We start from the raw sequence: 57,671 nt of genomic DNA on the forward strand, positions 1-57,671 counted from the left end.
CCGGGCCGTCTCGAAGGCCACGAGGGCCCCCATGCTGTGGCCGAGGAGGAACAGCGGCAGGTCGCAGTGGGCGGTGAGGGCCTCGGCCACGCCCGAGGCGAGCGCGCCGATGTCCTCGGCGCAGGGTTCGGCGCGCCGGTCCTGGCGGCCGGGGTACTGGACGGCCAGCAGCTCGATGTCCTCGGGCAGCGCCGCCGAGAGCGCCACGAAGGCGTTCGCGGCCCCGCCGGCGTGCGGGAAGCACACGAGGCGGGCGGTCGCGGAGCCCCGGGCGTGGTGGGTACGGATCCACCGGGAGGGGTCGACGGGCCCGTTCGCGGGCCCGGTCGACCGGGTGGCCCGGCCGGCCGGCGGAGCCGGCGCGGCCGTCGGGGTGTTGGTCATGCCCACGCGGAGTGATCCTCCTTCATAGAACCCAATTCGGTCAGCAGCTCGCGCAGCCGCTCGCTGACGACGGCGCTCTGCGCCCCGCTCAGCGGCCGGTCGGCGACCGCGGCCTCCAGCCGGGCGATGTCGGCGAGCAGGGCCACGGCGGTGCCGGCGCCGTTGCCGGCCGTGTCCACCGGGGCGGCCGTGCCCGCGGCCGGTCGCGCCGCCGGTTCGGCGATGGCTTCCGATACCGGTTCGGTGGCCGTCTCCGGGAGCTGTTCCCGCAGGTGGACCACCAGTTCGGCCGGGGTCGGCCAGTCGTAGATGAACGTGGCGGGCAGCTTGACGCCCGTGGCGACGGCGAGCCGGTTGCGCAGCTCCACCGCCGTGAGCGAGTCGAAGCCCAGCCGGTCGAACGCCCCGTCCCGGTCCACCGCCGCGCCGGAGGTGTGCCCGAGGACGGCCGCGACCTCGTGGAGTACGGCGTCCAGCAGCCGGTCCCCGGTCGGCGAGGCCCCGGCGGCCGCCGCCTGCGCCGCCCCGGGCGCGGACTGCGCCCCCGCGGCGGCCGGGGCGGGCACCAGGCTCCGCAGCAGGGGCGGCACCGCCGCGCCCTCCGCGATCCGGGCCCGCAGCCCGTCGAGGTCCCAGCGCGCGGCCACCGCCACCGGGCGGTCGCGGCGCACCGCGGCGTCCAGCAGTTCGAGCCCGAGCTCCGAGGTGAGGGGAGCGACACCCACCCGCGCCATGCGGGCGACGTCCGCGCCGGTGAGACCGGCGCCCATGCCACCGGCCCCCTCCCACAGGCCCCACACGACGGAGACGCCGGGGCGGCCGACCGAACGCCGGTACTCCATCAGCCCGTCGAGGAACGCGTTGCCGGCCGCGTAGCCGGCCTGCCCCGGAGAGCTGAGCGTTCCGGCGAGGGAGGAGAAGACGACGAACGCGTCGAGGCCGAGGGGCTCGGTGAGCGCGTGCAGGTTGAGCGCCGCGTCCACCTTCGGACGCAGGGTCCGCTCCAGGCTCTCGGCCGTCAGCGAGGTGAGCAGGCCGTCGTCCAGGACGCCCGCCGCGTGCACGACCCCGCCGAGGCGGACGCCGTCACCGGCCAGCCCGTCGAGGGCCGCGGCCAGCGCGGCCCGGTCGGCTGCGTCACAGGGCACCGTACGGACGTCCGCGCCCAGGGCGCGCAGTTCGGCGATGTCCCGGGCGGCGTCCTCGCCGGGCAGCCCGCGGCCCATCAGGACCAGCTGCCGTATCCCGTGCTCGGCCACCAGGTGGCGGGCGGCGAGCCGGCCCAGCCAGCCGAGACCGCCGGTGATCAGGACGGCCCGGGTGGTGTCCCAGCGCTCGTTCTCGTCGGCCAGGTCCAGCACCACCTTGCCGATGTGCCGGGCCTCGCTCAGGTGGCGGAAGGCATCGGGTGCCCGGCGCAGGTCCCAGGCCGCCACCGGCGGTGCCTGGAGCGCGCCCCGCTCGAACAGCCCGAGGAGGTCGGTGAAGATCTCCTGGATCCGGTCCGGACCGGGGTCGCGGACGTCGTACGTCCGGTACGTCACCCCGGGGTGCGCGTCGGCCACCTCGGCCGCGTCGCGCCGGTCCGTCTTGCCCATCTCCAGGAACCGTCCGCCGCGCGGCAGCAGCCGCAGCGAGGCGTCCGCGAACTCCCCGGCGAGGGAGTTGAGCACCACGTCGACGCCGGCGCCCCCGGTGGCACCGAGGAAGGCCTCCTCGAAGTCCAGGGTGCGGGAGGAGGCGATGCGCCCGTCCGCGACCCCCGCGCCGCGCAGCGCGTCCCACTTGGCGGGGCTCGCCGTGGAGTACACCTCGGCGCCGAGGTGGCGGGCGATCTGGATCGCCGCCGTGCCGACGCCGCCGGCGCCCGCGTGCACGAGCACCGATTCGCCGGCGCGCAGGCCGGCCAGGTCCACCAGGCCGTAGTAGGCGGTCAGGTAGGTGACGGGAACCGCCGCGGCCTGCCGGAAGGACCAGCCCTCCGGGATCCGGCACACGAACCGGCGGTCGGTGACCGAGGTCGGGCCGATGCCGTAGAACAGGCCCATCACCCGGTCGCCGGGCTTCAGGTCGGTGACCCCGGGACCCACTTCGAGGACGGTGCCGGCGCCCTCGCCGCCCTGCCCCGAACCGCCCGCGTGCCCGTCCACGGAGGGCGGGATGACTCCGAGGGAGAGCAGGACGTCGCGGAAGTTCAGGCCGGCGACCCGCATCCGGATCCGCACCTGGCCCTCCTCCAGCGGGGCGGCCGCCTCCGGCCAGGGCTTGAGGGCGAGGTTCGCGAAGGTCCCCTTGGCCACGTAGTCGAGGTGCCAGTGCGGGGTGTCGGCCGGCGGCCGCAGCACGGTGTCCGCGTCCTGCGCGGCGAGCGAGGGGCGGTGGGCGGTGCCGCCGCGCAGGGCGAGCTGCGGCTCACCCGTGGCGAGCGCGGCCGCCACGGCCCGCCGGGAGGCGGGGGTGCCGTCCTCGTCGAGGACCGTGAAGCGGTCGGGGTGCTCGGCCTGCGCGGAGCGCAGCAGGCCCCACACCGCGCGGTGGGCGAGCTCGCCGGGGTGCTGCTCGCCGCCCAGCGTGACGGCGCCCCGGGTGAGGACCGCCAGCCTGGTGCCGGCCAGCCGCTCGTCCTCGACGAGGAGCCGGACCGTGTCGAGGACCTGGTGCAGGGCGGTGCGCACGGCTGCCCCGGCGCCGGTGTCCGGCGAGCCGCCGCCCGCGGAGGGCGGGCAGGGCAGGACGAGCAGCGCGGGGGCGTCGGCGCCGGCGGCGAGCGCCTCGGTCAGGGCCGGCAGGCCGGACAGGGCCGCCCCGAGGCCCAGTTCGGAGAAGTCGCCGGAGCCGTCGCCGTCGGAGCCGTACGCGCCGAGCAGCGTCCAGCGGTGCGTCGCGGGGGCGGGCGGCAGTTCGGCCAGCTCCTCCCACGTCGGCAGCAGCAGTCCGTCGCGCGGTGCGTCCTGCGTGTGCACGGCCTCCGCGGGGAGGGGGCGCAGGGCCAGCGAGCCGATCGAGGCGACCGGGCGGCCCGAGCCGTCCGCGACCTCGATGCCCACGGCGTTCGCGCCGGACGGCGCGAGCCGGACTCGCAGGACCGGGCCGGCGGGGCCGTGGGTGCGGACGCCGGACCAGGCGTACGGCAGGAAGGTCCGCTCGCCGCGACCGTCGCCCTCGTCGATCAGGCCGCCGAGCGCGATCGGGTGCAGGGCCGCGTCGAGCAGCGCCGGGTGCAGCCCGTAGGCGTCGGTGCCGGGCCGGCCCTCACCGGGGAGGGCCACCTCCGCGAAGACCTCCGGCCCGCGCCGCCACACGGCGCGCACGCCGCGGAAGACGGGCCCGTAGGAGAGGCCCTTGGCGCCGAGGGCGGCGTAGAGCTCTGAGACCGGTACGGAAACCGGCTCGGCGCCTTCCGGCGGCCACACCGGGGCCAGGTCCGCGGCCTGTTCCGGCGCGGGGCCGGAGGCGTCGGGGAGGACGGATCCCCGGGCATTGCGGGACCAGCCCTGCCCGTCGGCGTCGTCCTCGGGACGGGAGTGGACGGCGACGGCCCGGCTGCCGGAGCCGTCCGCGGCGGCCAGGGACACCCGCAGCCGGACCTCCCCGTCCTCCGGGACCACCAGCGGCGCCTCCAGGAGGAGTTCCTCGACCAGGGCGCAGTCCGCCTCGCGGGCGGCGCAGCTCACCAGGTCCAGCAGGGCGGTGCCGGGCAGCAGCACCCGCCCGCCGACGCGGTGGTCGGCCAGCCACGGGTGGCGCGCCAGGGAGAGCCGACCGGTCAGCAGCAGGCCGCCGCTGTCGGGCAGTTCGGCGGAGGCGGTCAGCAGCGGATGCGCGACGGCGGTGAGTCCGGCCGAGCTCACGTCCCCGGTCCCGGCCGGCGCCTCGATCCAGTACGGCCGGTGCTGGAAGGCGTACGTGGGCAGCTCCACCCGGCGCGCCCCGCGGCCCGCGAACACGGCGGCCCAGTCGACGTCACCGCCGCAGGCGTGCATCCGCGCGAGCGCCGTGAGCAGCGCGGTCACCTCGGGCAGGCGCCGCCGCAGCGACGGGATCAGCATGTGGCCCGCGGAGCGGCCCCGGTCCGCCTCCTCCAGGCAGTCGGCGGCCATCGAGGTCAGATCGGTCCCCGGCCCCACCTCCACGAAGCGGGCGCAGCCCAGCTCCGCGAGGGCGCCCACACCGTCCTGGAAGCGGACGGCGCGGCGCGCGTGCCGGACCCAGTACTCCGGGTCCGCGAGCTCGTCCGCGCCCGCGGGCCGGCCCGTCAGGTCCGAGACGAAGGTGAGCTGCGGCTCCTGGAAGTCCAGGCGGGCGACCACGGCCCGCAGCTCCGCCATTGCCGGTTCCATCAGCGGCGAGTGGAAGGCGTGGCTGACGCGCAGCCAGGTCGCCTTCCCGCCGGCCGCCTCGAAGTCCGCGACCACGGCGGCCAGGGCCTCCCGGTCACCCGAGAGCACCGTGGCGGCCGGGCCGTTGACGGCCGCGAGGGAGACGAGCTCCTCGTGCCCCGCGAGCAGGGCCGTCGCCTGCTCCTCGGAGGCGCGCAGGGCCGCCATCGCCCCGCCCGGCGGCAGTTGCTGCATGATCCGGCCGCGTACGGCCGCCAGCTCGGCGGCGTCCGCCAGCGAGAGGACGCCCGAGGTGTGCACGGCTGCGAGGGCGCCGACGGAGTGCCCGAGGACGGCGTCGGGCCGGATGCCCCACGACTCCAGGAGGCGGAACAGGGCCACCTCGAAGGCGAAGAGCGCCGGCTGGGTGTACCGCGTCCGGTTCAGCAGCTCGCCCTCGGGGCTGTCCCCGGCCGCGAGGACCACCTCCCGCAGCGGCTGCTCCAGGTGCGGATCCAGGGCCGCGCACACCTCGTCGAAGGCTGCCGCGAACACCGGGAAGGTCTCGTACAGTTCCTGGCCCATCCTGGCGCGCTGGGAGCCCTGACCGGCGAAGAGGAAGGCGGTGCGGCCCTCCCCGGCCGTCGCGCGGACCACGTCCGGCCCCGGCACGCCGTCGGCCAGCGCACGCAGCCCGTCGAGCAGCTCGTCGCGGTCCTCGGAGAGCAGCACCGCCCGGTGCGGGAGGTGCCCGCGGGTGGTGGCCAGCGAGAAGCCCACGTCCAGCAGGGCGTCGCCGTCCGCCTCGGTCAGGTGCCGGTACAGCCGGTCGGCCTGCGCGCGCAGCGCGGGCTCGCCGGCCGCCGACAGCACCACCGGTACGGTCGGCAGCCCGGCCGGCCTCCCGGAGGCGGCGGCCGGTTCCTGCGCGGGCGCCTGCTCCAGGATGACGTGCGCGTTCGTACCGCTGATGCCGAAGGAGGACACCGCGGCCCGGCGCGGCCGGTCGCCCTGCTCGGGCCACGGGATCGTCTCGGTCAGCAGGGAGACGGCGCCGCTCGACCAGTCCACGTGCGGGGTGGGCTCTTCCACGTGCAGGGTCCGCGGCAGCAGCCCCTCGCGCAGCGCCATCGTCATCTTGATGACACCGCCGACGCCGGCGGCGGCCTGGGTGTGCCCGATGTTCGACTTCAGGGAGCCCAGGTGGAGCGGCCGGTCCGCCGGACGCCCGCTGCCGTAGGTGGCCAGCAGCGCCTGCGCCTCGATCGGGTCGCCCAGCGAGGTGCCCGTGCCGTGCGCCTCCACGGCGTCGACGTCGGCGGCGGTGAGACCGGCGCCGGCCAGCGCCTGGCGGATGAGCTGCTCCTGCGCGGGGCCGCTGGGCGCGGTCAGCCCGTTGCTCGCGCCGTCCTGGTTGACGGCCGAACCGCGGACCACCGCCAGCACGGGGTGCCCGTTGCGGCGGGCGTCGGAGAGCCGCTCCACCAGCAGCAGACCGGCACCCTCCGCCCAGCCGGTGCCGTCCGCGGAGGCGGAGAAGGCCTTGCAGCGGCCGTCGGCGGCGAGCCCGCGCTGCCGGCTGAACTCCACGAAGGGCATGGGCGTCGCCATCACCGTCGCACCGCCGACCAGCGCCATCGAGGACTCGCCGCGCCGCAGCGAGGCACAGGCCAGGTGGAGCGCCACGAGCGAGGAGGAACAGGCCGTGTCGACCGTGATGGCCGGGCCCTCCAGCCCGAAGGTGTAGGCCAGCCGCCCGGAGGCCACGCTGCCGGCGCCGCCGACGCTCAGGAAGCCCTCGTACTCCGCCGGGGCGGGGGAGAACCGGTTCATGTAGTCGGCGTACATGGTGCCCACGAACACACCGGTGCGGCTGCCGCGCAGGGTGGCCGGGTCGATGCCCGCGTGTTCGAAGGCCTCCCACGCGGTCTCCAGCAGCAGCCGCTGCTGCGGGTCGGTGCTGTGCGCCTCGCGCGGCGAGACCCCGAAGAACTCGGCGTCGAACTGGGCGGCCTCGTAGAGGAAACCGCCCTCCCGGGTGTACGAGGTGTGCGGCCGGTCCGGGTCGGGGTCGTACAGGCCCGCCAGGTCCCAGCCGCGGTCGGCGGGGAACGGCCCGACGGCGTCGACCTCGTCGGTGGCCAGTCGCCACAGGTCCTGAGGGGAACGGACACCACCCGGGTACCGGCAGGCCATGCCCACGATCGCGATCGGCTCGTGCTCGCGTTCGACGAGGTGGGCGTGGTCGGCCTTGAGCCGCTCGTTCTCCTTCAGCGCGGCCCGCAACGCCTCGACGACCTGCTGTTGGGTTGTGGAAGCCATCCTGTTCTCTCCGTACTTCCCTGTTGGGGGCCCCGTGGGGGGCTGGGTGTGGGTCTGGTGTCTGGGTCGGGGTCCGGAACGCGTCCGGGGCCGGGGCCGGGCGGGGGGTCAGCCCTCGCCCAGGGCCAGGCGGACCAGGTCGTCGGCGCTCATGGTGTCGAGCGCGCTCCCGCCGTCCGGCAGGTCGGTGCCGTCGGTACCGGCGGCGCCGTGCACGGCTTCCCCGGGGGCGTCCTGTGCCGGGACGTCGGGTACGAGCGCGGCCCGCAGCCGGTCCGCGAGGGCGCCCGGGGTCGGGTGGTCGAAGATGAGCGTGGGCGGCAGCTTGACGCCGGTCGCGGCCGTCAGGCGGTTGCGCAGCTCGACCGCGGTCAGGGAGTCGAAGCCCAGGTCCTGGAACCGGCCGTCGGCCGGCACCCGGTCACGGCTCGCATGGCCCAGTACGGCCGCCACTTCGACCCGTACCGCCTCGAGCAGGAGATGACGGTGCTCCCGCCGGGGCGCCCGGGCCAGCCGCTCGCGCAGGTCGGCCGCCGTGTCCGGGGCCGCCGCAGCGCCGCCCGCGCGGCGGCGGGCCGGGGCCAGCCCCCGCAGCAGGACCGCGACCGCCTCCGGATCGGCCGTCCGCAGGTCGAGGTGGGCGGCCGTCAGGACCGCCGCGCCGGAGGCCACGCCCGCGTCGAACAGGGCCAGGCCCTCCTCGGCGGACAGCGCCCCGATCCCGGAGCGGGCCAGACGCTTCAGGTCCGCCGCGCCCAGTTCGCCGGTCAGCGTGCTCTCCTGCGCCCACAGGCCCCAGGCCAGGGACAGGGCGGGCAGGCCCGCGGCCCGGCGCCGCTGCGCCAGGGCGTCCAGGAAGGCGTTGGCCGCCGCGTAGTTGCCCTGTCCCGCGGAGCCCAGGGTGCCCGCGAGCGAGGAGAAGAGGACGAAGGCCGACAGTTCCAGGTCCCGGGTCAGCTCGTGCAGGTGGAGGGCGGCGTCGGCCTTGGGCCGCAGCACCCCTTCCATCCGCTCCGGGGTGAGCCCGGCGAGGACGGAGTCGTCGGTCACGCCCGCGGCGTGGACCACCGCGGTCAGCGGCCGGCCGGCCGGTACGGAGGCCAGCAGGGCGGCCACGGCGGCCCGGTCGCCGGTGTCGCAGGCGGCCACGGCCACCTCGGCACCCAGCGCGGCCAGTTCGGCCGTGAACTCCTCCGCTCCCGGCGTCGCCGCGCCGCGGCGGCCGGTCAGCAGCAGCCGCCGTACCCCGTGGTGCTTCACCAGGTGCCGGGCCAGCAGCCTGCCCAGCGTGCCCAGACCGCCGGTGACCAGGACGTGGCCGTCCGCTCCGAAGGCCGCCGGGGCGTCCTCGGCGACGGCGGGCCGGTGACCGCGCAGGGAGGGCTCCGAGATCCGCCCGGCCCGTACCGCCAGCTGCGGCTCCTGCGAGGCCAGGGCCGGCACGAGAGCGCGTACGGACTCGGGCCGCCCGTCGGTGTCGACGAGCGCGAACCGGCCGGGCTGCTCCGACTGGGCGGAGCGGATCAGTCCCCAGACCGCCGCCACGGCGGGATCCGGGTACTCGGTGTCCGCGACCGCGACCGCGCCCTCGGTGAGGAAGGCGAGCCGGGAGTCCGCGAACCGCTCGTCGGCCAGCCAGCGCTGGGCCGGCGCCAAGGCCGTGAGCACGGCCCGGCCGGACCCGGCCGGGACGGCGGGCACCGGGGCCACGACCACGGAGGGCACCGGTGCGCCCCCGTCGACCGCGTCCTGCAGCCCGTCGAGGCCGGGGTAGGCCCGGACCGCCACACCGGCGGCCCGTACGGCCTCCACGACGGCGGAGTCCGCGTCGCCCAGGACGGCCCACGGGCCGGCCGGAACGGGCGCGGCCGCGCGCAGCGGGGACCATTGCAGGTCGAACAGCGCGGCCCCGTGCACCGGTCCGGCAGCCGCCGCCGGGTCCGGCCGCAGCTCGCGCACGGCGAGCGCGTCGGCGGTGAACACCGGGGCACCGGACAGGTCCGCGATCAGCAGGGAGTAGCTGTCGCCCGTGCCCCGCCGCATGCGGACCAGCAGTTCCGTGGCGCCGGACGACCGCAGGGTCACACCGCTCCACGCGAAGGGCACCAGCAGCCGGTCCCCGGCGCCGGCCCCCACGAGCGCGGTGTGCAGGGCCGCGTCCAGGGCGGCGGGGTGCAGACCGAAGCCGTCTCCGTGCGGGCCGGTGGCGCTCGCGGGGAGCACCACCTCCGCGTAGAGGTCGTTCCCTCGGCTCCACACGGTCCGCAGTCCCTGGAAGGCGGGGCCGTAGGTGTATCCGCGTTCGGCGAGGCGGGCGTAGAGGTCGCCGACGGGTATCTCGGTGGCTCCCTGCGGCGGCCAGACCGCCAGGTCGGCCGCGTCGTCGGGCACTGCGGAGGCCTCGTCGGACAGCAGCCCGGAGGCGTGCCGGACCCATGCCGCTCCCGGCGTCCCCTCGGGTCGCGAGTGGAGCGCGAGGGTGCGCGTCCCGTCGGGCCCGGGGGCGCCCACCATCAGCTGGACGGTGACGGGCTCGTCCAGCGGCAGCGGCTGTTCGAGGGTGAGCTCGGCGACCTGCGCCGCGCCCGCCCGCCGCGCCGCGTACAGGGCGAGTTCCGCGACGGCCGCGCCGGGCAGCAGCGGCCGGCCCAGGATGGCGTGCTCCGCCAGCCACGGGTGCGCGACGGCGTCGAGCGTGCCGGTGAACAGCCAGCCCTGGCCCGCCGCGAGTTCGACCGTCCGGTCCAGCAGGGGGTGCCCGCCGGCCCGTCTCGGCGCCGCCGGGGCGGCCGGAGCGCTCAGCCAGTAGCTGTCGCGCTGGTAGGGGTACGTGGGCAGGGCGACGGCCCGGCCACCGGGCAGGAACCCGCCCCACTCGATGTCCGCGCCGCGTACGTAGGCCTGGGCGAGCGCGGCCGCGAGGGTCCGGCCCTCGGGGCGGCCCTTGCGCAGCAGCGGGGCCGCGGTGACCGGCTCCCGGGTCTCCCGTTCCCCGGAGGCCAGGATCGTCCGGGTCATGGCGGCGAGCACGCCGTCCGGACCCAACTCCAGGTAGGTGGTGACGTTGTGGTCCTGGAGGTATTGGATGCCGTCGTGGAAGCGGACGGTGTGGCGGAGGTGTCGGACCCAGTAGTCGGGGTTGGTGAGTTCTTCGGTGGTGGCCAGGCGTCCGGTGAGGTTGGAGATGATGGGGATGGTGGGGGTGTGGTAGGTGAGGGTGGCGGCGGTGGTGTGGAAGTCGTCGAGGATGCCGTCCATGTGGGGTGAGTGGAAGGCGTGGCTGACGTTGAGTTGTGTGGTGCGTCGGCCGTTGTTGCGCCAGGTGGTGGCGAGTTGGTGGGCTGCGTTGTGGTCGCCGGTGATGACGGTGGATTGCGGGCCGTTGATTGCGGCGATGTCGAGGTTGCCGTGGTGGGTGGGGAGGGTGTTGAGGATTTCGGTTTCGGTGGCTTCGATGGCGATCATTGCGCCGCCGCCGGGTGCGGACTGCATCAGCCGGCCCCGCACGGCCACCAGGGTGCAGGCGTCGTCCAGGGACAGGACCCCCGCGACGTGCGCGGCGGCCAGCTCGCCCACCGAGTGGCCGAGGAGGTAGTCGGGGGTCAGCCCGTAGTGCTCCACCAGCCGGAACAGGGCGACCTCGACGGCGAACAGCGCGGGCTGCGTGTACTGCGTCCGGTTGAGGAGGGCAGCCTGCTCGCTCCCCTCGCCGGCGAGGATCAGCTCCTTGAGCGACAGACCCAGGTGGACGTCCATCCGCGCGCAGACGGCGTCGAGCGCCTCGGCGAACGCCGGGTGGGTCTCGTACAGTTCGCGGCCCATGCCGGGACGCTGACTGCCCTGACCCGTGAACAGGAACGCGAGTCCGGAGGCCCCGTTCGTCCTGCCGGAGTCCCCGGTCACCAGCTGCGGTACGGACTCGCCCCGGGCCAGCGCGTCCAGGCCCGCCAGCAGCCCCGCCGGGTCGTCGGCGAGGACGACCGCACGGTCCGGGAGCGCCGCCCGTGTGGTGGCCAGCGCGTGACCGACGTCCAGGTGCGCGAGGCCGAAGCCGCCTTCCGCGCCGGCCTCGGCGGCGAGCCGCCGCAGCTGGGCCGCCCGGGCGCGCAGGCCCTCCGTCCCGCGGCCGGAGACCACCCAGGGCAGCTGGGCGGGAGTCACCGGGTCGCGGGGCTCCATGACCTCGGTGGCGGGGGCCTGTTCGAGGACGACGTGGGCGTTGGTGCCGCTGATTCCGAAGGAGGAGACGGCGGAACGGCGCGGCCGGTCGGTCTCGGGCCACGGCGTCGCCTCGGTGAGGAGGGACACCGCGCCGCTCGACCAGTCCACGTGCGGGCTCGGCGCGTCGACGTGCAGGGTGCGCGGGAGCGTGCCGTGGCGCATGGCCGTGACCATTTTGATGACGCCGCCGACGCCGGCGGCGGCCTGGGAGTGGCCGATGTTGGACTTGAGGGAGCCGAGGTGCAGCGGACGCTCCGCGTCGCGGTCCTGGCCGTAGGTGGCGAGGATGGCCTGCGCCTCGATGGGGTCGCCGAGGGTGGTGCCGGTGCCGTGTGCCTCGACGGCGTCGACGTCGGCGGATGAGAGTCCGGAGGCGGCGAGGGCCTCGCGGATCACCCGTTCCTGGGAGGGGCCGTTGGGGGCGGTGAGTCCGTTGCTGGCGCCGTCCTGGTTGACGGCGGATCCGCGGATGACGGCGAGGATCTCGTGGCCGTTGCGGCGGGCGTCGGAGAGCCGCTCCAGGAGCAGGATGCCGACGCCCTCGCTCCACGTCGTACCGTCCGCCGAAGCCGCGAACGACTTGACCCGCCCGTCGGGCGCCAGCCCGCGCTGGCGGCTGAACTCCACGAAGGGCCGCGGAGTGGCCATGACGGTGGCGCCGCCCGCCACGGCCAGGGTGCACTCGCCCTGGCGCAGGGCCTGCGAGGCCAGGTGCAGGGCGACGAGGGAGGAGGAGCAGGCCGTGTCGACGGTGATGGCCGGGCCCTCCAGCCCGAACGTGTAGGACAGCCGCCCGGAGGCGACGCTGCCGGCACTGCCGGTGCTCAGGTAGCCCTCGTACTCCACCGGGACGGCGGACAGGCGGGAGGCGTAGTCGTCGTACATGGTGCCGACGAACACGCCGGTGCGGCTGCCGCGCAGGGTGGTCGGGTCGATGCCCGCCTGCTCGAAGCTCTCCCAGGTCGTCTCCAGCAGCAGCCGCTGCTGCGGGTCGATCGCGAACGCCTCCCGGGGAGAGACGCCGAAGAACTCGGCGTCGAACCGGTCGGCGTCGTAGAGGAACCCGCCGTGCCGGGTGTAGCTCTTGCCCGCTCGGCTGGGGTCCGGGTCGTAGAGGTCGTCGACATCCCAGTCGCGGTTGGTGGGGAAGGGGCCGATGGCGTCGGTGCCGTCGGCGACGAGCCGCCACAGGTCCTCGGGGGAGCGGGCGTCACCGGGATAGCGGCAGGCCATGCCGACGATCACGATCGGGTCGTCCTGGCCGACGCCCGAGCCGGCCGCGGCCTGCCGGACTGGCCGGGCGGCGGCCTCACCGGCGATCTTGGCGAGCTCGGCGACGACGAAGTCGGTGAGCGCACCGGGCGTGGGGTGGTCGAAGACGGCGGTCGCGGGAACCGCGACACCGCTGTCCGAGGCCAGCCTGCGGCGCAGCTCCATACCGGTGAGGGAATCCATGCCCAGCTGGATGAAGGGCCCGCTGTCGTTGACGGCGGCGGGGCCGGCGAGACCGAGTACGGCGGCGACGGTACTCCGTACGAGCTCACCGGCGGCACGCCGGCGGTCGGCCGGGGGCAGCTCGGCGGTGCGCTCGGCCCAGGAGGAACCGGTGGCCGCGGCGGCGCGCCGCCGCGGGGCACGGACCAGGGTGCGCAGCAGGGCGGGCGCGGCCCGGTCCGGGGAGCGCAGCGCCTTGAGGTCCAGCTCGATCGGCACCAGCTCCGGCCGACCGGCGGTGAGCGCGGCGTCGAAGAGCTCCATGCCCCGTTCCGGGGTCAGCGGAAGGATGCCCTTGGCCGCCCAGCGCTTGATGTCGGCCTCCGAGAACTGGGCGGCCATGCTGCCGGTACTCGTGTCCCAGAGTCCCCAGGCGAGGCTGGTGGCGGGGAGGTTGTGGTGGTGGCGGTGGTGGGCGAGGGCGTCGAGGTAGGTGTTGGCGGCGGCGTAGTTGGCTTGGCCGGGGTTTCCGATGAGTCCGGCGATGGAGGAGAAGAGGATGAAGTGGGTGAGGGGGTGGTTCTGCGTGAGTTGGTGGAGGTTCCAGGCTGCGTCGGTTTTGGGGTGGAGGACTTGGGTGACGTGGTGGGGGGTGAGGTTGTTGAGGGTGGCGTCGTTGAGGGTGCCGGCGGCGTGGATGACAGCGGTGAGGGGGTGCTGGGTGGGGATGGAGTCCAGCAGGCGGATGAGCTGGCTGCGGTCGGCGGTGTCGCAGGCGGTGATGGTGATGTGGGCGCCGGCTGCGGTGAGTTCGTTGTGGAGTTGGGTTGCGCCGGGTGCGTTGGGGCCGGTGCGGCTGGTGAGGAGGAGGTGTTTGGCGCCGTGGTGGGTGACGAGGTGGCGGGCGAGGATGTGGCCGAGTCCGCCGGTGCCGCCGGTGATGAGGATGGTGCCTTCGGGGTTGAGGGGCTTGGTCGGGTTGGGGTTGGTGGGGGTGTTTTCGAGGCGGGGGGTGTGGAGTTGGCCGTTGCGGAGGGTGAGTTGGGTGTCGGGTGTGGTGGCTGCGGTGTGAGCGGCGGCGGCCAGGCCTTGTGAGTTGTCGGTGTCGAGGTGGGTGAGGCGGCCGGGGTGTTCGTTTTGGGCGGTGCGGATGAGGCCGGTGAGGGCTGCTGCGGGGAGGTTGGGGATGTCTTCGTCGGTGGTGAGGGCGGTGGCGCCCTGGGTGAGGACGACGATGCGGGTGGAGTCGAGGGTGGTGTCGGCGAGGAGTTCCTGGAGGGTGGCCAGGGTTCCCTGGACCGCCGCATGCACCTCCTCGCTCGGCTCGGTGAGCGCGATGACACCGGGGACCGGCCCGCCTGAGGCGAGCGCCGCCCGCAGCGCGGCCGCGTCGGCGTACGTGTCGCCGGAGACGGCGGCGGCCAGACCCTGAGGGTCCGAACCCAGGACCGCCCACGGCCCGGCGGCCGACTCGGTGGCCTGCGGGACGGGCTTCCACACCAGGTGGTAGAGACCGTCGAGGCGACCGCTGTGGTCCTGCAGGTCTCCGGCCGGGCGCAGGGCGATCTCGTCGACGGTGATGACGGGCCGGCCGTCGGCGTCCGTGGCCGTGAGCGAGGCGGCGTTCGTACCGCTCGGAACCAGGTGCACCCGCAGCGCGGTCGCACCGGCGGCGTGCAGGGTGACCCCGTTGAACGAGAACGGGATGGTCAGCTCCTCGGAATCCTCGATCAGCAGTGCGTGCAGCGCGGCGTCCAGCGCGGCGGGGTGGAGGGCGAACCCGTCCCCGTCGATGGTCTCGGGGAGCGCGATCTCCGCGTACAGATCCGTGCCCCGTCTCCACGCGCTCCGCAGGCCCTGGAAGGCGGGGCCGTAGGTGTATCCGCGTTCGGCGAGGCGGGCGTAGAGGTCGCCGACGGGTATCTCGGTGGCTCCCTGCGGCGGCCAGACGGCCGCGCCGGCCGCCGGAAACGGTCCCGGGCCCGCCTCGGCGAGCACACCGGAGGCGTGCCGCGTCCACTCCTCGTCCGCCCGGCCCTCGGCGCGGGAGTGGACGGAAACGGATCGCGTACCGGACTCCTCGGCGCCGAGCGCCACCTGGAGGTGGATGCGCCCGTCCTCGGGGAGGATCAGCGGCGCCTCCAGGACGAGTTCCCGGAGCTGGTCGTAGCCGAAGCGCTCGCCCGCCGCCACGGCCATCTCGACCAGGGCGGTGCCCGGCAGCAGAACCGTTCCGGAGACCGCGTGGTCGGCGATCCACGGGTGGGTGCTCCGCGCGACGCGGCCCGTGAACAGCAGTCCCTCCCCGCCGGCGAGGCTGGTGACCGCACCGAGCAGCGGGTGCTCGGCCGGCGTCAGACCCAGACTCGCCACGTCCTCGGGCGTGGCAGGGCTGTTCAGCCAGAACCGGGCCCCCTGGAAGGCGTACGTCGGCAGCAGTACCCGCCGCGCACCGGGGAAGAGGCTCTCGACGTCCAGCGCCGCGCCCCGCACGGCCGCGTGGCCGAGAGCGACCGCGAGGGTCTGTGCCTCGGGACGGCCCTTGCGCAGGACGCCCACGGCTGACACCGCGCCCCGGGTGACCTCCTCGCCCAGGCAGCCCCGGGTCATGGCTGTGAGGACGGGGTCGGGGCCGAGCTCGATGTAGGTGGTGACGTTGTGGTGGTGGAGGTATTGGATGCCGTCGTGGAAGCGGACGGTGTGGCGGAGGTGCTGGACCCAGTAGTCGGGGTTGGTGAGTTCTTCGGTGGTGGCTGGTTGTCCGGTGAGGTTGGAGATGATGGGGATGGTGGGGGTGTGGTAGGTGAGGGTGGCGGCGGTGGTGTGGAAGTCCGCCAGGATGCCGTCCATGTGGGGTGAGTGGAAGGCGTGGCTGACGTTGAGTTGTGTGGTGCGTCGGCCGTTGTTGCGCCAGGTGGTGGCGAGTTGGTGGGCTGCGTTGTGGTCGCCGGTGATGACGGTGGAGTTCGGTCCGTTGATTGCGGCGATGTCGAGGTTGCCGTGGTGGGTGGGGAGGGTGTTGAGGATTTCGGTTTCGGTGGCTTCGATGGCGATCATTGCGCCGCCGCCGGGTGCGGACTGCATCAGCCGGCCCCGCACGGCGACGAGAAGGGCCGCATCGCTCAGGGTGAGGACGCCGGAGATGTGTGCGGCGGTGAGTTCGCCCAGGGAGTGGCCGAGGAGGTAGTCGGGGGTGAGGCCGTGGTGTTCGAGGGTGCGGTAGAGGGCGACTTCCGTGGCGAAGAGCGCTGCCTGCGTCCACATGGTCTGGTGGAGCGGTGAGGTGGTGGGGTCCTCGTCTGAGAAGAGCAGGGACTTGAGGGGAACGCTCTGCTGCAGGTGCTCGTCGAGGTGCGCGCAGACCTCGTCGAGAGCGCGGGCATAGACGGGGTGGGCTTCGTAGAGCTCGCGGCCCATGCCGGGACGCTGACTGCCCTGACCCGTGAACAGGAACGCGGTCTTGCCGCCGCCACGACCCGCCGGCGGACCGGCGATCAGCTCCGGCGCTTCCTCACCGGCGGCCAGCGCGGCGAGCGCCCGCAGAATGCCGTCCCGGTCCTCCGCGACGACGGCCGCGGAGTGAGCCAACAGTGCGGGTACGTCGGCCAGCGACCGGCCGATGCCGGGCAGTGACACCTGCGGCCGACCGTCCGGATCCGGCTGCTCCGTGCGTGCGGAGACGAAGGACAGCAGCCGGTCCGCCTGGGCCCGCAGTGCGGCCTCGGTGTGGCCCGACAGCAGCCACGGCGCCATCGGCAGGGCGGCCGGGGCATCGGTGACGGGCTTCGGCTCGGTGGCGGGGGCCTGTTCGAGGACGACGTGGGCGTTGGTGCCGCTGATGCCGAAGGAGGAGACGGCGGAACGGCGTGGCCGGTCGGTCTCGGGCCACGGGGTCGCCTCGGTGAGGAGCGACACCGCTCCCGTGCTCCAGTCCACGTGCGAGGTCGGCCGGTCGACGTGCAGGGTGCGCGGCAGCACGCCGTGGCGCATGGCCATGACCATTTTGATGACGCCGCCGACGCCGGCGGCGGCCTGGGAGTGGCCGATGTTGGACTTGAGGGAGCCGAGGTGCAGCGGACGCTCCGCGTCGCGGTCCTGGCCGTAGGTGGCGAGGATGGCCTGGGCCTCGATGGGGTCGCCGAGGGTGGTGCCGGTGCCGTGTGCCTCGACGGCGTCGACGTCCGCCGCCGACAGCCCGGAAGCAGTCAGGGCCTCGCGGATCACCCGTTCCTGGGAAGGGCCGTTCGGCGCGGTGAGTCCGTTGCTGGCGCCGTCCTGGTTGACGGCGGATCCGCGGATGACGGCGAGGACCTCGTGGCCGTTGCGGCGGGCGTCGGAGAGCCGCTCCAGGAGCAGGATGCCGACGCCCTCGCTCCAGGCGGTGCCGTCCGCCGCGTCCGCGAAGGACTTGCACCGGCCGTCCGTCGCCAGCCCGCGCTGGCGGCTGAACTCCACGAACAGATCGGGCACCGCCATCACGGTCACGCCGCCCGCGAGCGCGAGGGTGCATTCGCCCTGGCGCAGGGCCTGCGAGGCCAGGTGCAGGGCGACGAGGGAGGAGGAGCAGGCCGTGTCGACGGTGATGGCCGGGCCCTGGAGGCCCAGGGTGTACGAGACCCGGCCGGAGGCCACGCTGAGCGTGTTGCCGGTCGTACGGTAGGCCTCCACGGCCTCCGGCGCGTTGCGCAGGTGGGAGGCGTACTCGCTGTACATGGCGCCGCTGAAGACACCGGTACGGGTGCCGCGCAGGGTGGCCGGCGCGATGCCGGCGTTCTCCACCGCCTCCCAGCTGGCCTCCAGCAGCAGACGCTGCTGCGGGTCCATGGCCGCGGCCTCGCGCGGGCTGATCCCGAAGAACTCGGCGTCGAACCGGTCGGCGTCGTAGAGGAACCCGCCGTTGCGGGCGTACGAGTGGCCCGCACGGTCCGGGTCGCCGTCGAAGAGCCGGTCCAACGCCCAGCCGCGGTTGGTGGGGAAGGGGCCGATGGCGTCGGTGCCGTCGGCGACGAGCCGCCACAGGTCCTCGGGGGAGCGGGTCCCGCCCGGATAGCGGCAGGCCATGCCGACGATCACGATCGGGTCCTCGTGATCGGAGGCGCTGCGCACCGCGATCGGCCGGCCGGGACGGACCACCTCGGTCTCGCCGGCCAGCTTGGACAGCTCGCCGGTCAGGAACTCGGCGAGCGCGGCCGGGGTGGGGTGGTCGAAGACGGCCGTCGCCGGCAGCGTGACGCCGGTGACCGCCACGACCCGGCGGCGCAGCTCCAGGCCGGTCAGAGAGTCCATGCCCAGGGTCTTGAACGCGGTGTCCTCGTCGACGGCGTCGGGGCCCGACAGACCGAGCACGGCGGCGACGGTGGTCCGTACGAGCTCACCGACGGTACGTCGGCGGTCGGCGGCGGGGAGTGCGGCGGTGCGCTCGGCCCAGGAGGAGCCGCCCGCGCCGGACGCGGCGGCGGCCACGGCGCGCCGACGCGGGGTACGGACCAGGGTGCGCAGCAGGGCGGGCGCGGCCTGGTCGGGGGAGCGCAGGGTCGGCAGGTCCAGGTCGGCCGCGGCGAGCAGCGGCTCCGGCGAGACGAGGGCCGCGTCGAAGATCTCCATGCCGCGGTCGGCGGAGATCGGCAGCACGCCCTTGCGTGCCCACCGCTTGACGTCGAGCTCGCTGAGCCCGCTGGTCATCGCACTGTCCGTGTCCCAGAGTCCCCAGGCGAGGCTGGTGGCGGGGAGGTTGTGGTGGTGGCGGTGGTGGGCGAGGGCGTCGAGGTAGGTGTTGGCGGCGGCGTAGTTGGCTTGGCCGGGGTTTCCGATGAGTCCGGCGATGGAGGAGAAGAGGATGAAGTGGGTGAGGGGGTGGTTCTGAGTGAGTTGGTGGAGGTGGTGGGCGGCGTCGGTTTTGGGGTGGAGGACTTGGGTGACGTGGTGGGGGGTGAGGTTGTTGAGGGTGGCGTCGTTGAGGGTGCCGGCGGCGTGGATGACGGCGGTGAGGGGGTGCTGGGTGGGGATGGAGTCCAGCAGGCGGATGAGCTGGCTGCGGTCGGCGGTGTCGCAGGCGGTGATGGTGATGTGGGCGCCGGCTGCGGTGAGTTCGTTGTGGAGTTGGGTTGCGCCGGGTGCGTTGGGGCCGGTGCGGCTGGTGAGGAGGAGGTGTTTGGCGCCGTGGTGGGTGACGAGGTGGCGGGCGAGGATGTGGCCGAGTCCGCCGGTGCCGCCGGTGATGAGGATGGTGCCTTCGGGGTTGAGGGGTGTGGTCGGGGTGGGGTTGGGGTTGGTGTGGGTGTTTTCGAGGCGGGGGGTGTGGAGTTGGCCGTTGCGGAGGGTGAGTTGGGTGTCGGGTGTGGTGGCTGCGGTGTGAGCGGCGGCGGCCAGGTGTTCGGCGGCCTCGGTGTCGGTGTCGAGGTGGGTGAGGCGGCCGGGGTGTTCGTTTTGGGCGGTGCGGATGAGGCCGGTGAGGGCTGCTGCGGGGAGGTTGGGGATGTCTTCGTCGGTGGTGAGGGCGGTGGCGCCCCGGGTGAGGACGACGATCCGGCTGGAGTCGAGGGCGGGGTCGGCCAGTAGTTCCTGCAGGGTGGCGAGGGCGCCCTGAACCGCCGCGTGTACCTCGGTGGTTCCCTCTGACAGGGCTATGAACGACGGCAGTTGGGCGCCATCACCCAGTGCGGTCCGCAGTTCGGCGACGTCGGCGTACCTGTCTCCGGAGACGGCGGCGGCCAGGCCGTGCGGGTCCGAGCCCAGGACCGCCCAGAGCCCGGCCGTGGTCTCCACGGCCGTCTGTGGCAGGGGCTTCCAGCCCAGCCGGTGCAGCCCGGAGCGCTTGCCGGTGCTCGTGGCCGCGCGGAGGTCGCCGGCCGGCCGCAGGGTGATGGAGTCGACGGTGACGACGGGCTGCCCGTCGGGGTCGGTGGCCGTCAGCGAGGCGCTGTCGGGGCCGGAGGGAATCACGTGCACCCGCAGCGCGGTCGCACCCGTGGCGTGCAGGGTGACCCCGTTGAACGAGAACGGGATGGTCAGTTCGGTGCCGTCACCGAGCAGCATGGCGTGCAGGGCCGCGTCGAGGAGCGCCGGGTGGAGGGCGAAGGCCGTGGCGTCGGCGTGCTGGTCCTCGGGCAGGGAGACCTCCGCGAACCGCTCCTCGCCCGACTGCCAGACCCGGCTGAGGCCCTGGAAGACCGGCCCGTACTCGTAACCGCGCTCGGCGAGCCGGTCGTAGGTGTCCTCGCGGGTGACGGACCGCGCGCCCTCCGGCGGCCAGGTCCGCGTGGCGGGGACCGGGTGTTCGCCGGTGGCCAGCAGGCCGGAGGCGTGCCGTGTCCACTCCTCCTCCGCCGCGCCCTCGGGGCGCGAGTGGACGGTGACGGAGCGGGTGCCCGACTCCTCGGCGGGGCCGAGGGCGACCTGGAGGTGGATGCCGCCTTCCTCGGGGACGATCAGCGGTGCCTCCAGGACGAGTTCCCGGAGTTGGTCGTAGCCGAAGCGGTCGCCCGCGGAGACGGCCATGTCGACCAGGGCGGTGCCGGGCAGCAGGACCGTACCGACGACCGCGTGGTCGACGACCCACGGGTGGGTGCGCCGTGAGACGCGGCCCGTGAACAGCACGCCCTCGCGGTCGGCGAGGCTGGTCATCGCGCCGAGCAGCGGGTGCTCCGCGGAGGCGAGGCCGAGGCCCGACGGGTCCTCCGCCGTGACCGGGGTGTCGAGCCAGAAGCGGCTCCGCTGGAAGGCGTACGTCGGCACCTGGACCCGCCGGGCACCCGTACCGTCGAACACGGCGGACCAGTCGACGCGCACGCCGTGGCAGTGGGCCTCGCCGAGCGAGAGCAGCAGGCGTCCGGCCTCGTTCTCGTCGCGGCGCAGGGTGCCCAGGGCGGCGCCCCGCGCGCCGGCCTCGTCGAGGGCCGCCTGCACGCCGATGGTGAGCACCGGGTGCGGGCTGACCTCGATGAAGGTGTGGTGGCCGGCGGCGAGCAGCTCGCCGACCGCCTGCTCGAACTGCACCGTCTCGCGCAGGTTCTGGTACCAGTAACCGGCGCCCATCAGGCCGGTGTCGGTCAGCAGCGCGCCGGTCAGCGAGGAGTAGACGGGGACTTGGCCCGGGCGTGCCTCGATGCCGTCGAGGATCCGCGCCAACTCGCCCTCGAGTTCCTCCACATGGGCGGAGTGGGAGGCGTAGTCCACGTCCACGAGGCGGGCGCGCGCCCCCTGCTCCTTGGCCTGGGCGAGGAACTCGTCGAGGGCCTCCGGGTCGCCGGACACCACGGTCTGGGACGGTCCGTTGACCGCGGCGACCGAGATCCGGCCCTCCCAGGCGCCGATCCGCTCCCGTACCCACGCGACGGGCTGGGCCACGGACATCATGCCGCCCCGGCCCGACAGCACGATCAGCGCGCGGCTGCGCAGCGCCACGACCCGGGCCGCGTCCTCGACGCTGAGCACGCCCGCCACGCAGGCCGCGGCGATCTCGCCCTGCGAGTGGCCGACGACCGCGGCCGGTTCGACGCCCAGCGAGCGCCAGACCTCGGCCAGGGACACCATCACGGACCACAGCACGGGCTGTACGACGTCCACCCGCTCGAAGCCCGGCGCCCCCTCGGCACCGCGTACGACGTCGAGGAGCGACCAGTCCACCAGCGGCTCCAGGGCCGCCGCGCACTCGGCCATCCGGCGGGCGAACACCGGGGAGGACTCCAGCAGGCCGGCCGCCATGCCCACCCACTGCGCGCCCTGACCGGGGAAGACGAACACGGGACGGGCCGCGGGCCGGCTCTGCCCGGTCACCAGGCCGCGGTCCGTGGCGCCGTCGACCAGCGCCCGCAGGCCCTGCTCCAGGCCCGCGAGGTCCTCGGCGACGACGGTGGCCCGCCGGTCGAAGTGGGCGCGGCCGACGGCGAGGGAGTAGCCGATGTCCGCGAGGCGGTCGCCCGGCCGGTCCCGGAGCTGGTCGAGCAGCTTGCCGGCCTGGGCACGGAGCGCCTGGTCGCTCTTGGCGGAGAGGAGGAAGGGGACGGCCGCGGGCGCCCCGGCCCCGGAGGGCGCGGGCTGCGCGGCTCCTTCCTGCCCGGCCACGGCGGGTACGGGCTCCTGCTGTGCGACGGCGGAAGGTACGGGCTCCTGCTGCTCGGCCCCGGAGGGCGCGGGCTCGGCGGCCTGCTCCAGGACGAGGTGGGCGTTGGTGCCGCTGACGCCGAAGGAGGAGACGCCGGCCCGGCGGGGCCGGTCGGTCTCCGGCCACGGGGTGGCCTCGGTGAGCAGCGAGACCGCGCCGTCGGCCCAGTCCACGTGCGAGGTAGGGGTGTCCACGTGCAGGGTGCGGGGCAGCAGGCCGTTGCGGATCGCCATGACCATCTTGATGACGCCGCCCGCGCCGGCGGCGGCCTGGGTGTGCCCGATGTTCGACTTGAGCGAGCCCAGGAACAGCGGACGCTCCGCGTCGCGGTCCTGGCCGTAGGTGGCGAGGAGCGCCTGCGCCTCGATGGGGTCGCCGAGCCGGGTGCCCGTACCGTGCGCCTCGACGGCGTCGACGTCGGCGGCCGACAGCCCGGAGGCGGCGAGGGCCTCGCGGATCACCCGCTCCTGCGAGGGGCCGTTGGGGGCGCTGAGCCCGTTGCTGGCCCCGTCCTGGTTGACGGCCGATCCCCGGATGACCGCGAGGACCTCGTGTCCGTTGCGGCGGGCGTCGGAGAGCCGCTCCAGGAGCAGCATGCCGACCCCCTCGCCCCAGCCGGTGCCGTCCGCCGCCTCCGCGAAGGACTTGCAGCGCCCGTCGACCGACAGGCCGCGCTGGCGGCTGAACTCCACGAACATGCCGGGCGTCGCCATCACCGTCACACCGCCGGCGAGGGCCAGTTCGCACTCGCCGGCCCGCAGCGCCTGGGCCGCCATGTGCAGGGCCACCAGTGAGGCGGAGCACGCGGTGTCGACCGTGACGGCCGGGCCCTCCAGGCCCAGGGTGTAGGAGGCGCGGCCGGAGACCACGCTCGTGTAGGTGCCGGTCAGCAGGTATCCGCCGACGCCCTCGCCCGCCTCGTGCAGGCGCGGGCCGTAGTCCTGCGCCATGGCGCCGACGTACACGCCGGTGCCGCTGCCGCGCAGGGCGGCGGGATCGATCCCGGCCCGCTCCACGGCCTCCCACACGGTCTCCAGCACCATGCGCTGCTGCGGGTCCATGGCGGTGGCCTCGCGCGGGCTGATCCCGAAGAACTCGGCGTCGAACTGGTCGACGTCGTGCAGGAACCCGCCCTGCCGGGTGTACGAGCGGCCCGCGCGGTCGGGGTCGCCGTCGAAGAGGGTCTCCAGTGCCCAGCCGCGGTTGCCGGGGAACTCGGTGACGGCGTCCCGCTCCTCCACGAGCAGCCGCCACAGGTCCTCCGGGGAGGCCACGCCGCCCGGGAAGCGGCACGCCATGGAGACGATCGCGATGGGCTCGTCCGAGCCGGGGACCCGGCGCGCGACCGCGCGGGAGACGGGCTCGTGCGCGGAGACGACGCCCGAGAGCTCGGCGAGCCGGGCGGCCAGCTTCTCGGGGGTGGGCCGGTCGAAGAGGAGGGTGGTCGGCAGCTTCAGCCCGGTGGCGGCGGCGAGCCGGTTGCGCAGCTCCACGGCGGTCGCCGAGTCGAATCCGAGGTCCTGGAAGGAGCGGGCGGGGTCGATGTCCCCGCCCCCTCCGCGGCCGAGGACGAGGGCCGCCTCGGAGCGCACCAGGTCCATGAGGAACCTGGCCGTGCGCTCCGGGTCCCCGCCGGTCCCGAAGGGGTCGGCGGCCGCGCCGGGGGCGCTGCGCTGGAAGGCGTACGTGGGGAGGGCGACGACCGGGGCGTCCGCACGGAAGACGGGACTCCAGTCCACCGGGGCGCCGTGCGCGTACGCCTGGGCCACGGAGGACAGGAAGCGGTGCGGTCCGTCAGCGCCGCGGCGCAGCGAACCGACCACGAGAGCCGTGGAGTCGGTGGTCTCCAGGATCTGCTCGACGGGCAGGGTCATCACCGGGTGGGGGCTGATCTCGACGAAGAGGTCGTGGTCGGTGAGGCACCGGACCGAGCTCTCGAACAGCACGGGCTCGCGCAGGCTGCGGAACCAGTACGAGGCGTCCAGCGAGCGGGTGTCCAGCAGGGCGCCGGTCAGAGCGGAATAGAAGGGGATGTTCCCCTTCCGCGGTCGCAGCGGGGCCAGGACGGTGAGCAGCTCCTCGTGGATCTCGTCCATGTGCGCGCAGTGCGGCGCGTAGTCGATGGCGACCCGGCGGGCCCGCACGCCTTCGGCGGTGAACTCCTCCTGGAGGCGCTCGATCGCGTCGATGTCGCCGGCGACGGCGATCGACCGCGGCCCGTTGATGCCCGCGACGGCCAGCTTCCCGTCCCACGGCGCCAGGCGCTCCCGCACCTCGTCGAGGGGCAGCAGCACCGAGAGCATGGAACCCCGGCCCGCGAGCCGGGCCTGGGCCTTGCCCCACAGGGCGCTGGCGCGGGCGCCGTCCTCCAGGCTCAGCCCGCCCGCGACCACGGCCGCGGCGAGCTCGCCGATGCTGTGCCCGACGACCGCGGCGGGCTCGATGCCGAAGGAGCGCCAGAGGGCCGCGAGGCCGAGCGCCGTCGCGAACAGGGCGGGCTGGATGACGTCGATGCGATCCAGCGCGGGCGCGCCGGGCGCCTCGCGCAGGACCTCCTCCAGGGACCAGTCCACGTACGGGGCGAGCGCTTCGGCGGTGGCCCGGATGCTGGCGAGGTAGACGTCCGAGGTGTCGAGCAGGTCGGCGGTCATGCCGGGCCACTGCGCGCCGTGGCCGGGGAAGACGAAGACGACCCGGTCGCGTGCCGTGGCCGTGCCGCTCACGCGCCCGGAGCCGCGGCGGCCCTCGGCGAGCGCGGCCAGCTCCTCGGCGAACCCGGCCTCGGTGCCGGCCAGCAGGACCGAGCGGTGCGCGAACGCCGTGCGCGACACGGCGAGGGAGTGGCCGATGTCGGCGATGCCGGGGCGGGCGGCGCCCTCGGCGTCCGCCGTGAGCCGGGCCAGGAGCGGGCCGGCCTGCGCGCGCTCGGCGGCCGCGCTCGCTCCGGAGATCAGCCAGGGCAGGGTGGCGCCCCGGAAGGCGGCCGGGCCGGCGGAAGGTTCCTGCTCGGTACGGGGCGGCTCGGCGACCTCCACCGACCAGGCCGTGCCCTCGGCGTCGGCCTCGACGGAGGAGACGATGACCGGCTGCCCGGGGGAGGCGGGGGAGCGCAGGGCTCCGACGAGCCCGGCGGTACCGGCAGCACCGGCGGGCCCGCCCTCGGCAGGCTCGGCGGTGGGCCCGGTGCCGAGCAGGACGCCCCGTACGCGGTCGCCGTCGGCCAGGGCCCGCGCCAGGGGCTTGAGTACGAGAACGGCCCCGCCGGCGGGGCCGGCGTCGAGACCGCCCGCGAGCGCGATCCCGCTCTCGCCGGAGCGCAGGCTCGCGCACGCCAGGTGCACCGCCGTCAGGACGGACGGGGCGCCGCCGGCCACGGTCCGGGCCGGTCCGCTCAGACCGAGCACGGTGCGGACGCCCTCGGCGCGGTCCGCGTCCGGGGCGGTATCTGCCAGGGCCGCGTCTTCGCCGGCGTCTGCACCGGCAGCCGCGTCGCCGTCCGCGGCCCGGTCCTGGCCGGGCGCGCCGAGGAAGACCCCCGTGCGGGTGCCGCGCAGGGCGGCCGGCACGATGCCGGCCTCCTCCAGCGCCTCCCAGCCCAGTTCCAGCAGGAGCCGCTGCCCCGCGTCCAGCGACGCGGCCGCGTCCGGCGCGAGGCCGAAGGGGCCCGGGTCGAAGCCCTCGGAGCCCTCGGAGCCGGCTGCCCCGTCGGAGTGCGCGTCCGGGTAGCGGCAGGACAGCCCGATGACGGCAACGGGCTCCCCGGCATTCCCGGCGTCCCCGACGGGCCCGGCATCGCGGCGGGTGGTCTCGACAGACATGCGGATCCTCACTCCAAGTCCAAAGGTGTTCCAGGGAGCAGCACTTGAATGGCGGACGCCCGGAACACCCGGGAGGCGACCCGCCTGTACGACCGGCCTGCGCGGAGCGGCTACCACTCCACCAGCAGCCGGGACAGCCCGCGCGTGCCGAGGCCGTCCTTCCAGACCACGGCGTCGGGGCCGGGAGCCAGGCGGAGGGTCGGGAACCGCCGCAGCAGGCGCTCCAGGACGATCTGCAGCTGGAGCCTGGCCAGCGGCGCGCCGAGACAGCGGTGCACCCCGTGACCGAACGTCAGATGGGCGGCGTCGTGCCCCTGCGGGTCGAGCAGTTCGGGGTCCGCGAACGTCTTGCCGTCACGGTTGCCGTGCAGCAGGGAGACGATGACGCCTTCCCCGGTTTGGACCGTGACGCTGCCGAGCGGCACCGGCTCCACCGCGACGCGCGGGAAGCTGATGGGGGTGGAGGGGGTCAGGCGCAGCAGCTCCTCGACCGTGGGGGCCAGCCGGTCGGGCTGCTCGCGCAGCTCCTCGTACGCGGCGGGGTCGTGGAGCAGGGCGTGCGCCGACGTGCCGATCTGTCCGACGACGGTCTCGTAGCCGGCCATGAGGAGGGTGAGACCCATGGTGAGCAGCTCGCCCATGGACAGGTCGCCCTGCTCGTGCGCCCCGATCATGGAGGTGAGCAGGTCGTCCTCGGGCCGGCGGCGCTTGAGGTCGATCAAGTCGGCCATGTAGTCGATGAGTTCGAGCCTGCGGCGGGCCTTCTCCTGCGGGGTGCTGGCGGAGATGTCGAACAGCACCTCGACCCAGTCGCGGAACCGCGTGCCGTCCTCGGGCGGAACGCCCAGCAGCGAGCACAGGACGGCGAGCGGAAGCGGCGCCGCGAGCCCTTCGATCAGGTCGGCGCCCGGCCCCGACGCGGCCATGGCGTCGAGGTGGCGGTCGGCGAGCTCCTCCACGGCGGGGGCCAGCGCGTTGGTCCGGCCGGTGGTGAACGCCCTGGTCACGACGCGCCGCAGCCTGGAGTGATCGGCTCCGTCCATGCTCATCATGGAGTTGGGCACGGGCTGGGCGTCGTTGAGCTTCGGGGCGTGCGGCGTGACGGCCTCGGCGCGGCTGAACCGCTTGTCCGTCAGGACCTTGCGGGCCAGCGCGTAGTCGCACACCAGCCACATCTTGTCCCCGGCGGGCGTGAAGAACGGGACGACGTCGATGCCGTCCGGGACGTGCCCCTCCCCGGCCACGTACTGCCCAAGGAACTCCGGAAGCGGGCCCAGCGGGCCGGCGCTGCGGTGCTTCATGTGATTCCTCCCCGTTGTGTTCGGCGGTCAGGTGATCAGAAGCCGGTGCCCGGCCCCGCACTGCGTCATTTCCGATCCTCCTGCTCCGGCTGAATTGACTGGACGAGCTGAATGGGGGAGGCGCGGTGCAGGCGCGTGGATTTACGGACCAAGGCCGCCACGCTTTTACCTCTGATGCTTCGTGAACGAGCCGAGCCGGCGGCGAAGGGAATTCTCGTGTGCCGCAGCGAAGAAACTCTGGCCGAGAATGAACATACCCTCCGCCCGGGAAGCGGAGAACAGAAAGGCGCCGACAACGGTCGACGGCTGTTCAATTGTTCGATGAGCTCCGCGACCCTGTCCCGTCGACGGGACGGCCCGCAGGGCCCGCACCCGCGGGGCGAGCCGGTGTCCGGCCGCTTTGGCCTGCCTTTAGCACGGGCTGGGAGCCTGCACGCCTGATCTGTGGACCCTTCACATGGAGGCATGATGGCGATTCAGGCCAGCGACATCGAGGGATCGAGAATCGGGCAGATCCGTACGAGCCCCGACCTGGCGCCGAGGCAGCGGCGGGCCATGGGCGAGGATCCCCGTCGTGGCCAGGTGCTGACCACGAAGGTGGGCCTGCAGATGCCGGCGGGGATGTCCTTCGACGACTGGGAGAAGGCCGGACGCCAGCTGTCCGGAATCGTTGACTCCTCTTCATGGTGGCTCGGCGACTGGCTCGTGTACGGCAAGGACCACTACACCGATCGCTACCAGCGCGGCATCCGCGCCGCCGGGCTGCAGTACCAGACCCTGCGCAACTACGCCTGGGTCTCGCGGCGGTTCGACTTCAGCCGGCGGCGGGGCGCCCTGAGCTTCCAGCACCACGCCGAGCTGGCCTCCCTGCCGCACGACGAGCAGGAGGCCTGGCTCGACCGGGCCGAGCAGCGGAAGTGGACCACCAAGCAGCTGCGCAGCGCGATCCGCGCCGCCCGTGAGGACGAGGCGCAGGTCAGGCTGCCCGCCGAGCCGACGCGGCGGCTGGAGGTGCCCGGCAGCCGGCTCCAGTGGTGGCACAAGGCCGCGGAGCAGGCGGGTGTCGACTTCGAGCGCTGGGTCCTGGTGACGCTGGACAGCGCGGCCAAGGAGGCCCTGGAGGAGCTCGAAAGGCTGGAGGGCGACCATGGGCCCGCGGAGTTCAAAGGGACGGCGGACTCCGACGGACCGGCGGGGCCCGATCGATCCGCGGAAGTCGAGGGATCCGCGGGGCTTGAGCGCTCCGCGGAGCCCGGTGGACCGGAGCGGTCGGCCGGCTCCGGGCAGCGGCTGGCCATCACCGCCTGACCGCTTCGGAGGTACGGGTCACAGGGCCCGCACTCCCTCGGGAGTGTGGGCCCTGAAGGCTGGGGCCGGCCGCGCGGATCAGGGCAGCTGGCGCATCAGGTCGGCCGTGTCGCGCTGCCGGGTGCACGGGCTGTGGGTGAACGAGTCCAGCACGCGGCCGCGGACCTCGGAGGGCTGCTCCTGGCTGAGCTTGAACATGCCCTCGGCTCCCGTGACCGTGACCCGGAAGGCGCCCACGGCGGGCACGATCTGCCGGAAGTAGCCGAGGGAATCGGACATGTCCCAGCCGGTGCCGAACTTCGACTCCTCGAAGGCGCGCACGGTCGACTGCACGACTCCCATGGTCGCCTCGATCGACTCGATCTTCTCCACCACGCCCCGCACGTGCACCGAGGTGAAATTCCATGTCGGGGCGGCCGGCGACTTCTCGTACACCGTCGGCGAGACATAGGAATGCGGTCCGGTGAAGGTCAGCAGGACGAGGCTTCCCGTTTCCAGCGCCGCCCAGTGCGGATTGGCCCTGTTCATGTGCCCGAGCAGAATGCCGCCGGACAGGTCGTCCGACCATTCGGCGTTCGCCTGCGGGTCCGCGATGACCGGCAGGTGCGTGGCGAAGGGCCCGTCTTCGGCGGTCCCGTTGGTCACCGCCATTGCCAGCGGATTGTCTCGTATCAGATCGGTCATCCACGAACCGTCCGGTTCGCGATAGTTGCTGGGGACGAACATCCGGAATTCACCCTTTCGATCGGCGCTAATGCGCGAGGACATGTAAATCCGGACCGACCGTACCGCTGTCCTGTCGGCCGGACAGAGGTCTTCGCTATTCGGTCCGCGTCAGGGTCGCCAGGATCGCCTTATTGGCGTGTTCAGGTTGGCGCCGGGACGTTCTCCGGCGCAATACTGAATAGAGGTCTCCCGGATCACCGGTCGAGATTCCAAGACGCTAGCGGGAGAATTGTCTATGGGTACAACGGGTACGCATAACCACGAGATATACGACGTGGTCGGCATCGGCTTCGGCCCGTCCAACCTGTCGCTCGCGATCGCTCTGGAAGAGCACCGGGCCAATGTTCCGGAGCATCCGGTCAAGGCCGCATTCTTCGAGCGGCAGCCCGCCTTCGGCTGGCACCGCAACATGCTGCTGCCGTCGACGACCATGCAGATCTCGTTCCTGAAGGACCTGGCCACCTTCCGCAATCCGGTGTCCCGCTTCAGCTTCGTTTCGTATCTGCACGCCGCGGGCCGGCTCGTTCAGTTCGTGAACAACCAGGACTTCTTCCCGACCCGGCAGGAATTCCACCAGTACCTGGAATGGGCGGCGTCGGGCCTCGCCGACCGCGTCTCCTACGGATCGGAGGTCACCGCGATCCGGCCCGCGCAGGACAGCGGATCCGGGACCCCCGAGCACCTCCGGCTCGAGGTCCGCGACGCGGCGGGCGGCGTCCGCCAGGTCCGCGCGCGCAACGTGACCATCTCGACGGGCCTGGTGCCGCGCATGCCGGCGGGGGTCGCGCGCGACGAGCGGGTGTGGCACAGCTCCGAGTTCCTGGAGAAGTTCCACAGCCTCGACCCCCGCGAGCTGGGGAGCGTCGCGGTGGTCGGCGCCGGCCAGAGCGCGGCCGAGATCACCAGGTTCCTGTACGACAAGCTTCCGCACGCACGCGTCTCGGCGGTCATCCCGTCCTACGGCTACTCCGTCGCGGACGACACGCCCTTCGCCAACCAGGTGTTCGACCCGGCCGCCGTCGACGAGTACTACTTCGGCACCGACCAGGCGCGGGAGGCCTTCTGGCACTACCACCGGAACACGAACTACTCGGTCGTCGACGACGAGGTGATCCGCGACCTGCACCAGCGCTCGTACGAGGAGGAGGTGCGCGGCAGCAAGCGCCTGTACTTCCTCAACCTCACCCGGGTCGCCGAGGTCACCCGGAACGGCGGCGACACGCGCCTCACCCTGAACTCGCTGCTCGACAGCGAGCCGCAGGAGCTGCACGTCGACGCGCTCGTCTTCGCCACCGGCTACGAGGGCATGGACCCGGCCCGCCTGCTCGGCGACTTCGACCGCCACTTCCTGCGGGACGTGAGCGGCCGGCACCGGGTGGAGCGCGACTACCGGCTCGTCACCGCGACCGGACCGTCCTGCGGGATCTACCTCCAGGGCGGCACCGAGCACACCCACGGGCTGTCCTCGTCCCTGCTGTCGAACATCGCCGTGCGCAGTGGCGAGATCGCCGACTCCATCGTGCTGCGGCGGGCCGAACAGGAGCAGGCCGGGGCGCGCACCGTCGAGGTCGCGGGAGCCGGCCGGCCCTGACCCCCGCGCTCTTCCCCCACGCCGAAGGGTGGGCCCCGGTGCTGTACCTCCAGCACCGGGGCCCACCCTTCGTCCGTCTTCGGCAATTCCGTGGAATGCCGCATTCACCTCACGCGGCGCTCGCGGAAACCGAGTCGGCGGCCATCGCGTCGCGCAGGCTCTTCGGGCGGAGGTCGGTCCAGTTCGCCTCGACGTGCTCCAGGCACTGCTGGCGGCTTTCCTCGCCGAATACGATGCGCCAGCCGGCCGGAATCTCGGCGAACGAAGGCCACAGCGAGTGCTGCTCCTCGTCGTTCGCCAAGACGTAGAACCGGCCGTCGGCGTCGTCGAACGGGTTGCTGCTCATGAATGCACTCCAATTCAAGCCGTTCACGGTCCGCTTCCCGGCCGGGAAACGGACCGTCATCCGTTAGTGGGGATGGAGTTGGCGAGACCGCCATGCCCGATCATGGCATCTTTCGGGCGTCCCGTGGAGACCGTCGGGCCCATGAAGCGCCCCACCGGTCGTCGATGTCCTTTGCCCACTGTCCTGTTGACGGGACAGCGGTAACACACTGCCCCGAATCTTCGCTGTTCTGCCCTGAGTTCCCGGGAATGGGCTTCCGGTGGGCCCTTCCCCCGCGCGATGCTGGACCGGTGACCGCGGGCCCGTATCCGCGGGAATTCACGTGTTCCGGGAGCCCTGAGTCCTCCACAGAAGGAGTTGTGCCGATGAGCGTCACCAGCGCGGCCGGCGTTCTCTTCCCCCTGCGCGCGAGGTTCTCATGACGATCCGTCAGCATCCCGCCCTGGCCAAGGCGCGGTCCATGGGCGAGGCGCTGCCCTGGCTGACCCGCCACCAGGACCGGACCGTCGTCATCAAGCTGGGCGGACACGCCATGGTCGACGAGGCGCTGACCGCCGCCTTCGCCCGCGACGTGGTCTTCCTGCGCTACGCCGGACTGAAGCCCGTGATCGTCCACGGCGGCGGTCCGCAGATCGGTGCCGAGCTCGAACGGCGCGGCCTGGCCAGCGAGTTCAAGGCGGGGCTCAGGGTCACCTCGACGCCCGCCATGAACGTGGTCCGGATGGTGCTCGCGGGGCAGGTGCAGCGCGAACTGGTCGGGCTGATCAATGCGTACGGCCCGCTCGCCGTCGGCATCACAGGCGAGGACGCCGACACCCTCACCGCGACCCGGCACGTGCCGTGGATCGACGGCGAACCGGTGGACATCGGCAGGGTCGGCGACATATCCCGGGTGGACACCGGAGCCATCGAGGCACTGCTGGCGGACGGCCGCATCCCGGTGGTCTCCCCGGTCGCGCGCAGCGCCGAGGACGGTCACGTCTACAACGTCAACGCCGACACCGCGGCCGCGGCGCTCGCCACCGCGCTGCGCGCCCAGGAGCTGATCATGCTCACCGACGTCGAGGGCCTGTACGCGGGCTGGCCGCTCAGCGACGAGGTCATCGGCAGGCTCACCGCCCGCGAGCTGGAGAAGCTGCTGCCGGAGCTCGCCGACGGCATGGTCCCCAAGATGACCGGCTGCCTGCACGCGGTGCGGGGCGGCGTCGACAGGGCGCGGGTGATCGACGGGCGGGTCCCGCACGCGATCCTGCTGGAGATGTTCGCGGACGAAGGGGTCGGCACGGTGATCGTGCCGGACCTGGAAGAGGCGCAGGTGCCGGCGTGAGCGCGCCGACCCGCCGGGCCGGGATGGCGCCACGGTGGCGCCATGGCGCCCGCGCCGGCGCCACCGAGAGCGGCGGGAGCGTCTGATGGGTGTTGGCCGGAACGCGATGGCTCATGGAGCCTTGCCCACGCCCGGTTCCGGGGCCGCTCCGGGGCGTCGCGACCCAGGTCGGCGCGGTGCGCCCGCACGCTCCGGGGAGTCTGCGCCCCGACTCGGCAGGCAGCGCCTTTCGGTCAGACTGCCGTTCTGGCTCAGATGTGGCGCGACAATGGCACCAAACATGTGCCATGCTGGCGTCATCGACCCGACGTCGTAGGAAGCGTGCCAGCGGCGCCTCCTTCGCCCTCTTTGCCTTCTTCGCCTCGACCGGCCCGCTCCGGGTCGCGGACCAGGCCTGCGGCCGGCCGTACTGACCGGCCGTCCGTCCCCACCGGAAACACCAGCCGCCCGCTCGCGGTACCGATTCAAACAGGAGTTTTTTCGCTATGGCCACCTTCCTTTACAAAGTGGGCCGATTCGCCTTCAGGCGACGAGGTCTGGTGACACTGCTGTGGCTCGCCGTCGTCGTCGGGGCCGGTTTCGCGGCCTCCGTCGCTCCGCCGCCGCCCACCGATACGTTCTCGATGCCGGGTACGGAGTCGCAGAAGGCCTTCGACCTGCTGAAGGAGAAGTTCCCGGCCATGAGCGTGGACGGCGCGACCGCCCGCGTGGTGGTCCGTGCCCCCGCCGGCGAGAAGCTCACCGATCCGGCCCAGAAGGCCAAGGTCGAGAGCCTGGTCGGTGCGCTCGCCAAGGCGCCGGACGTCGTCGCGGCCTCCGACCCCTTCAAGACCAACGCCGTCAGTCAGGACGGCACCACGGCCTACGCCGTGGCCACTTACAAGGTCTCGGCCCTCAAGGTGACCGACGAGGCGCACGACGGCCTCGACAAGGCGCTCGAAGACTCCCGGGCCACCGGCTTGACCGTCGAGGCGGGCGGCGACGCCGTGAAGGTGGACGGGGCTCCGGGCGGCGGTGCCGAAGGCATCGGCATCCTGGTCTCGGCCATCGTCCTGGTCCTCACCTTCGGCTCGATGATCGCAGCGGGCATGCCCCTGCTCACGGCCATCTTCGGCGTCGCCATCGGCGGCGCGGCCATCACCGCCCTCGGCACCACCTTCGGTCTCTCCAGCACCACGTCCACCCTGGCGCTGATGATCGGCCTCGCCGTCGGCATCGACTACGCCCTGTTCATCGTCTCCCGCTACCGCTCCGAGATGGCCGAGGGCCGTGAGCGCCAGGACGCCGCGGGACGGGCCGTCGGCACGGCCGGCTCGGCCGTCGTCTTCGCCGGCCTCACCGTCATCGTCGCCCTCGCCGGCCTCAGCGTGGTGAACATCCCGATGCTCACCAAGATGGGCCTCGCCGCCGCCGGCACGGTCGCCGTCGCCGTACTGATCGCGACCACCTTCGTCCCGGCGCTCCTCGGCTTCGCGCCGATCAAGGTCATGCCGCGCAGCGAGCGCAAGAAGTACTACGGCAAGCCGCTCTCCGAGCGCCAGCAGCGCAAGGCCGACAAGCGGGCCGCCCGCCAGAAGCCGAACCTGGGCACCCGCTGGGCGCGGTTCGTCGTACGCCGTCCCCTGGTCGTCCTCCTCTTCGGAGTCCTGGGCCTCGGTGCCATCGCGGTGCCCGCCGCCAGCCTGCAGCTCGGCCTGCCCGGCGAGGGCACCATGGCGACGGACACCACCCAGCGCAAGGCGTACGACATGCTGTCCGAGTCCTTCGGGGCCGGCTTCAACGGGCCGCTGATGGTCACCGTCCAGGCCAAGGACGCGGCCACCGCCGCCGCAGGCGTGGGCAAGGAGCTCGGCAAGGTCGAGGGCATCGCCACGGTGACCCCCGCAACCCCCAACGACACGGGCGACACCGCGGTCCTCACCGTCATCCCGAAGACCGGACCCACCGAGACCGAGACCGAGGACCTGGTCGGACACATCCGGGGCATCGCCGGCACCCTCGGGGCGGCCAACGGCGGCGCCGAGATCCTGGTGACCGGTCAGACCGCCCTGTTCATCGACTTCTCCCAGACCCTCGACGACGCGATGCTGCCCTATCTGGGCCTGGTCGTCGGCCTCGCCTTCCTGCTGCTGGTGCTCGTCTTCCGGTCGCTGCTCGTCCCGCTCAAGGCGGCGCTCGGCTTCCTGCTCTCCGTGGGCGCGGCCCTCGGCGCGGTCGTGGCCGTCTTCCAGTGGGGCTGGCTGGGCGACTTCTTCGGAGTCGAGCAGCCCGGCCCGATCATGAGCACGCTGCCGATCTTCATGATCGGTGTGGTGTTCGGTCTCGCGATGGACTACGAGGTGTTCCTCGTGACCCGGATGCGGGAGGCCTACGTCCACGGGGCGCAGCCCACCGAAGCCGTGGTCACCGGATTCCGCTACGGCGGACGGGTGGTCGGCGCCGCCGCGATCATCATGGTCAGCGTCTTCTCCGGCTTCATCATGGAGGACAACGTCTTCGTCAAGATGGTCGGCTTCAGCCTCGCCATCGCCGTCCTCTTCGACGCCTTCGTCGTCCGCATGGCGCTCGTGCCCGCCCTGTTCGCCCTGCTCGGCCGCTCGGCCTGGTGGCTGCCCCGCTGGCTCGACCGGCTGCTGCCGAACATGGACGTCGAGGGCGAGAAGCTGAACCACGTGCTCGGCGCCCCGATCCCGGCCCAGCAGCGCCGGGAGCAGGAGGTCCACATCCCCGGCTGATCCTCCGCTGAACACAGCGCCCGTACGCCGACGGCTCCCGGAGCCGTCGGCGTACGGGCGTTCGCGCTGCGGCGACAGACGGCCTAGGGGAGCGGGAGGGCGATCAGCTTCTTCGCCTCGCGGAGGTAGAGCCGCTTGCCGTCCGGATCCGGGGTCAGGATGGAGGCGCTCGTCTGGTAGTGCCAGACCGCGCTCTGCGTGCGGATGCGGACGGCTCGCAGGCCCGTGGCGTCCATGCTGTAGATGTGGCTCGGGGTGACCACGGGGGCGATGTCGCGATTCGGGTTCGTGCCCTGCGGCAGGACGTCCGTCCACTGCAGCGTGCCGAAGGTGGCGCTGATGGCGACGATGCCGCGCGTGCCCTGCACGGCGTAGACGATCCCGTCGCGGACGGCCGGCATGCCGTACCGGCGCTGGCCGATCACCTTGCCCACGTCGTGGCCCTCGCCGAAGGACCAGGCCTGCTGGCCGTCGGTGAGCCGCAGCGCCTGCAGGTTCTGCGCACCGACGTACACGTGCTGGTCGTCCGTGGCCGGCTGGTCCGGCGTGGCACCCGGCGCCTCCAGCGACACGGCCCAGCGTTCCGCGCCGCTCCCGGCGTCGTGCAGGGACACTCGCAGGGCGTCGCCCGTGTCCGCCCGCTGCCACAGCAGCACCCCGCCGCGTACGGCCTTGGCGCGGACGAGGGACGGGCGCCCCAACTCCACCTGGTTCGCGGTGGGGGCCGCCGTCGGCTGCCGCCACAGCTCCTTGCCGCTCTTCAGGCTCGCCGCCACCACGGACCACTGCCCGCTCCCGGCCGCCTTCGCGCAGAGGAACACGGTGTCGCCGTCCACGCCCAGGATCTGGTTGAGCGCGTTCGTACCGTCGTACGCGGGCAGTTGGACGAGCGGCGCCTGCTCCTTGCCGTTCTCCAGGGACAGGGGCACCACCGCGAGGGCCTTGTCCGCGGCGTCCGGCTTCCTGATCCCGTACAGGACCTTGCCGTCGGTGGCGACGCGCCAGACGTCCGAGTACCCGTGGAAGTCCATCAGGTACCTGCCGTCCTGCGGGGAGACCCCGACGGTCGTGATCCCGCGGGCCATCACGAGCATGCCGTTCACCGACAGCGGGGTGCCGCCAACCCGCGGAGGAGGCCCTTGGTCCTGCCACAGCGGGTCCGGCGGCGGCTGCAGGGCGGGCTGCCCGGCATCCTTCGCCCCGTCCCGGTCGCGGCCGCCGAGCCAGGCCCACAGCCCGCCTCCCGCCGCCAGCGCCACCCCTCCGGCCGCCGCGCCGGTGACCGCGAACAGCCTGCGCCGCGACATGCCGCCGCCCGCGCCGACCACGGTGTCCGGCTCCACGGCGGGCGCCGGCAGCCGGAGCGGCGGCTCCTGCCACACCGCCGCGGCGCGCCGGGCGATGTCCGCGAGCACCGGCTGCGGCAGCCCGTCCGCGAACGGGGCGCCGCCGGGAGCGAGCAGCCCGGCCAGCTCGGCCGTCGTGGGGCGCTGCGCCGGGTCCTTGGCCAGGCAGCGGGCGAGCAGCGGACTCAGCGCCGCCGGTACGCCGCCCAGGTCGGGCTCCGCGTACCGCACCCGGTACAGCAGGTCCGCGGCCTGCCCGCCGCCGAAGGGGCCGTGCCCGGACGCGGCGAAGACCAGCACACCGGCCAGGGCGAACACATCGCCGGCCGGGGAGTGTTCGAGACCGCCGGCCTGCTCCGGCGACATGAAGGCGGGGGTGCCCGCCGCGGCCCCGGTGCGGGTGAGCCGCTCGTCGCCGAGGGCCCGCGCGATACCGAAGTCGATGACCTTGGGCCCGGCGGCCGTGACCATGATGTTGGAGGGCTTGAGGTCGCGGTGCACCACGTCGGAGCGGTGCAACTGCCCGAGTGCCAGGGCCAGGTCGGCGCCCAGCGAGCGGACGCACGCCTCGGGCAGCGGACCGGCGAGCCGGACCGCCTCGTCGAGCTGCGGCCCGATGACGTACTCGGTGGCCAGCCAGGGCGTGGCGGCCACTGCGTCGGAGCCGAAGACGCGGGCTCCGTAGCGGTCGCCGATGACCCGGGCCGCGTCCGACTCCAGCCGGAACCGGGTACGGAAGGTGGTGTCGGCGGCGATCCGGGTGTGCACGGTCTTGAGCGCGACCGTCCGCCCGCCCGCCGAACGGGCCAGATAGACCGTGCCCATGCCGCCGCTGCCGAGCCGGGCGAGCAGCCGGAAGTCACCGAGGACCTGGGGGTCGTCGTGGGTGAGGGGCGCGAGCGGTGCGCGCGGCGGCGATACGGACATCGGGGTCAGTGCACCTTCTGGGGCGAGGCGAACGGCTGGTGCGGGGCGGGGAGTTCCGCGGCGAGCACTGCGGCGGACTGGGCGGCGAGCGCGGCGACCACCCGGCCCGGCAGCGGCACGGCCGCGTGGTCGAGGACGGTTCCGGCCCGCGGGTACGCCTCCCCGCCCGGGCCCGGGCCCGCCGCCGCGGACACGAGCTCGCCCAGCACCTCCCCCGCGGACTGCGGCCGCGCCGCCGGGTCGGACGACAGACAGGACCCGACCAGCCCGCGCAGGCCCGGCGGCAGTTCGCTCTGCTCGGGCACGGTGTGCCCGGTGGAGGCGTACGCCAGTACGGCGCCGAGCGCGAAGACGTCCCCGAGCGGCCCGGGCCGGCCGCCCGACGCCTGCTCCACGGCCAGGCACCCGGGATCGAGCCCGGGCAGCCCCGACCGCCGCACTCCGTCGGGAGCCGCGGCCCGCACCGCGCCGACGCAGGTCAGCAGCGGCCCGCCCGGGGTGACCAGCACCGCGGCCGGCGACAGGCCCGCGTACGTCACCCCCTGGGCGTGTACGGCGGCCAGCCCCTCCGCGAGCGCGGCTCCGAGCCGGCGGACGGTGTCCTCGGGCAGCGGGCCGCCGTACGCGGCGAGCACGGCCGGCAGCGGCAGCGCGGGCGTGTACGGGGCGGCGTACCAGGGGAACCCCGCCGTGCCGCCCATCTCCGCGATGCCGAGGAACCGGGGCACGGACAGCCGCCGGGCGCCCTCCGCCTCGATCGCCCACCGGGACGGATCGGCGCCGATCCGGGGCACGCAGACGAGAACGGTGCGCTGCCCGTCGGCGGTGCGCCCGAGGTAGCGGCGTTCGGGAACGGTGCGTTCGGCGGACTCGGAGTCGAACCGGGCCAGGATCACGTACGGCCCGACGTGCGACGGGTCGTCGTGACGAAGGCGTTCCATGTGCGCTCTCCCGGGTCGGTTGATCGGCCCCGAGCCTAAGCGGTGCCCGCCGCGGCGGCCGAACCGGGCGGGTACCGCGTGGGTGCGGGGACGGGCCGGGGGCGTGCCTCAGCCGATGGTGGGCATGGCCGTGAGCTTTCCGTCGTTGACGAGGAAGACGCGGTAGCCGGCGCTGGACAGGCCCCAGGGCCCGCGTGATTCGGGGGACCAGGTCCAGAAGCGGCCGCGGTCGATGGTCGAGTGGGCCGAGACGCCCCGTCCGTCCGCCTCGACGAACCAGACCGTACGGCCCTCCACGACCGGGGGCGTGTGGGGGATCGGCCCCGGCACGCTCCGGCGCGTCGGAAACGCCAAGCCGCTGTCCCTGGGCACCTGGGACAGCGACGTACCGTCCATGGCGAGCACGTATCTGTCCTGGAGGGCCGCCGGACCCCAGCCCCCGGCCCCCTGCTGCGGTTCCTCGGAGCTCGTGTTCTTGTTCCACTTGTTGTCCCACACCTCGACGCCCGTGCCGACGTTCAGGGCCTGGAGGGAACGCCCGCCGAGGAAGACGACGTCGTCCACGACGAGCGGCTGCACGGCGGACTTCGCCTGCCCGGAGAGCCGCCAGACCGTGCGACCCGTAGCCGTGTCGAACGCGAGGACGTCACCGTCGGCACCGAAGAACACCAGCATGCCCTTGCCGGTCGCGGCCCGCGGCCCGGGAGCCCGTACGGCGGTCTCCGCCAGCGGCACGGTCCAGCGGACCTTGCGGCCGGCCGTGTCCACGGCGCGCAACTTCCCGCCGCGCGTCACCAGATACACCGCCGACGCGTCCGCGGCCAGGATGCGGCCGGTGTCGGCGCCCTGCACCGACCACACCTGCCGGCTCGTGGAGCCCTCGAAGCAGCGCAGCTCCCCGTCGTCACCCGCGGTCACGAACAGGTGCCCGGGCAGCGCGACCAGCCCGGCGGCGGGCCGGACCCCGGGCAGCCGCCACTTCTCCTTGCCGTCGGTCGTCAGCCGCGCCGCCAAGCCGCCGCCCTTCGCAGCGAAGACGACGACGTCGAGCACGGGCAGCGGGGTGGTGACCACCCCGTCCACCGCCTGAGCCGCCACGGGCAGCGGACCCCACAGCTCGCGCGGCGCCGTCCCGTGGTCCCCGTAGAGCAGGGACAACGCCTCCGCGTAGCTCTCCTGCCCGGCCGGCGGTATCACCCGCGGCTCCTCCCGCAGCAGCCACCAGGCACCGGCGGTCCCGCCCGAGGCGGCCAGCACGCCCCCGGCCACCAGCCCGGTGCGCAGCAGCCGCCTGCGCGAGGGCCCGGTCCCGGAATCGCCGGCGATGACTGTGGCCTGCCGGACGGCCTCGGATCCCCGGCGCTCGATGTCCTTGGCCAGCGGCCCCGTGCGCCAGACCCGGTCGGCGCCCGGCGGCGGGGCGAACGCGCCCGCCATCTGGTCGGGGGTCGGGCGGTGCGCGGGGTCCTTGGCGAGGCAGGGCGCGATCAGTACACGCAACTCCGGCGGCACGGAGTCGAGTTCGGGCTGCCCGTGCACCACCTCGTACTGCACGGCGGCCACGTGCGTACCGTCGTAGGCCCGCCGTCCGGTGGCCGCGTACGCCAGCACCGCGCCCAGCGAGAAGACGTCGGCCGCCGGTCCGACGCGCTGACCGAGCACCTGCTCCGGAGCGCCGTACCCGGGGGTGACCGGCACCTGGCCGGTGGTGGTGAGCGTCAGCCCGTGCTCGGGGCGCGCGATGCCGAAGTCGATGATCCGCGGCCCCGCGGAGGTGAGCACGATGTTCGCCGGTTTCAGGTCGCGGTGCACCAGCCCCACCGCGTGGATGTCCCGCAGGGTCGCGGCGAGCGAGGCGGCGAGCGCGCGGACGCCGTCGGAGCCGAGGGGCCCGTACTGGCGGACGGCGTCGTCGAGGGTGGGCCCGGACAGGAACTCGGTCGCGATCCAGGGCCGGTTGCCGGTGTCCTCGGTCTGCGCGTCCAGGACCCGGGCGACGCCGCCGCTGGTGACCGCCCGGGCGGTGTGGGCCTCGCGCAGGAACCGCTGGGCGAGGTGGGGGTCGTGCGCGAGCTCCGGCAGCAGCACTTTGACGGCCGCGGTCCGGCCGCTGTCGTCCCGGCCGAAGTACACCTTGCCCATGCCGCCTTCGCCGAGGACTCCGAGGACGCGGTACGGGCCGAGCCGGATCGGGTCACCGGCACCGAGGGGTTTCATGACGTGCTGCTTCCTGTCGTTCACGGGTGTCAGCGGAAGTCGACGGGCAGGCCGGTCGGTTCCTTGATGCGCTTCATGATGATCTGCGAATTGACCTCGGTGATGCCGGAGAGGGCCGTCAGCTTCTCGATCCACAGGCGCTCGTACGCGCGCAGGTCCGCGACGGCGATGCGCAGCAGGCAGCCGGGGCTGCCGAAGAGGCGGTAGGCCTCTATGACGTCGGGGATGTCCTGGAGGGCCGCCTCGAAGGCCTCGACGGCCTCGCGGTCGCGGCGCACCTCGATCGAGACGAGCACCTCGAAGCCGCGGCCGACCGCCTCGGGGGAGATCACGGCGCGGTAGCCCTGGATCACCCCGTCCTGTTCCAGCTGGCGCACCCGGCGCATGCACGGGGAGGGGGTCAGACCCACGCGCTGGGCGAGCTCCTGGTTGCTGAGGCGGCCGTCGGCCTGCAGCTCACGCAAGATTTCCCGGTCAATGGCGTCCATGGCGCAATTATCACCCACGCTGTGTAACAGGCAGGGCGGAAGACGCAATCACATTGCGCGTAGATCGCTCTATCATTGCTGCTTTGAGCACATATGTGCGAGTGACCATGAGTGAGTAACGAGAAGGGCGGCCACGGCCAATGGGACGGATCGTCGTCATCAGCACCGGCGGAACGATAGCCAGCCGCTGGCAGGGCTCCGGCTTCGCCGCGGACGCCGACGGGAGCGAGGTCATCGCGACCGCGCCGCTGCCCGAGGGCATCACCGCCGAGGTCGTGGACCTGTTCAGCGTGAACAGCCCCCGGCTCACCACCGCCCACCAGCTCACCCTGCTGCGCACCGTGCACGAGGTGCTCGCCGACCCCGGCGTGGACGGCATCGTCGTCACCCACGGCACCGACACCCTGGAGGAGTCGGCGTTCCTCGTCGACCTCCACCACCACGACCCGCGCTCCGTGGTCTTCACCGGTTCGCAGCGGCCCATGGGCACCGCCGACGGCGACGGACCGGAGAACCTCTACGACGCGCTGCTCACCGCCGCGAACACGCGCGGGCTGGGCGTGCTGATCGCCTTCGCCGGGCGGGTGCACGCCGCGCGCGGCACCGTCAAGACGCAGGCCGTCGCGCTGGACGCGTTCGCGGACCCCTCGAAGGAACTGTTCGGGAAGATCGGCTTCGGCAAGGTCACCATCCTGCGCACCCCGCAGCGCCCCGCGCCGCTCCCGCTGCCGGCGATGCCGGAACTCCCGCCGCGCGTGGACGTGGTGATGCACCACGCCGACGGCGACCCGCTCCTGCTGAACGCCGCCGTCGAGGCGGGCGCGCGCGGCATCGTCCTCGTCGGCACCGGCGCGGGCAATGCCACCCCGGAGATCGTGGACGCGGTCAAGGCCGCCGTCGGGCGGGGCGTGCTGGTCGCGCTGAGCACGCGGGTCATGGCCGGGCCGGTCACCGAGATCTACACACACGGCGGCGCGGTGGACCTGGTCGCCGCCGGGGCCGTCCCGACGGGCACCCTGCGCGCCGGCCAGGCCCGCATCGCGGTCCTCTCGGCCCTCCTCGCCACCGAGAACCCGGTGGAACAGACCCGCATCCTCCGCCTCGCCCTGAACGCGACCAGCCCGGTCCTGGCCGAGGTCTGACCCCGCGCCCGCCCGCGGCCCGGCGTCCCGGGGGCCAGCCCCCGGACCCCCGCTCCTCAAACGCCGGAGGGGCTGAAATTGCGCTCCGCGCAATCCAGCCCCTCCGGCACTTGCAGTCTGACGCCTGCCAAATCAGCCCCGCCGGCGTTTGAGGCGAGGGGGCTCGGGGGCGGAGCCCCCGCAACGGTGCCGCAGCCGCCACGTCAGCCGCGGCCGAACGCCGCCAGGATCTGGTCCGCCGCCGACGTGGCCGTGACCGTGCCCGCCCGGACCGCGGCCTCCAGGCCCGGGGAGACGTCCCGTACGGCCGGATCCGCGCGCAACCGCTCCAGCAGCTCCTCGCGGACCATCGACCAGGTCCACTCCACCTGCTGCGCCGCCCGCTTCGCCGCCAGCCTGCCCCCCGCGTCCAGCAGGGTCCGGTGCTGTTCGAGGCGGTTCCACACCTCGTCCAGGCCGGCCGACTCCCGCGCACTGCACGTCAGGACCGGCGGCGTCCAGGCGGCGTCCACGGGGTGCATCAGCCGCAGCGCGCCCGACAGTTCCCGCGCCGCCGCCTTCGCGTCGCGCTCGTGCGGGCCGTCCGCCTTGTTCACGGCCAGGACGTCGGCCAGTTCCAGGACGCCCTTCTTGATGCCCTGCAGCTGGTCGCCCGTACGGGCCAGGGAGAGCAGCAGGAAGGAGTCGACCATCCCCGCCACCGTGGTCTCCGACTGGCCCACGCCGACCGTCTCGACGAGGACCACGTCGTAGCCCGCCGCCTCCATCACGATCATCGACTCGCGGGTGGCCTTGGCGACGCCGCCCAGCGTGCCCGCCGAGGGGGACGGGCGGACGAAGGCCGCCGGGTCCACGGACAGCCGCTCCATCCGGGTCTTGTCACCCAGGATGGAGCCGCCCGTGCGCGTGGACGACGGGTCCACCGCGAGGACCGCGACCCGGTGGCCCAGACCCGTCAGCATGGTGCCGAACGCGTCGATGAAGGTGGACTTGCCCACCCCCGGCACACCGCTGATGCCGATCCGGCGGGCCCGGCCCGCGTGCGGCAGCAGCTCCGTCAACAGCCCCTGCGCCAGCACCCGGTGAGCCGGCAGGGTGGACTCGACGAGGGTGATCGCGCGCGCGATGAGCGCGCGCTTCCCGTCGAGCACCCCCTTCGCGTAGGCCTCGATGTCGATCTTCGGCACCGGCGGCCGCCTACAGCTCGTGGCCCAGGTCCGCGGCCAGCCGCGTCACCAGGTCGTGGGCCGCGTCCGGGATCACCGTGCCGGGCGGGAACACCGCCGTCGCGCCCATCTCCAGCAGCGTCGGGACATCGGCCGGCGGGATCACCCCGCCCACGACGATCATGATGTCCTCGCGGCCCTCCTCCGCCAGCTGCTCGCGCAGCGCCGGTACGAGGGTCAGGTGGCCGGCCGCCAGCGACGAGACGCCCACCACGTGGACGTCCGCCTCGACGGCCTGGCGGGCCACCTCCGCCGGGGTCTGGAACAGCGGGCCGACGTCCACGTCGAAGCCCAGGTCGGCGAAGGCGGACGCGATCACCTTCTGGCCGCGGTCGTGCCCGTCCTGGCCCATCTTGCAGACCAGGATGCGCGGACGGCGGCCCTCCGCCTCCTCGAACCGGTCGATGAGCGCACGGGTGCGCTCCAGGGACGGGGACTCGCCTGCCTCGGTGCGGTACACACCCGAGATCGTACGGATCTGGCTCGCGTGCCGCCCGTACACCTTCTCCAGTGCGTCCGAGATCTCACCGACGGTGGCCTTGGCCCGCGCCGCGTCCACCGCGAGGGCCAGCAGGTTCCCGTCCCCGCGCTCGGCCGCGTTGGTCAGCGCCCGCAGGGTGTCCTGCGTGACCGCCTCGTCGCGCTCCTCGCGCAGCCGCCGCAGTTTGGCGATCTGCTGGGAGCGCACCGAGGAGTTGTCGACCTTCAGGACGTCGATCGCCTCGTCGTTCTCCACGCGGTACTTGTTCACGCCGATCACCGGCTGCCGGCCGGAGTCGATGCGCGCCTGCGTGCGCGCCGCGGCCTCCTCCACGCGCAGCTTCGGGATGCCCGCGTCGATGGCCTGCGCCATGCCGCCGGCCGCCTCGACCTCCTCGATGTGCTGCCACGCGCGGCGCGCCAGGTCGTACGTCAGCTTCTCCACGTACGCGCTGCCGCCCCACGGGTCGATCGACCGGCAGGTCCCCGACTCCTGCTGCAGCAGCAGCTGGGTGTTGCGGGCGATGCGCGCCGAGAAGTCCGTCGGCAGCGCGAGCGCCTCGTCGAGGGCGTTGGTGTGCAGCGACTGGGTGTGGCCCTGGGTCGCCGCCATCGCCTCGATGCAGGTGCGCGTCACGTTGTTGAAGACGTCCTGCGCCGTCAGCGACCAGCCCGAGGTCTGCGAATGCGTGCGCAGCGACAGCGACTTGGCGTTCTTCGGGTCGAACTGCTTGACCAGGCGCGCCCACAGCAGGCGGGCCGCGCGCAGCTTCGCGACCTCCATGAAGAAGTTCATGCCGATCGCCCAGAAGAACGACAGGCGCGGCGCGAACGCGTCCACGTCCAGCCCGACCGCCTGACCCGCCCGCAGGTACTCCACGCCGTCGGCGAGGGTGTACGCCAGCTCCAGGTCGGCCGTGGCCCCGGCCTCCTGGATGTGGTAGCCCGAGATGGAGATCGAGTTGTACCGCGGCATCTTCTGCGAGGTGAAGGAGAAGATGTCGGAGATGATCCGCATCGAGGGCTTGGGCGGGTAGATGTAGGTGTTGCGGACCATGAACTCCTTGAGGATGTCGTTCTGGATGGTCCCGGCGAGCTTGTCGGGGGAGACGCCCTGCTCCTCCGCCGCCACGATGTACAGCGCGAGGACCGGCAGCACCGCGCCGTTCATCGTCATCGACACCGACATCTTGTCCAGCGGGATCCCGTCGAACAGCTGCCGCATGTCGTAGATCGAGTCGATCGCCACGCCCGCCATGCCGACGTCGCCCGTCACGCGCGGGTGGTCGCTGTCGTAGCCGCGGTGCGTCGGCAGGTCGAAGGCCACCGACAGGCCCTTCTGGCCGGACGCCAGATTGCGCCGGTAGAAGGCGTTCGACTCCTCGGCCGTGGAGAAGCCGGCGTACTGCCGGATCGTCCAGGGCTGGTTCACGTACATCGTCGGGTACGGGCCGCGCAGGTAGGGGGCCACGCCCGGGTACGTCTGCAGGAAGTCCAGGCCCTCCAGGTCCCGCCCGGTGTAGAGCGGCTTGACGCCGATGCCCTCGGGCGTCTCCCACAGCAGGTCGGCGGCCGCGGTGCCGGTGGACTCCTTCACCGCGGAGCGCCACTGCTCCTCGGACACTGCGGCGACGGCGGTGGGGTCGAGCGCCAGCTCGGAGAAATCGGGGATGCTCAAGACGGCACTCCCATCCGGTCGAGTACGGAGGACAGCACGGCGACGGCGTCACAGCCGGCGAAGACGTACTCGTCCACGGAAGCCTCTGCGGTGCCCGGCTTGCCGGCGAGGAAGACGGTCGTGGCGCCCGCCGCGCGCAGCGCCTCGGACACCGCCGCGGCCTGCTCCTCGTACAGCGCGTCGCTGGAGCAGAGCACGGCCATGCCGTCGGCGCCGCTCGCGGCGTACGCCTCGGCGGCCGTCGCCGGGTCCACCGACACCGGATCGTGCACGGGCTCGATGCCGCCGGCCTGGAACAGGTTCGAGGCGAAGGTGGCGCGCGCGGTGTGCGCGGCGGCCGGGCCGAGCGCGGCGAGGAAGATCCTCGGCCGGGCGCCGGTCGCCGTCAGGTGCGCGTCACTGCGGGCGCGCAGGGCCTCGTAGGCCTCGTCGCGCCGGACGCGGGGCAGTCCGCCGATGGGTCCGGCGGGCGCGGGCTCGCGTACGACCGGCTTCTCCGACAGCAGCGGGAACTCGCTGACGCCGGTGATCGGTTCGCGGCGCTTGGCCAGCTTCTTGGAGCGTGCGGCCCAGGTGGCGGCGAGCCGCTCGGCGACCAGGCCGGAGCGCAGGGCGGCGGCCAGGCCGCCGGCCTTCTCCACGGTCCGGAAGAACTCCCAGGCGGCGTGCGCCAGTTCGTCGGTGAGCCGCTCCACGTAGTACGAGCCGCCGGCCGGGTCGATCACCCGGGCCAGGTGCGACTCCTCCAGCAGGATGGTGGAGGTGTTGCGGGCGATCCGGCGCGCGAAGGCGTCCGGCAGACCCAGCTCGTGGTCGAAGGGGAGCACGGTCACCGAGTCCGCGCCGCCCACGCCCGCGGCCATGCAGGCCACGGTGGTGCGCAGCATGTTCACCCAGGGGTCGCGGCGGGTCATCATCACCGGCGAGGTCACCGCGTGCTGCAGCTGGGCGCCCGCCTCCGGGGCCCCCGAGGCCTCGGCGATACGGGACCACAGCCGGCGCGCGGCGCGCAGCTTGGCGATGGTGAGGAACTGGTCCGCGGTGGCGGCGTAGCGGAACTCCAGCTGGCCGAGGGCCGCTTCGGTGCTCAGCCCGGCGTCGGTGAGGGTGCGGAGGTAGGCGACACCGGTGGCCAGGGACAGGCCCAGCTCCTCGGCGGCGCTGCCGCCGGCCTCGTGGTAGGGCAGGGCGTCCACGGTCAGGGCGCGCACGCCGGGCCAGCCGGCGGCGGCCTCCCGGGCCAGCTCGACGGCGGCGGCCGGGTCCAGCGCCTCGCCGGTCCGGGCCTCGTGGCCCAGCGGGTCGGCGCCCAGCGAGGCCCGGGCGGCCTCGGGGGACACCGCGCTCTCGGTGAACAGGCGCAGCAACTCGCGGGCGGCTTCGGCGTATTGGGCTCCCGCATCCAGGGAGACCGGGGCGAGGTCCAGATAGACCCCCTCCAGCGCCCGCGCGAGGCCGTCGACCGGGAGGCCGCCGTGGCCCACGGTGAACCAGAGGGAGGTGACCCCGTTCTCCAGGTCGGCGAGGGCCGCCTCGTTCACGCGTACCGGGTCGGTGCCCGCGAGGCGCTGGCGCACGTCCCAGCCGTTCGCGGTGGTGCCCTCCGGCCTGCCTCCGCGTATGAAGGGGGCGAATCCGGGGAGACCGGTGTCGGGAGCCGCCCCGTCGGGCGGCGCGGTGTAGAGCGGGCGGGTGGTGAGCCCGTCTTCGAGTGGGGTGGACAACGCATCTTCTGCGGCCTCGCCGGAGGCTTCCTTGCCCGACTTGCGCAGTACGCCTTCTACAAGGCGCTGCCACTGCTCATGCGTCGCGTCAGGGAACTCGGCGGCCAGGGAGAGCCCGTCGTCAGGCAGGACCGTCATGGCTCGAATGCTAGGGGCGGGCGGTTGGGGCGCACCATACCGTGCGGTGTGATCTCGCCCTCTCGCGAGATGGCGAAAGGATCTTGACTACCGGGCTGAGCAGCACCGTTGCCGAGGTACTGGGGAGTAGGTACGGACCCGCGCGCGTTACCACGATCCGTCGGGGGTCTCCACGGACGGGCGAGAGGTCCGTCCCCGGTGGCCCCGGCCACCTGCGGACTTCTCCCGTGCGGGACGTCCGCCGGCGCGATCACGGCCGTGACCGCCGGATTGAAGACTTCCGACAGAAGCGCCGGTCCCGGGGCCTCGCCCGGGCCGCCCCGGGGCCGGTCCCGGGACCGGCCCCGCACCCGGGTCAGGGGATGTGGATGCTGTCGACGAATCGCTCGTGCATCTTCTTCAGGGTCTTCTCGCCCGACTCGGGACCCAGGGTCAGGGCCTGCACGAGGTGGTCGTCGTCGGCGATCACGCGCACCCATCCGACCAGACGCTGGTCGTGTTCCACGGTGGAGAGGCGCGCGTCGATGACCCGGCGGCCGTCAACCGTCTTCTTCCTGACGTCGGTGCTGACGAGGGGCGCGCCGCCGAATTGCTTGTACTTGGCGATCAGGCCCCGGATGGCCTCGTCGAGGGACAGCTGATCGCCCGGTATGTCGTGGACGGTGAAGCCGATGGCCCCCTCGGGCACCTCCAACCCGTACGAGCGGCCCTCGACGGTCCCACCGCCGGCGGTGGGGATGGAGACCTTCCTGACCTGCGCCTTTCCGGGAAGCTCGGCCGTGATGCCACTGGGGGGATCGGTGGTCTTCACCCACTCCTCGGCGGGCGTCGCGGTCACGGCGCCGGCGTACGCCGCCGCCGGGTCGGAGAACGCGGGGGCGGAGGGCAGCACGCCCCCGGCAACCAGGGCCGCCGCGGCGGAGAGCATCAGAAGGCGCTGGCGCTGCGTCCGAGAACGGTCGGCCATGCGGATCACTTCCCATGACGGGGGCGGCTCCGGGGGCGACGATGACGATCACGTGCGGATTCCCGGCCCACCCTCCCAGCGTCCGTCCCGGCGGGCGCGGATGCATCCGGACGGGCCCGGCCCCCGCGTGTCTGCGGTGGTCCGTTCCGCCCGGACGGTACGGGTGGTGGGCGGGACTGGTGGTGCGAGGCGTGCGAGTGGTGGGAGTCGGTTGTGGCGATGGTCGGACTGTTCTGGGTCACGCCGGACGCGGTGTACGTCGGCTCGCCGCCGAGCGCCGCCGGCGGCTGCGTACGGCTGACCGGCGACGGGCTGGAAGCGGTGGACCCCGACGGCTCCCGGACGTGGACGTGGGAGGAACTGCGTTCCGCGGTCGTCGAGGACGTGCCCACCGAGAGCCCGTCGGGACGCGCGTCGAAACTCCTCGGATCGGTGGTCTCGGCCGCGCTCGGCGCCTTCCTCGGCGAGGGGCCGCCCGAGATGACCCTGCGGCTGGAGACGGAGAACGGGCCGGAACAGGTGACGGCCTACGCGGCGGTCGCCGGCTACGGCGCCGAGGAGACGGCCCTCTCCCAGGACCTGCTCGCCCGTTTCGTCGCGGGGGCCGCGGACCCCCGGACCCTGGCGGCCTGGGGCCGCGAGCACGCCCCGGAGGGCACGCCCGGGCCACCCGTACGGGAGTCCCTCCTCCGCAGCTGGGCAGGGGCCTGAGCGCGTCCCTGAGCGAGTCCCGCCGGTCGTCAGTCCTCCAGACGGACGGGCATCAGCAGCGAGAAGGTGTCCTCGGTGTCGGTCCGGCGGATCGCCAGGGGCGCCGTGGGGGCGCCGAACTCCAGGACCAGCCGGTCGCGGGCGCCGGCGGCGGCGAGGGCGTGCAGGAGGAACTCGCGGTTGACCGCGACGCGGTGCCGGTCGTCGTCGCCGTCCTCGCAGACGGTCACCGCACCGTCGGCCGTCACCTTGAGCACGCTGAGGTCGCAGGAGACGCCCTCCTGCTCGCGCGCCTCGCCCGCGCGGACGGGCCCCGACTCCAACGCCTCGCGGAAGGCCGCGACATCGACGAGGGCGCGGCGCCCTGCCGGGAGGCGGACGAGGCGGCGGTAGTCGGGGAAGTCGTGATCGACGCACTGGCCGGCCGTCTGACGGTCCCCCGCCTCCAGGGTCACGCGGCCGCCGTCCACGGCGAGCGAGACCGGGGCGCCGTCGCTCAGCAGCGCCCGCATCGCGTCGGCGAGCGGGGACGGTACGACGACCTGCACGCGGGGCCCGCCGTGGCCGCTGGCACCGGCCCGTGCGACGGCCATCCGGTAGCGGTCGGTGGCCACGACGCGGAGCGCGTCGCCCTCGATGTCGAACAGGACACCGCCGAGCACCGGGAGGTCCGGATCGGTGCCGGCGGCGAAGCGGACGGCGTCCAGCGCGGCGGCCAGGTCGGGGGCGGAAACGGTCAGCCGGACGGTGGCGGTTGCGTCGATTGTGGCGGTGGCGGTGGCGGTGGCGGTGGCGGTGGCGGTGGTGGTGGTGGTGGTGGCGGTGGTGCGGAGCACGGTCATCGGCTTCTCCCTGCATTCGAGTAGCGCTCGGACGGTGGAGAACTCGCTGCGGGCATCGGACAGCCCCCGTTCGAGCCGTCGCAGATGTGCCTCGAGCAGCTTGCGCACCAGGTCGGTGTCCGCACTGGACCAGCCGGCCAGCACCAGCCGGATGTCCGCCAACGGCATGCCCGCCCGCCGCAGCCGGCCCAGCAACCGGGACTCTTCGAGCTGCTCGGCGCCGTACCACCGGTAGCCGCTCACCGGATCCACCCAGGCCGGGACCAGCACGCCCGCACCGTCGTAGAACCGCAGGGTGCTCACACTCAGTCCGCTGTCCCGGGCCATCTCGCCAATGCTGCGCATCTCGCTCTCCACACCCAGAACTCTGAGCCCTCCACCAGGTCGAGGGTCAACCGCCGCCGCCATGGGGGCGGCGTGCGTGGCGGCGGCGTTGCGGGGTCGTGAAATCCAGCCATGGGTTTTCGGCCGTCGACGGCGCTGTGGATGTTGGACGGAGCGGAAGGAAAGCCCAGATCAAAGCCGGTGTACGAGGTCTGGTGGGGGGCTCGTTCCGGCCACCCCCGGGAGCCTCGGGCGGGGGTTGACCGGCGGCCGGGGCGCTGACAGTCTCCGAGCCATGTCCGCGACCGAACTTCTCGCCACGCGGCTCCACACCCCCGGCCTCTGTACCGAGCCGGGCGAGTGTCCGGGCCGCTGTCCGGCCCCCACGGCCTGACCCCCGCCCCGCCCGGGCCCGCCTGGCCCCGCCTGGCCAAGACGACGCGCCGCCCTTCACCGCGAGGCCCGGCCAGGACGCCCCGCCTCACGGGGACCGTCCATCCGGCTCGGCACCCCTGACCGGGGCCGCCAGGCCGGAGCCGACGCCCCACCGGCCCGGCGCCGTCCGGCGCCGCCCTTCCGGAACGGTGCCCCCGGGTCGCCCCTCCGCGGGTGACGCCTGACCGGCACGGTGCCGGCCGGCGACGACCTCCCGGGGACGGCCCCCGGGACGGCTCGTCACCGATGCGCTGTGCCGGGTCGATGCCAGGACGGGATGCGTTTCCGGGACCCCTCACCCTCACCAGGGGTGCCTTCCGGGACTGCTCACTAGGGGTGCTGTGCCGGGCCGGAGCCCTACCGGAGGTGCCTCGCGGGGAACCCCTGCCGGGGTGCTGAGCCGGGATGGCCTAACCAACCGGGGATGCCCTTCCGGGAGACGCTCGCCGAAGGCGTCGTACCGGGCCGGCGCCCCTACCGACGATGCCCACCCGGGACGGCGGCCACCCACCGGCGCGGGTCCCCACCGAGGATGCCCCACCGGGACGGCCTCGCACCGGGGCTGCCCGCCCGCGGCCGCCTGCCAGCACGACGCCTCACCGGGCGACATCCCACTCTGCACACCCGTCCGGGACGGATCCCCAACAGCTCCCCCTACCGGGGGTGTTCGGCCGGCCCAACGCCCCACCATGGCGTCCCACCGGCCGACGCCCGCCTGCGTGTCCCACGGACGGCGCCCAGCCAGGGCGTTCCGCGGGAAGGCACTCCGCCTACGTGTCCCACGGATGGTGCTCAGCCAGGGCGTCGCGCGGGACGGTGCCCCGCCTGCGTGTCCCATTGGACGGTGCCCAGCCAGGGCGTCCCACGGGCCAGCGCCCACCTGCGTGTCCCACGGATGGCGCTCAGCCAGGCGTCCCAAGGGAGGGTGCCCCACCTGCATGTCCCATTGGACGGCGCCCAACCAGGGCGCCCCGCAGGGACGGTGCCCCACCTGGTGTCCCACCGGATGGTGCCCCACTTGCGTGTCCCACCGGTGGCGCTCAGCCAGGGCGTTCCGCGGGACGGTGCCCCGCCTGCGTGTCCCATCGGACGGCGCCCAGCCAGGGCGTCCCGGGGGACGGTGCCCCGCCTGGGTCCCACTGGGGGGTGCCCTGCCCAGGTGTCCCACGGATGGCGCTCAGCCAGGGCGTCTCGCGGGAGGGTGCCCCACCTGCGTGTCCCACCGAATGGTGCCCAGCCAGGGCGTCCCGCGGGACGGTGCCCCATGAGGGTGTCCCGCCGGTCGGCGCCCCCCAAAGGGCCTCACGGTCGGCGCCCCGGCAGGGATGCCGGCCCGGGAGGGGCCGGGCGGGGGCGTGCGGCCGGATCGGTGCCCGACGGGAGGGCTCGGGGCAGGGGCTCTGCCCGGGCGTGGCCCTGCCCGGGCGTGGCCCTGCCGGGCGGAGCAGCCACCGCCCGGTGCGCCCGGCACCCGAGGGGCCTCCGCGTCCTCGGGGCCGGCACCCGTAGCCGTACCACCCGCACCGCACCCACCGCTTCGCGCAACTCCGTTTCCTCCGCTGCGGATACGAACCCGCCCGCAGCCAGACCTCAGCAGGGAGCTCCCATGGCCACCACCCTTCCCACCCCGACCGTCACCGTCACCAAGATCGGCGGCCGCATCGGCGCCGAGATCGGCGGCGTACGCCTCGGCGGCGATCTGCCCGAAGCCGCCGTCGCCGAGATCCGCGCCGCCCTCCTCGCGCACAAGGTCGTCTTCTTCCGCGGTCAGGACCACCTCGACGAGGCCGGCCACGAGGCCTTCGCGCAGTTGCTCGGCGCGCCGGTCGCGCACCCCACCGTCCCCTCCGCGGACGGCCGTTACGCCCTCGGCATCGACTCCCACCACGGCGCCCGCGCCAACCAGTGGCACACCGACGTCACCTTCGTCCCCGCCTACCCCGCCTTCTCCATCCTCCGCGCCGTCACCATCCCCCCGTACGGCGGCAACACCCTCTGGGCCAACACGGCCACCGCCTACTCCCACCTCCCCGAGCCGCTCCGCGCCCTCGCCGACAGCCTGCGCGCCGTCCACTCCAACGAGTACGACTACGCCGCCCTCAAGCCCGATGCCCTCCCCGAGGCCCTGGCCCAGTACCGCGAGGTGTTCACCTCCACCAAGTTCCTCACCGAGCACCCGGTGGTCCGCGTCCACCCCGAGACGGGCGAACGCACGCTGCTGCTCGGCAACTTCGTCCAGCGGATCAACGGCCTCACCGGCCGTGACTCCCGCGTCCTCCAGGACCTCTTCCAGTCGCACATCGAGAGCCCCGAGAACACCGTCCGCTGGCAGTGGCAGGCGGGCGACGTCGCGATCTGGGACAACCGCGCCACCCAGCACTACGGCGTGGACGACTCCGACGACCACGAGCGCACCCTGCGCCGCGTCACCGTCGACGGCGACGTCCCGGTCGGTCCCGACGGCGAGCCCTCCCGCCTGATCAGCCCGGAGGCCGTCCCGGACCCCGCCTTCGGCATCCCGTCAGGCGCCTCCACCTCCACCTCCACCTCCACCTCCACCTCCGCCTCCAGCTCCGTCTCCGCCTGACCGACCCCACACCACCCGCCCGGCCCCGCCCCGCCCGCTCCCCGCCCGCTCCCCGCCCGCTCCCCGTACGTCGCCCAAGGAGCCCCCGTGCCCCACCTGCTCGCCATCACCGGCAGCCCCTCCGCCCACTCCCGCACCGCCGTCGTCGCCGACCACGTGCTGCGCCGCCTGTCCCACTCCGGCTTCGGGACCGCGCACCTGGCCGTGCGCGAACTCCCCGCCGCCGACCTGCTCGCCGCCCGCCGCGGCGAGCCCGAGATCCGCCGGGCGCTGGAGGCCGTCGCCGAGGCCGACGGCCTGGTCATCGCGACCCCGGTCTACAAGGCCTCGTACACCGGTCTGCTCAAGGCCTTCCTCGACCTGCTCCCGCAGGACGGCCTCGCCGGCAAAACGATTCTGCCGCTGGCCACCGGCGGCAGCCTCGCCCACGTCCTGACCATCGACTACGCCCTGCGCCCCGTGCTCGCCGCCCTCGGCGCCCGGCACGTCACCGCCGGCCGGTTCGTCCTGGACTCCTCCGTCGAACGAGGATCCGGCCCCGACCGGCTGCGGCCCGAGGCCGAGCTCGACCTCTTCCAGGCGGTCGACGAGTTCGCCGAGGCCCTGCGCACCGCGCCCGCCGCTGCCGCCGCGCTCACCACCGCTCCGTAACACGACGCCACCAGCAACCCCCGCACCGACAAGGACCCCGTCATGCCCGCAGCCTTCACCTCGACCCGCACCTCCCGGCGCCAGTTCCTCACCCTGCTCGGCATTTCGGCGGCCGCGGTGAGCTGCGGCACGGCCACCGCCAACGGCGGCGGTTCCGGCGCCCAGGTCAAGACCCTGAAGTACCAGGGGTCGGTCGGTGCCGTCACCCTCCCCGAACTCGCCGCCGACCTCGGCTACTTCGAGGACGTCAAGCTCGAATGGGTCGGCAACACCATCAGCGGCCCGCAGGACATCCAGTCCGCCGCCACCGGCCAGACCCACTTCGGCAGCGCCTTCAACGGCGCGGTCATCAAGCTCGCCGCAGGCAAGGCTCCGATCAAGGCGGTCATCTCCTCCTACGGTTCGGACCAGTACTCCTACGCCGGCTACTTCGTCCTGGAGGACAGCCCGATCCGCTCCGCCCGGGACCTGATCGGCAAGAAGGTCGGCATGAACACCCTGGGCGCGCACTACCAGGCGCTGCTCGACACCTACCTCAGCCGCAACAGCCTCTCCAAGGCGGACGCGGACAAGGTCGAGGCCCTGGTGATACCGCCCGTCAACACCGAACAGGCGCTGCGCGCGAAGCAGATCGAGGTCGGGGTGCTCACCGGCATCCTGCGCGACAAGGCCGTCGCCTCCGGCGGCATCCGCCCGCTGTTCACCGATGTGGAACTGCTCGGCCCGTTCAGCGCGGGCACCTACATCATGACCGAGCGCTTCATCAAGCAGAACCCGGACACCGTACGGACCTTCGTGACGGGCGTGGCCAAGGCCATCGAGTGGTCCCGCACCACTCCGCGGGAGGAGGCCGTCGCCCGGATGACCGAGATCGTCAAGAAGCGCGGCCGCAACGAGGACACCGCCGCCCTGCAGTTCTGGCGCTCGTACGGGATCGCCGAGACGGGCGGCCGGATCCCCGACAAGGAGTTCCAGCTCTGGCTCGACTGGCTCGGTGAGCGCGGCGAGATCAAGAAGGGGCAGTTCAAGCCGTCCGACCTCTACACCAACGAGTTCAACGCCTACGGAAAGGGGTGACGGCCACCATGACGAAGATCGTGTTCGAGGGAGTGCGCAAGACTTTCGGCGACTTCACCGCCCTCGACGGCATCGACCTGGAGATCCGCAGCGGGGAGTTCCTCGTGGTCGTCGGCCCCAGCGGCTGCGGCAAGTCCACGCTCCTCGACCTCCTCGGCGGGCTGTCGCGCCCGACGGGCGGCCGGATCCTGCTCGACGGCAAGCCGGTCACCGGGCCCGGCCTGGACCGGGGCATCGTCTTCCAGCAGTACGCGCTGCTGCCGTGGCGGACCGCCCAGGGCAACGTCGAGTTCGGCCTGGAGGCCACCGGTGTGCCGCGCCGCCAACGCGCCGCCCGGGCGAAGGAGTTCCTGGACCTGGTCGGACTGACCGGCTTCGAGGACCGGCACCCGCACCAGCTCTCCGGAGGCATGCGCCAGCGCGTCGCCATCGCCCGCGCACTGGCGTACGACCCGGACGTGCTGCTGATGGACGAGCCGTTCGCCGCGCTCGACGCGCAGACGCGCGAGTCCCTCCAGGACGAGCTGCGCCGCATCTGGCAGAGCACCGGCAAGACCGTCGTCTTCATCACCCACGGCATCGAGGAGGCCGTCTACCTCGGGCAGCGGGTGGCCGTCATGACCTCCCGGCCCGGCCGGGTCAAGGAGGTCGTCCCGGTCTCCTTCGGCGACCGCGACGGACTGCTGGGGGAGGCCCTGCGGTCCAGCCCGGAGTTCGCCCGCTACCGGCACGAGATCTGGAACCTCCTCCACGACGAGGTGGCCCGCGCCCAGCAACTGGAGAAGGAGGCGGCATCCGTATGACCACCGGAACCGACACCACCACCCTGGCGGCCCCGGGCCACACCGCCCCGGCCGAGCCCGCCCAGGCTCCGGCCGAGCCCGCCCAGGACGCGGGTACCGCTCCCGCCGCCGCCGGGACCGGCGCCCTGGCCGGCGCCGGGTCCGCCCCGGCCGGGTCCGCACCGGACGGAGCCCCGACCACGGCCGAATCCGTGCCGGCCGAGGGGACTGTCCCCGCCGCTGCCGGGGCCGCCCCGGAGGGAGTCTCCGCCCTCAAGTCCCGGGCCCTGCACTCGCCGTCCGCCCCTGCCCAGTCCGCCCCCGTCGCGGGTACGGCTCCCGTCCCGGCCGGGACCGGCGCCCCGGACGGGGCGCCCGCCCTCACGTCCCGGGCCGAGGATTCCGCCCCGGCCCCAGCCGGATCGGCCCAGGACGGAGCCCCGGCCCTTGCCGAATCCGTCCCGGGCGGGGCCCCTGCCCTCAAGACCCCGGCCCCCGTCCGGACGAGGACCGCCGCACTCGCCGTCGTACGCGTCCTGAAGGCCGTCGCCGTCCGGACCGCCGCGATCCTCGCCCTGGTCGCCCTCTGGGAGATCGCCCCGCGCGCCGGCCTGGTCGACGCCACCTTCCTGCCTCCCATCAGCGAGGTGGCCGTCGCCTGGTGGGAGCTGGCCGGCGACGGCCAGCTCGCCGACCACACCCAGGCCAGCCTGATCCGCTCCTTCGGCGGCTTCGGCATCGCCGTCGCCGTCGCGGTCCCGCTCGGCCTGCTCATCGGCTGGTACCGGCCCCTCGCCGACTTCCTCGGGCCGCTGCTGGAGGTCTTCCGCAACACCGCGGCCCTCGCGCTGCTCCCGGTCTTCGTGCTGCTCCTCGGCATCGGCGAGACGTCGAAGGTGTCGATCGTCGTCTACGCCTGCCTCTGGCCCGTCCTGCTCAACACGATCAGCGCCGTCCGGAACGCCGACCCCACCCTGATCCGGCTCGCCCGGTCGATGGACCTCTCCACGCCGCGCCTGTTCCAGAAGGTGATCCTGCCGGCCTCCGTACCGGCCATCTTCACCGGAATCCGGCTGGCCGGCGCCGTCTCCATCCTCGTCCTGGTGGCCGCCGAGATGATCGGCGCCAAGGCCGGCCTCGGCTATCTGATCAACGCCTCGCAGTTCAACTTCGCGATCCCGCAGATGTACGCGGGCATCGTCACCATCTCCGCCATCGGCGTGGCCTTCAACCAGCTGCTGGTCACGGTCGAACGCCGCCTCAGCACCTGGCGCGTCCCCGCCTGACGCCCCCGCCTGACTCCCACCGCCGGCCCCCCGCCGCCTGACGGCCCCACTCCGCTTCGCGCCACCCGACACACGAGGAACAGTCATGACCACCGCCCCCCGGACCCTCCACCTCAACGCCTTCCTCATGAACGCCGGGCACCACGACGCCGCCTGGCGCCACCCCGACAGCACCCCCGAACGGGTCACCGACCTGCGCTACTTCCAGGAACTGGCCCGCACCGCCGAGCGCGGACTGCTCGACTCCATCTTCTTCGCCGATGGCGTCGCCCTGTGGGGCAAGGCCCGCTACAACGCCCTCGGCGGTTTCGAGCCGCTCACCCTTCTCTCCGCGATCGCCGCCGTCACCGAGCACATCGGGCTGATCGCGACCGTTTCCACCACCTTCAACGAGCCCTACAACCTGGCCCGCAAGTTCGCCTCCCTCGACCACATCAGCGGCGGCCGCGCCGGCTGGAACATCGTCACCTCCGGCAGCGTCGACGAGGCCCGCAACTTCAACCGCGACGAGCACCTGGAGCACGCCCGCCGCTACGAGCGCGCCCACGAGTTCCTCGACGTCGCCACCAAGCTCTGGGACAGCTGGGAGGACGACGCGATCGTCCTCGACAAGGAGCGCGGCATCTACGCCGACACCGACAAGCTCCACCCCGCCGCCCACCGCGGCGAGCACTTCGGGGTCGCCGGACCGCTCAACGTCCCGCGCTCCCCGCAGGGGTACCCGCTCCTCGTGCAGGCAGGCTCCTCCGAGGACGGCAAGGAGTTCG

Annotated in this window: 26 protein-coding genes and 1 pseudogene (2 of these 27 cut by a window edge); 12 read left to right on the forward strand and 15 right to left on the reverse strand. The window is 73.5% G+C overall.

What is annotated here, in order from left to right:
* The 4 genes and pseudogenes from OG472_RS32275 to OG472_RS32290 all read right to left on the reverse strand — a co-directional run.
* Positions 1–384, reverse strand: partial view of an alpha-hydroxy-acid oxidizing protein gene (locus tag OG472_RS32275; protein ID WP_405834971.1) — the 5' portion only. It extends 1,695 nt beyond the left edge of the window; only the first 384 of its 2,079 coding nucleotides appear in the window; the start codon lies at positions 382–384; its stop codon lies beyond the left edge, outside the window.
* Positions 381–7,001: pseudogene (locus OG472_RS32280) on the reverse strand (SDR family NAD(P)-dependent oxidoreductase); the annotation flags it as partial. The pseudogene OG472_RS32280 and the gene OG472_RS32275, both read right to left, overlap by 4 nt.
* Positions 7,002–7,133: 132 nt before the next feature.
* A complete protein-coding gene (locus OG472_RS32285) occupies positions 7,134–25,601 on the reverse strand; it encodes an SDR family NAD(P)-dependent oxidoreductase (protein WP_405942320.1) in 18,468 nt (6,155 codons plus the stop codon).
* 110 nt (positions 25,602–25,711) lie between these two features.
* A complete protein-coding gene (locus tag OG472_RS32290; RefSeq protein ID WP_405942321.1) occupies positions 25,712–26,902 on the reverse strand; it encodes a cytochrome P450 in 1,191 nt (396 codons plus the stop codon).
* A 465-nt stretch (positions 26,903–27,367) separates the two neighbouring features.
* On the opposite strand from OG472_RS32290, the gene OG472_RS32295 reads away from it, so the two are divergent.
* Positions 27,368–28,210 (forward strand): LmbU family transcriptional regulator, encoded by an 843-nt coding sequence (locus OG472_RS32295; protein WP_401613715.1) that lies wholly within the window; start codon positions 27,368–27,370, stop codon positions 28,208–28,210.
* A gap of 78 nt (positions 28,211–28,288) precedes the next feature.
* Here OG472_RS32295 and OG472_RS32300 read toward each other — a convergent pair whose 3' ends face one another.
* A complete protein-coding gene (locus OG472_RS32300; RefSeq protein WP_401613717.1) occupies positions 28,289–28,978 on the reverse strand; it encodes an FMN-binding negative transcriptional regulator in 690 nt (229 codons plus the stop codon).
* 193 nt (positions 28,979–29,171) lie between these two features.
* Between OG472_RS32300 and OG472_RS32305 the strand changes: the two genes are divergently transcribed.
* Positions 29,172–30,527 carry a lysine N(6)-hydroxylase/L-ornithine N(5)-oxygenase family protein gene (locus tag OG472_RS32305; RefSeq protein ID WP_401613719.1) on the forward strand — a complete coding sequence of 452 codons (1,356 nt, stop codon included), beginning with the start codon at positions 29,172–29,174 and terminating at the stop codon, positions 30,525–30,527.
* A gap of 109 nt (positions 30,528–30,636) precedes the next feature.
* Here OG472_RS32305 and OG472_RS32310 read toward each other — a convergent pair whose 3' ends face one another.
* Entirely contained in the window at positions 30,637–30,873 is a 237-nt protein-coding gene (locus OG472_RS32310) for an MbtH family protein (protein ID WP_319726399.1), read from the reverse strand.
* A 418-nt stretch (positions 30,874–31,291) separates the two neighbouring features.
* On the opposite strand from OG472_RS32310, the gene argB reads away from it, so the two are divergent.
* Both argB and OG472_RS32320 read left to right on the forward strand, forming a co-directional pair.
* Positions 31,292–32,200: an acetylglutamate kinase gene (gene argB, locus OG472_RS32315; protein WP_405832366.1), complete on the forward strand. Its 909-nt coding sequence runs from the start codon at positions 31,292–31,294 to the stop codon at positions 32,198–32,200.
* 485 nt (positions 32,201–32,685) lie between these two features.
* Positions 32,686–34,935 carry an MMPL family transporter gene (locus tag OG472_RS32320; protein WP_401613723.1) on the forward strand — a complete coding sequence of 750 codons (2,250 nt, stop codon included), beginning with the start codon at positions 32,686–32,688 and terminating at the stop codon, positions 34,933–34,935.
* Between the two features lie 83 nt (positions 34,936–35,018).
* Here the strand turns inward: OG472_RS32320 and OG472_RS32325 are convergent, their stop codons facing one another.
* The 4 genes from OG472_RS32325 to OG472_RS32340 form a co-directional block, all read right to left on the reverse strand.
* On the reverse strand, positions 35,019–37,208 hold the full coding sequence (locus OG472_RS32325; RefSeq protein WP_405832367.1) for a protein kinase domain-containing protein: 2,190 nt from the start codon (positions 37,206–37,208) through the stop codon (positions 35,019–35,021).
* A gap of 5 nt (positions 37,209–37,213) precedes the next feature.
* Complete coding sequence (locus OG472_RS32330; RefSeq protein WP_405832368.1) at positions 37,214–38,149, reverse strand: serine/threonine protein kinase; 936 nt, start codon at positions 38,147–38,149, stop codon at positions 37,214–37,216.
* A 108-nt stretch (positions 38,150–38,257) separates the two neighbouring features.
* Positions 38,258–40,390 (reverse strand): protein kinase domain-containing protein, encoded by a 2,133-nt coding sequence (locus OG472_RS32335; RefSeq protein ID WP_405942322.1) that lies wholly within the window; start codon positions 40,388–40,390, stop codon positions 38,258–38,260.
* 5 nt (positions 40,391–40,395) lie between these two features.
* Complete coding sequence (locus OG472_RS32340; RefSeq protein WP_383577176.1) at positions 40,396–40,854, reverse strand: Lrp/AsnC family transcriptional regulator; 459 nt, start codon at positions 40,852–40,854, stop codon at positions 40,396–40,398.
* Positions 40,855–40,994: 140 nt separating this feature from the next.
* Here OG472_RS32340 and OG472_RS32345 point away from each other — a divergent pair, with 140 nt between their 5' ends.
* On the forward strand, positions 40,995–41,996 hold the full coding sequence (locus tag OG472_RS32345; RefSeq protein WP_405942323.1) for an asparaginase: 1,002 nt from the start codon (positions 40,995–40,997) through the stop codon (positions 41,994–41,996).
* 203 nt (positions 41,997–42,199) lie between these two features.
* Here OG472_RS32345 and meaB read toward each other — a convergent pair whose 3' ends face one another.
* The 4 genes from meaB to OG472_RS32365 form a co-directional block, all read right to left on the reverse strand.
* Complete coding sequence (gene meaB / locus OG472_RS32350) at positions 42,200–43,183, reverse strand: methylmalonyl Co-A mutase-associated GTPase MeaB (RefSeq protein WP_401613732.1); 984 nt, start codon at positions 43,181–43,183, stop codon at positions 42,200–42,202.
* A gap of 10 nt (positions 43,184–43,193) precedes the next feature.
* Positions 43,194–45,380, reverse strand: coding sequence for a methylmalonyl-CoA mutase (scpA, locus tag OG472_RS32355; RefSeq protein ID WP_401613733.1), 2,187 nt, complete (start codon positions 45,378–45,380; stop codon positions 43,194–43,196).
* Positions 45,377–47,242 (reverse strand): methylmalonyl-CoA mutase family protein, encoded by a 1,866-nt coding sequence (locus OG472_RS32360; protein WP_405832369.1) that lies wholly within the window; start codon positions 47,240–47,242, stop codon positions 45,377–45,379. The genes scpA and OG472_RS32360 overlap by 4 nt, the downstream gene beginning before the upstream one ends.
* Before the next feature lie 355 nt (positions 47,243–47,597).
* Complete coding sequence (locus OG472_RS32365) at positions 47,598–48,209, reverse strand: hypothetical protein (RefSeq protein ID WP_405832371.1); 612 nt, start codon at positions 48,207–48,209, stop codon at positions 47,598–47,600.
* A gap of 213 nt (positions 48,210–48,422) precedes the next feature.
* Between OG472_RS32365 and OG472_RS32370 the strand changes: the two genes are divergently transcribed.
* Positions 48,423–48,920, forward strand: a complete 498-nt coding sequence (locus OG472_RS32370; RefSeq protein WP_405832372.1) for a hypothetical protein — start codon at positions 48,423–48,425, stop codon at positions 48,918–48,920.
* 29 nt (positions 48,921–48,949) lie between these two features.
* On the opposite strand, the gene OG472_RS32375 is transcribed toward OG472_RS32370, so the two are convergent.
* Positions 48,950–50,107 carry a MerR family transcriptional regulator gene (locus tag OG472_RS32375; protein WP_405832374.1) on the reverse strand — a complete coding sequence of 386 codons (1,158 nt, stop codon included), beginning with the start codon at positions 50,105–50,107 and terminating at the stop codon, positions 48,950–48,952.
* A gap of 2,020 nt (positions 50,108–52,127) precedes the next feature.
* Here OG472_RS32375 and OG472_RS32380 point away from each other — a divergent pair.
* The 6 genes from OG472_RS32380 to OG472_RS32405 all read left to right on the forward strand — a co-directional run.
* A complete protein-coding gene (locus OG472_RS32380) occupies positions 52,128–53,108 on the forward strand; it encodes a TauD/TfdA dioxygenase family protein (protein WP_405832375.1) in 981 nt (326 codons plus the stop codon).
* 87 nt (positions 53,109–53,195) lie between these two features.
* Positions 53,196–53,759 carry an NADPH-dependent FMN reductase gene (ssuE, locus tag OG472_RS32385; RefSeq protein ID WP_401613745.1) on the forward strand — a complete coding sequence of 188 codons (564 nt, stop codon included), beginning with the start codon at positions 53,196–53,198 and terminating at the stop codon, positions 53,757–53,759.
* 42 nt (positions 53,760–53,801) lie between these two features.
* Positions 53,802–54,836 (forward strand): ABC transporter substrate-binding protein, encoded by a 1,035-nt coding sequence (locus tag OG472_RS32390; protein ID WP_405832377.1) that lies wholly within the window; start codon positions 53,802–53,804, stop codon positions 54,834–54,836.
* Between the two features lie 8 nt (positions 54,837–54,844).
* A complete protein-coding gene (locus OG472_RS32395; protein WP_383577156.1) occupies positions 54,845–55,639 on the forward strand; it encodes an ABC transporter ATP-binding protein in 795 nt (264 codons plus the stop codon).
* Positions 55,636–56,904: an ABC transporter permease subunit gene (locus tag OG472_RS32400; RefSeq protein WP_405832378.1), complete on the forward strand. Its 1,269-nt coding sequence runs from the start codon at positions 55,636–55,638 to the stop codon at positions 56,902–56,904. The genes OG472_RS32395 and OG472_RS32400 overlap by 4 nt, the downstream gene beginning before the upstream one ends.
* Positions 56,905–56,989: 85 nt before the next feature.
* A protein-coding gene (locus OG472_RS32405; protein WP_401613750.1) for an LLM class flavin-dependent oxidoreductase crosses the window boundary here: on the forward strand, positions 56,990–57,671 show its 5' portion. The gene runs 653 nt beyond the window's last position; 682 of the gene's 1,335 nt are visible here — the first part of the coding sequence; its start codon is at positions 56,990–56,992; its stop codon lies off the right edge, out of view.

This window comes from Streptomyces sp. NBC_00207 (genome assembly GCF_045160965.1).
Lineage (GTDB): Bacteria > Actinomycetota > Actinomycetes > Streptomycetales > Streptomycetaceae > Streptomyces.

Bases quoted from the DNA above. Each gene is read 5' to 3' on its own strand.
- OG472_RS32285 (WP_405942320.1), bottom strand. From the start codon at position 25,601: ATGTCTGTCGAGACCACCCGCCGCGATGCCGGGCCCGTCGGGGACGCC.
- OG472_RS32290 (WP_405942321.1), bottom strand. From the start codon at position 26,902: ATGAAGCACCGCAGCGCCGGCCCGCTGGGCCCGCTTCCGGAGTTCCTT.
- OG472_RS32295 (WP_401613715.1), top strand. From the start codon at position 27,368: ATGATGGCGATTCAGGCCAGCGACATCGAGGGATCGAGAATCGGGCAG.
- OG472_RS32300 (WP_401613717.1), bottom strand. From the start codon at position 28,978: ATGTCCTCGCGCATTAGCGCCGATCGAAAGGGTGAATTCCGGATGTTC.
- OG472_RS32305 (WP_401613719.1), top strand. From the start codon at position 29,172: ATGGGTACAACGGGTACGCATAACCACGAGATATACGACGTGGTCGGC.
- OG472_RS32310 (WP_319726399.1), bottom strand. From the start codon at position 30,873: ATGAGCAGCAACCCGTTCGACGACGCCGACGGCCGGTTCTACGTCTTG.
- argB (WP_405832366.1), top strand. From the start codon at position 31,292: ATGACGATCCGTCAGCATCCCGCCCTGGCCAAGGCGCGGTCCATGGGC.
- OG472_RS32320 (WP_401613723.1), top strand. From the start codon at position 32,686: ATGGCCACCTTCCTTTACAAAGTGGGCCGATTCGCCTTCAGGCGACGA.
- OG472_RS32325 (WP_405832367.1), bottom strand. From the start codon at position 37,208: ATGTCCGTATCGCCGCCGCGCGCACCGCTCGCGCCCCTCACCCACGAC.
- OG472_RS32330 (WP_405832368.1), bottom strand. From the start codon at position 38,149: ATGGAACGCCTTCGTCACGACGACCCGTCGCACGTCGGGCCGTACGTG.
- OG472_RS32340 (WP_383577176.1), bottom strand. From the start codon at position 40,854: ATGGACGCCATTGACCGGGAAATCTTGCGTGAGCTGCAGGCCGACGGC.
- OG472_RS32345 (WP_405942323.1), top strand. From the start codon at position 40,995: ATGGGACGGATCGTCGTCATCAGCACCGGCGGAACGATAGCCAGCCGC.
- OG472_RS32360 (WP_405832369.1), bottom strand. From the start codon at position 47,242: ATGACGGTCCTGCCTGACGACGGGCTCTCCCTGGCCGCCGAGTTCCCT.
- OG472_RS32365 (WP_405832371.1), bottom strand. From the start codon at position 48,209: ATGGCCGACCGTTCTCGGACGCAGCGCCAGCGCCTTCTGATGCTCTCC.
- OG472_RS32375 (WP_405832374.1), bottom strand. From the start codon at position 50,107: ATGCGCAGCATTGGCGAGATGGCCCGGGACAGCGGACTGAGTGTGAGC.
- OG472_RS32380 (WP_405832375.1), top strand. From the start codon at position 52,128: ATGGCCACCACCCTTCCCACCCCGACCGTCACCGTCACCAAGATCGGC.
- OG472_RS32390 (WP_405832377.1), top strand. From the start codon at position 53,802: ATGCCCGCAGCCTTCACCTCGACCCGCACCTCCCGGCGCCAGTTCCTC.
- OG472_RS32395 (WP_383577156.1), top strand. From the start codon at position 54,845: ATGACGAAGATCGTGTTCGAGGGAGTGCGCAAGACTTTCGGCGACTTC.
- OG472_RS32400 (WP_405832378.1), top strand. From the start codon at position 55,636: ATGACCACCGGAACCGACACCACCACCCTGGCGGCCCCGGGCCACACC.